The following is a 56,061-nucleotide window of genomic DNA, read 5'->3' as shown; positions in this document are numbered from 1 at the left end:
GCCCGCCGATACGCGTGGTGCGGGGTGTGCACGACGTCTTCGGTGTACTGCTCGGTCCTGTCCGTCGTACGCCCCGTCAGGGGCCCATTGGGGTTGACCCGTCCGACCATCAGCTGACGGCGTTTCGTCCCGGACCGCGTGACGGCTCTCAGCGCCGGCGGTGGTGCGCGACGCCATGCCGGTGCCGGCCTGACTGGAGGACCGGGGCGGGGTGGGTAGCCGGAGGGCTACTGCCATCGGCAGATGCTGGATGCGGTCTTCTATGTCACTGACAACGAGATCAAGTGGCGCAGTATGCCGGTCGACTTCCCCGCCTGGGACCGCGCCTACGCGTTCTTTCGGCGGTGGCGCAAGTAAAGCGTGGCCGAGGCGTTCCACGACCGGCTGCGCGGCCTGGCCCGTGAGGCCGAGGGGCGGTCGCAGAGCCGACGACGGCGATCATCAACTCGCAGTCGGTCAGGGTGCCGCGGCACCACGGGCGGGATCGCCTGAGTACGCGTACTCACCTCCCCTGAGGTGCTCGCCCCTGCTGACGCCGGCCGGCCCTCGGCACACTGACCTTCCGCACTCCCCTACGAGAGGTCCTGATGAACTGTCCTCTGAGCCTGCGTCCCGCCACCGCGGACGACCTTTCCTGGATCCATGAACTGCGGCACCGGGTCTACGCGGAGGAGTTGGGCCAGCACGCGGCCAATGCCGAAGGGCGGCTGGTCGACGGGCTCGACGGCGACAACGTCTACCTGGTAGCGGCTCGCGGCCCGGTCCGTGTCGGGTTCGTCAGCGTGACGCCGCCCTGGGTGGGCCGGTACGGGCTCGACAAGTACCTGACCCGCGCGGAACTGCCGCTCCTGGACGAGGCCGACGTCTTCGAGGTACGCCTGCTCACCGTCGAGCCGGACGAGCGGGCCGGTGCGGCGGCTGCCCTTTTGATGTACGCGGCGCTGCGCTGGACCGCGTCCCGGGGCGGGCGGCGAGTGGTGGCGATGGGCCGCGCCGACCTGGTCGGCATGTACCGAGCAGCAGGCCTACGGTCTGTCGGCCGAACCGTCCGCAGCGGCGCGGTCGAATTCGAGGTGCTCACCGGGGAGGTGGCGGAGCTGACGCGGGGCACGACGGGCCGGCACGCCGCGACTCTGGCCCGGCTGGCGGCCGGCGTGGACTGGCGGCTGGACGTGTCGTTCGCGCCCCGGCCGGACGGCTGCGAGCACGGCGGGGCCTCGTTCACCGCGATCGGCACGGACTTCCGCAACCTGGATCGGCGGAGAAGGGTGGTCGCGGCCGACGTGCTCGACGCCTGGTTCGCGCCGGCCCCCGGTGCGCGCGCCGCGCTCGCGCAGGACGCCGGGTGGGTCGCCCGTACCTCCCCACCGACCAGTGCGGAGGGGCTGCTCGCGGAGATCGCCGCCGCCCGCGCGCTGCCCGCCGAGACGCTCACCGTCGGCGCCGGCTCCTCCGACCTGATCTTCCGGGCTTTCGGCCGGTGGTTGACACCGGCGAGCCGGGTCTTGCTGATGGACCCGGGGTACGGCGAGTACGCCCATGTCACCGAGCGGGTGATCGGCTGCCGCGTGGACCGGTTCCGGTTGCGGCGCGAGGAGGGCTGGCGGATCGATCCGCAGCGGCTGTCGGCGGTCGTTGCGGCCCAGGAATACGATCTCGTGGTCGTGGTCAACCCGAACAACCCCACCGGTCGCCACGCGCCGGCCGCCGAGCTGCGCACGGTGATCGCCGCCGCGCCGGCGCGGACCCGTTGGTGGATCGACGAGGCGTACCTCGGGTACGTGGATCCCGCCGAGTCACTCGCCTCGTTCGCCGCGACCGACCCGCGGGCCGTGGTGTGCACCTCGATGTCGAAGACGTACGCCCTGTCCGGCGTGCGGGCCGCCTACCTGGTCGCCGAGCCGGAGACGGCGGCGGAGCTGCGCCGGTGGACGCCGCCGTGGGCAGTCGGGCTCCCGGCCCAGCTCGCCGCCGTGGCCGCGCTGCGCGACCCGGCCTACTACGCCGACCGGCTGCGGCACACACAGGACCTGCGCCGGCAACTCGCCTCGGATCTGGCCGCGGTGGACGCGTCGGTGGTGGTGGAGGAGTCGGTGGCGAACTTCCTTTCGCTGACCCTGCCGGCGGCCGGACCGAGCGCCGCAGCCCTGGTCGCCGAGTGCCGACGCCACGACGTGTATCTGCGCGACCTGTCGCCGCTCTCCGCCGCCTACGAGGGCCGCACCGTGCGCGTCGCCGTCCGGGACACCGCGCAGAACACGCGCATCGTCGCCGCGTACCGGTCCGCTCTTACCGCCCTGCGCACCGCCTGCGCCGCCCCTGCCAGGTCTGCCCCCGCCGCCGGAGTCGCCAGGTGATCGGTGTGTCCTCGCTGGCACCGTGGCTGGGCGGTGCCCTGCTGGTGAGCGGTGTGGCGGTCGGGGTGTCCCGGCGGCGCGCATTGATGGTCAGGTGGTGTGCATGGGCGGTCGGCGTGCCCGTGGTGACCGCCGCGTTCTGGTGGGGGCGGCCTGGTGTCGCCCTGCTCGCCGGGGTCGTCGCGGTGATCGCGGTGCTGGAGTTCGGTGCGCTGACCCGGCTGCCGCGCATCGACCGCGCGGTGCTCGCCACGGCCGTGCCGGGCCTGATCGTCGCCGCTGCCTTGGCCCCCGACCAGACGTGGCGCATGGGCGCCGTCAGTGCGCTCGTTCTAGCCGCCCTACCGGTGGTGACCGGCGACGCCGAACAGGGCCTGCGCCGGCTCAACACCGGCCTGCTCGGGCTGGTCTGGCTCGGCACGCTGGCCGCACTGGTGCCGCTCGGGACCCTGGCGCTGGCGCTGTTCGCGGCGGTGTCGGTGGCCGACGTGGTGGCCTACTTTGCCGGGCAACGGCTGGGCGGGCCCCATCTGTCGCCGCTGTCCCCGGCGAAGCGATGGAGCGGGACGCTGTGCGGCGCGGCGGCCGGGCTCGGCGTGCTCGCGCTGCTCTCGGTGTGGAACTGGCCGGCAGCAGTCGCGGTGGCTGTGGGCGGGCCGGCGGGCGACCTGATGGAGTCCCTGGTCAAGCGGGGCGCCGGCGTGAAGGACTCGGGGCAGTGGCTGGCGGGGTCCGGGGGGTTGCTGGACCGAATCGATTCGCTCATAGGGGCGTTGGTGATCGTGATCGTGCTGGGGTGAACTGCCCGGCGGGCGTGCTGGAATGCTCGGACCGCCGGAGCCGGAGCGGCTCCGTTGCACCTACCCGAGGGAAGAACAGCCTCTCTTGGTGGACAAGAGAGGTGTCGGCGGCAGCGTGGAGTACACCCTGCTCTCCCGAACTTCACCGGCCGTGAGGGCCCAGGCCCAGCCCTCTTCAACTGGCCGTTCATCGACCGCCGAATCCGGCCCCGGTCACCACGACCATCGGACCGCCGAATCGCATCACCGGCGAACTCCCTACTATCGCTGCCACTCACTCCACCCGGTGCCGCTGGCTGCGGCCAGCTCAGTGGAAGCAGAGGCAGAACGGGTGGCCGGCCGGATCCGCGTAAACCCGCCAGTTGGCCCCAGGGCGGAGCTGATCCGTCCGCTCCAGGACACTCGCACCGAGAGCGAGCGCCCGTGTCTCCTCCCCCTCGAGATCGTCCACGTCGAAGTCCAGGTGCAGTTGCTGCGGGTGCCCCTGACCGGGCCAATCGGGAGGCCGGTAGCCGTCCACCCGCTGGCAGGCCAGCGGCGTTCCCTCGAACCCGTGCACCTCGACCCAACCGGAATCCTCCGGATCCGCGACCATCCGGCCGCCCAACAGCTCCGCATAGAACTGCGCGAGCCCGACCGGATCGGCGCAGTCCAACACGACCGCCTGCAGCTTTCGAATCACTTTTGGCACCCCTCGCTCTCTCGGCCCCTCCACAACACCCCCGTACCGAAGGGGTCGTACCCGCGGCTACGGCGGATACGCGACCATCCACACCCTCGCCGGCTGCGCGTGGATCAAGAGTGGCAGCCGCTCGACCTGATCGGAGACTTCGGCCCCGGCAAGTTCCACATGCTGATCTCCCCGGGCACCGACGTCACGATGAAGGGTTACCGCGTCCGCTGCATTTGGCACCCGAGATGTGCCCCGCGCACCCCGCTCCCGGAGCACGAACCCCAGGCCCACTACGGCTGTTCACCCTCCAAGATCTGCCATCCGTGGCTGCGGGAGGCGGTGAAGCAGTGGCTCGGCACCCAGCTCGAGGCCGGAGTCCTGGCCTCCACAGCGGGCAGGACATAACGCGTGGCGGTCCAGCTGCCGCTGCGACAACAGGAGATTCAGCCCCACCGCCATCAGCGTCGCGACGACAGTGGGCAGCCGCGCCCCACCGCGCCGCCGGTGGCGGGGGTGGCGGCGCTGGGCATCGGCTCAGGTAGGGGGCACGTGCCCTCCTTGGGTGCGCTCACGCTCGGCTTTTCCGTTGCCTCTCAGACCCGGGCCAGCCGCTCGCAAATCGCGCTCCCTCTGGAACGCGTACCGTTTGGCCACCAGAATCACGCCATGGACGCAGGACTTGCAGGACTCCTCGGTGGCGTCATCGGTGCCGCGGTCGGCGCAGTCGGCGCTACGGCATCCGCCTGGATCACCGGAAGGAAGGCAGAGCAGCAGGCCGAGATCCAGTCCGAGACGCAGTTGAGGCAAGCCCGCCTGCAGTTAAATGCTGAATGGACTCGTGCTCTTCGCGAATCGCGCAAGAGTGCCTACCTCGCCTTCGCCGAAAGTTGTCACCTGGTACACGGAACACTGAGCGAAGCAAGCCTCAAACTTGGAGGCATCGCAGCGAGCGACCCTCCCGAGGAACGCGAAGAGCGCCGCCAAGCCGCCCGCCGCCTCTGGAACGAAGCACGAACCATGAACCGCCAGCTCGATCGCCTTCAGCACATCGTTTTCATGGAAGGTCCCAGCGAGATGGGCACTGCCGCGCAAGCGGCAACAGGCGCTCTGGTGCCGCATTTCGCCGCAGTCATCGACTGGCTTCACGCGGTTGACAATGAAACAGAAACGCCGCAGCACAGCGCAAACCAGAACAGAGCGCACATCGAGGCCTACGGCAAACTCCTGGAGTTCCTCTATGCCGCCGCAGACACCACCTTGCCGGACATCCGGGACCGGTGACCTGCGGTATCGGGCGCTAGGCACCACGAAGGAGCACGCGTCGACGTCACGGCCCACAGTCGGCTGGCGCGATCCGCGTCGGCCGTCGTGGAGGGGGCGGCGACCACGTCGTCACCGACCGGCTGCAGATCCGGGCTCCGGTACCGGATGCCAGCTCCTCGGGAGGCTGCCCCCTCTCCGGCCGACCGGTTACCGTCGCCTCACCGCCGTACGTCAGCCCCACCCGGCGAGAAAGGGCCGGCACGTCCCGGTGTCAGAGCGACCGCTCCGCGCCCGCCTTGACCGAGCGCTGCGGGAACCGCAGACGTTCACGAAGCGTTCCGCGCCCGGGTGGGTCTGCCAGCCGTTTCGTATGCCGTTGTCGCGCCAGTACATGCCGAAACCGCGCGGCCCGTCGAACGTCCGAAATCGTTACGAGGTCCGGGCCGATGAAGTGCTGGAGTGCGTCAGGCTGAGCACGGCGGCGTCGCGACTCCCGTGACATCCCGGTGGCAGGGTTCTAACCTGGAGGAATGCAGGGTGATCTGATCACGCTGTGCCTCGCCGGCGACGTGATGCTCGGGCGGGGCGTCGACCAGATACTTCCGCACCCCGGTGATCCGGCTCTGGCGGAGACGTACGTCCGGGACGCCCGCTCCTACGTCGAGCTGGCGGAGGCCGCGAACGGCCCGCTTCCCCGCCCGGTCGATTTCTCCTGGCCCTGGGGGGACACGCTGCGGCTCCTCGACCGGGCCGCTTCCGACGCCGTGGTGCTCAATCTGGAGACCAGCATCACGCGGAGTGACGACTTCGCACCCGACAAGGCCGTCCACTACCGCATGCATCCCGCCAACCTGCCCTGCCTCATCTCCGCCCGCCCCGACGTCTGTGTCCTGGCGAACAATCACATCCTCGACTTCGGCCGCCGGGGGCTCGCGGAGACCCTCGAGGCGCTGGCCGGCGCTGGCATCGCCTCAGCGGGTGCGGGACACGACGCGCACGCGGCCCGGCAGCCGGCGATCATCCCCGTCAAGGGCGGCCGGCGAATCCTGGTCCACTCCTTCGGCATGCCGTCCAGCGGAATCCCGCCGAGCTGGGCCGCCGCGGTGGACCGAAGCGGGATCGACTACGTGGCCGAGGCGTCGGACGCCGCAGCGGTTGCGGTGGTCACCCGGATCCGGCAGGTGAAACGACCGGGAGACATCGTCATCACCTCGATCCACTGGGGTTCCAACTGGGGCTACTCCGTTCCGCGCGACCAGGTTCGCTTCGCACACGCACTCGTCGACGGAGGCGCGGACGTCGTCCACGGACACTCCTCGCACCATCCCCGGCCGCTTGAGCTGTATCGGGGAAAGCTCATCACCTACGGCTGCGGCGACCTGGTCAACGACTACGAGGGCATCTCGGGGTACGAGAGCTACCGCGACGACCTGCGGCTGCTCTACTCCCCTTCCTTGGAGCCGTGCACCGGCAGACTTCGCGAACTGCGCCTCACGCCCTTCCAGACCCGGCGGATGCGGCTTCGGAGGGCGTCGGCGAAGGACTGCCAGTTCCTTCAGGACCTCCTGGGCCGGATCAGCCGCGGCTTCGGCTCACGCATCGCGTACGACCCGGACGGCTTCCTCACCCTCGGCGTCGACGGGTCACCCGTCCAAAACGGCGGTCGGCCGGCATAAGCCCGTCAGAGACGACGGTGTCCGGCTCACCGTCCGGCCCAGCGTAGCCGCGGCCCGGGCGAACCTCGTAGCGTCGACGACGGCCGCAGCGCCCAGGTCGTTGTTGAAGTACACGTACACGTCGTCCCGGTCCGTCCAGGCGTCGGCGATGCGTCCGGCCCAGGACTTCAAGGCCTGCCGGCCGTAGCGGGGCGGGGGCTGGGCGATGCCGCCGTGGAAGCGCACGTACCCCCAGGACGCGGTACGCCACAGCGGCGTCACGGGCCGTGATCCCCGGTCCGCCCAGCACAGCGCACTGCCGTGCCGCTCAAGTACCGCCCGAAGCTCCCGCCCCGCGTCCCACCAGGAGCTGTGGCGCAGTTCAACGGCCACCCGGACCGTGCTTGAAAAGCAGCTCAGGCACGCATCCAGCACCCCGACGTCCTCCCGGAGGTGGGGCGGCAATTGCAGCAGTACGGGCCCCAGGCGGTCACCAAGGCCCTCGGCACGGTCCAGCAGACGGTGCACCGGCTCCTCAGGGTCGCGCAGCCTCTTCATATGGGTGAGGTAGCGGCTGGCCTTGACCGCCATGACGAACCCCTCAGGCGTCCGCTCCCGCCAGGACTCGAAGATCTCCTTCGTCGGAAGCCGGTAGAAGGCGTTGTTGTTCTCGACGGTCGCGAATCGCCGGGCGTACTCGTCCAGCCACAGTCGCTGCGCCAGGCCGGTCGGGTAGAGAGCGCCGCGCCAGTCCTCGTACTGCCACCCCGAGGTTCCGACGAGCATGGGCATGCACGACCCCTACCCGCGGGAAATGGGTATATCCGTAGTGGAACGTGCTGAAATCGACGTATGAGCCCGTACGGAGGGATTCTGGAAACTGCCGAAATCAGAGAGACCGGAGCCTGAGGAGGCGCGTCATGAACCACGCCGAAGAGTGGAAGGTCGGCGTCTACCTGACCGAGGAGGACGGCATCACCAAAGCCCGGGCAGTGCTCGGCGACGGGAAAACGCAGATGGTCGGACGAGGCAAGGCGCGCTGCAATCCCCAGGACGTGGAAATCCCCGCCATAGGGGACGAACTCGCGGCGAGCCGGGCTATGCGCGACCTGGCCGGACAGCTGATGCACGCCGCCGACCGGGACCTGGCGGCGGCGGGCGCCGTACCCGATCTGCCGCGCACCACCTACGGCTAGTCGGATGACGCGGGCCCGACCAGGCAGGCGCCGCGCCGCCACGACTGAGCCTCGTAGCCTTCCGGCATGCACGATCCCGCGGCACCGGGAACGATGACGCGGGCTTCGCGCAGCGCCATGTGCGAGATGTTCAACGGGGCCGCGCACGCCTTCGCCCTGATCCGCAAGGAGGGCACCGCCTCCGCGTTGCTCGCCTTGCTGCGGGCCGACTGACTCGTCGCGATAGCCCCGGCAGTTCACCAGACAGCCGACCATCTGCGGAGCGGACGCTGCACCAAGCGCGTCGTCTCCTACCTCGGCATGCAGGTGGCTGGCACGCCGACCTTCCTCAGCAGCGCCGAGGTGCAGGATGTCAGCCCGCAACTGCTCAGCCACTACTTCGAGCTGATGCGCCACCGCCTGGCCAAGGACAGCGCTAGAAGGATCTGACGGGCGTGATCGACCTGCTGATGCACTGACCAGCCACTTGCTGCCACAGAAGCGCCCATGCTGGTCACAGTCCTCAACCCGACACCGTGGACCAGCACTTTCACCACGCCTCCTTCGAGGATGCCCCGTGCTTCAGCGCGGGGAGGAATCGAAGCTCCCGCGTCGCGGGGCCACGTGCGGGGTTTCGCCCTCTGGGCGAAAGACCGTGCCTGGGCGTCACGTTTGATCTCCTCAGTCGTACTACGTTGTTCTGCGTGAAGATTGTCGTGCAGGTGAAGCTGTTGCCTGCGTCCGCTCATGACGCGGACGCACTGGCAGCGACCCTGCGTGCCTGCAACCGGGCCGCGAACGTTGCGTCCCAGGTGGCGCTCCGTACGGGCAAAGACCGTCGGAACGTGCTGCAAGAGGCTGTGTATTACCGGCTCAAGGCAGACTTTGACCTCGGCGCACAGCCTGCGGTCCGCGTGGTGAAGAAGGTCTGTGACGCCTACGCCACGCTCAGGGCGAACCTGAAGGCCGGGAACTACGGCAGGGAAGGTTCCAAGCGGCGGGTCAAGACCGAGTCCAAGCCCATCATGTTCCGCGAGGACGCCGCCCAGCCGTACGACGACCGCATCCTGACGTGGAACCTCGACCGGCGGACCGTGTCCATCTGGACACTGGCCGGACGGCTCAAAGGCGTCCCGTTCGTCTGCTCGCCCGGGGCCATGAAGCTGCTCGGCTCCCGCAAGGGCGAATCCGACCTGGTGATGCGAGACGGCATGTTCTTCCTCATCGCCACCATCGACGTGCCCGAGCCAGAGGTGTACGAGCCGGATGGCTTCCTCGGCGTGGATCTCGGGATCGTCAACATCGCCACCACGTCGGACGGGCAGATCATGTCCGGCCGTCAGGTGAACCGCTACCGGCAGCGGCAGCGGGACCTGCGCACCAAGTTGCAGAAGAAGCGCACCAAGTCCGCCAAGCGGCGGCTGAAGAACGTCCGGCGCCGTGAGGCCCGGTACGCGACCCAGCGCAACCACATCATCGCCAAGAAACTCGTGCACACCGCTCAACGCACCTCGCGGGGTGTCGCCCTGGAAGACCTGGGCGGTATCCGGCAGAGGGTTACGGCCAGGAAAGACCAGCGGGCACGACTGCACGCCTGGGCATTCGCCCAACTCGGCGCCTTTGTCGAGTACAAGGCACGGCGAGCGGGGGTGCCCGTGGTCCACGTGGACCCCCGCAACACCTCCCGTCAGTGCTCGGTGTGCTGGCACACCCACCGCACCAATCGTGTGGATCAAGCACGGTTCGCCTGCCGGTCCTGCGGGACCGTCCTGCACGCGGACCACAACGGCTCCCGCAACATCGCCCACCGAGGCGAGGCTGTGTGGCAGCGGGGCGCAGTCAAACGCCCCCGAACTACCGCAACGTAGTTCCGGATGCAGGGGACCACGCGGCAGCCGGCCGCGCTCCACTTGCAATCTCAGCTCCATCGGATCGGGCGACAGGCTCGGTCCTTCAGGGCCGAGAATTTGACAACACGCTCTGGCCCTCACGTTCACAGCGGGCCCGCGTGCCGGGCCGAACACCGCTGCTGTGACCTGCACTTGCAGTCAACGTCCGCCCCGCCCAACATTCCTGAGATGACTTGGTTCGAGTCGAACCCACTCGTCATTAGAGAGATCACCCTGTAGTACCTGCTGCGATGCTCGGGCGGCAGCTGAATCCCAGGCGATGGCTAGGCCACCGCCACCCGCGCGGGCGCCCGGAAGGACAGCAGGCCGAGCATCGGCGGCTCCGCTCCTTCTGCCAGGGGCCGGACGTGCGGCAGGGTGCGTGCCGCGACACGCAGTGCCACGGCTGCCTCCGTGCGGGCCAGTGACGCGCCCGGGCAGCGGTGCCGGCCGACGCCGAAGGCGAGGTGGTGGCGGATGTTGGAGCGGGAAGGACACATCCGCTCCGGCTCGGTGAAGACGTCTGGATCAGATCCGCTGCCCATGAGCATCAGCAGCAGCTGCGCGCCGGCGGGCAGAGTTACCCCTGCCAGGTCCACCGGTCGTGCGGTGACTCTGCGCCATGTGGTCACTGGTGGTTCGCGCCGGATTACCTCTTCCACCCATGCCTCGGCCAGGGTGGCCTCGTGCGTAACGCGTGGCCACAGCCCGGGTTCCGCCAGTGCCCGTCGCAGGACGGTGGCGATGAGTTGTCCCGTGGTGGACTGCCCGGCGATAAAGACGAAGAAGCATGCGCTGACCGCCGTGGCGGGGTCCAGCAGCGTTCCGTCCGGCAGCCGGTGGCGGGCCAGTGCCGCGATGAAGGAGTCGGTGGGGGCGGTGCCGCTGTTCGCGGTCCGGGTCAGCCACTGGTGGAACTCGCCGACCAGTTCTGCCAGTTCAAGTTGCCGCTCAAGGGTGGGTCTGCCCCAGAACAGCTCCAGTGAGGCGTCGCTCCAGCGGATCAGTGTGGCCCGGTCGATGCCGTCGATGCCGAGGAGCTGCATCAGCACGCGGCAGGGCAGGATCTGGGCGAAGGAGGTGAACAGGTCGTATTCGCCGTCGGCGTCGATCCGCGCCCGCGCGTCGTCGAGCAGGTCCTGGGCGATGCGCTCGATGACCGGTATGGCGGCCGTGACGCGCCGGGCGTTGAAGAATCCTGAGACCACGCGGCGCAGGCCGGGGTGGCTGTCGGTGCCGTTGTTGGCGAGGGCCGGCGGGAGCTGGAAGCCGGCTTTGGCGAGAACACGCAGCACGGCCATGGGCAGCCGTGTGGCGGCGTGCTGGGCGTTGTCCGGGTGGAAGGCGGCCGGGTCGAGCAGCACCTGGCGTATGTCCCGGTGTCGGCTGACCAGCCACAGTCCGGTCCTGGGGTCATGGTGGACGGGCGCCTGGGCGCGCAGTGTGTCCAGCCAGGGGTACGGGTCGCGGACGAAGTCGTCGGCGAAGAGGTCCACGAGGTCCAGCGGATGGTGTGTGTCGGGCGACGTGGATCCGGCCGCCGGATCGTGTGGGTCGACAGTTCCGGAACCGGTCCCAGGTGTGGTTACGTCCAGTGCCGGGATGATCACGCTTGGACGCTAACACGTGTACTGCCTGGGCTTGCCGGCATGTGTGCGGCATCACGCGGACACACAGCAGCACCCAGCGGGTGACTGAATCCTCGTATGCATAGTTGTTTTCGGTCTTCGGTCGGCGGTGAGGTCGGGGAGCGGCACTCCCATCAGCATCTGGTTCCGGTCCGCCATGCCTCCCCGAACGGAGAAGAATCGGAACATGAACATCCGCAAAGGCCGGGCAATCTCCTGGCGCGGGCGGACCGTATATACGGGTATGCAGGGATTCCGGTTCTCAGGAGGCCGCCTTCCGGACGAGGCTCTGTTGTCCGGACTGGCCTCCGGTGACCCGGAGCTCACCGTCACGTTCGTAAGGAGGTTCCAGCACACGGTCTTCGGTGTCGCCATCGCCGTCATCGGGGATCCGCAGCTCGCCGAGGACATCGCCCAGCAGACGTTCGAGCGTGCATGGCGTCATGCGCAGATGTACGACTCGCGCCGCGGTTCGGTGACGACCTGGCTGACGGCCATCGCCCACAACCTCGCCATCGACGCCGTCCGCTCGCGGCGGCCGGAGCCGGTGGCGCCCGAAGACCTCGACGCCCTCCTGGGCGTCGTCAGCGAGACTCCCGAGCAGCACGCGCTGGCCGACGAGGCGTCGACCCGGCTGCGGGCCGCCGTGGCGAAGCTGCCGCGCGAACAGGGCCGTGCCCTGGTGATGGCGGGTATCTACGGAATGACGGGCCAGCAGATCGCCGACTGGGAGAAGATCCCGCTGGGAACCGCCAAGACGCGTATCAGGACAGCGATGGGAAAGCTGCGGACCACGCTCGATTCCCCGAAGCGAGGCAACCATGTCGAGTGACGTGACCTGCGAGAAGCTGCGGGAGGTCGGCGCCGAGCTGGCTCTCGGCGTGCTGCCCGGCCGCGAGCGGGCCGCTGCGGTCGCCCATCTGGACCGCTGTGCGGACTGCCGGGAATACATCGAGCAGCTGACCCTCGTGGGCGACGGGCTGATCGGCCTGCTGCCGGGCAGCGAGCCGCCGGGCGGGTTCGAGACCCGGGTGACGCAGGCGCTGACGCAGGCGGCGCCTGCGCGCGAGGGTCGCAGTCAGGCCCGCGGGTCCGGCATCCCCCGCATGGGCCTGGGCGGCCGGGTACGACTGCGGGCCGTCTCCGCGGCGGCCGCGCTCGTACTCGCCGTCGGGTTCGGCGGCTGGGCGGTCGGCACCGTGATCCAGGAGGCCACGGTCGGCTCATCCCGGTCCACCGAGAACCAGGCGGGCCTGTTGGAGGGCGAACTGACCTCGGCACAGGCCCCCAAGAGGCCGACCGGCGATATCTACGCCCACCCCGGGTCTCCGGGCTGGATCTACATGTCCGTCAATCTCGCCGCAGCAGGCACTCCGTACAGTGGCAAGGTCTCCTGCATCCTGGAGCGCAGCGACGGCACGAGGGTTCGCGTCGGCACCTTCACCGTGCATGAGGGCTATGGATTCTGGGGTGGCCCGGCCTCCGTCGACGCCTCAACGCTCTCCGGCGCACGGCTGACGTCGCCCGACGGCACCGTGCTTGCCACAGCCCACTTCGACACGGACGCCCCGACCTGACCCGGCAAGCTCCGCAACAGCCGGCGCGCCCTATGAGAGGGCGCCGTACTTGACCTCAGGTGTGCGCGACGCGGAGCCCCTGGCGCGGAAGCATCGCCCCGAGGGCTGCGGTCAGCTCCGGGACCGTGGGCCGAGCCGACGGGTCATCCCGCAGGCAGCCGTCGATGGCCGCGGCGAGATCTCGTGGCAGACGCCGCCGCGACCCGATCGGCGGGGCGCTTTCCTCCAGCTGCGGATACCAGTCGTCCCGGCCCCCCGTGGCGTTGTCGTCCTGCGCCTCCTCGGACCTCGCGTCATAAGGCTCATCAGCGATCTCGCCGCGGTCGAACGGCACGTCACCACTGGCCACCTCGTACAGCGTGATGCCGATGCCCCACACGTCGGCCGCGGCCGACAGCCCTCCGCCACGCGCCTGCTCCGGTGAGAGGTAGCAGAACGTGCCCACCCCGGGAGGAGCGATGCCGGGCGGCCGCGCCACGCTGAGGTCGAGCACCTTCGCGTGGCCGCAGTCGACCACGACGTTGGACGGCTTGAGATCCAGATGCAGCACGCCCTGACCGTGCAAGTAGTGGATCGCGGAACACAGCTGCACACCGAGCAGTACCACGTCGCCGGCAGCCGGCCGGCGCCGCAACCGATCGATGAGGTGGGACAGCGTCTCCCCTGTCAGCGTCTCCAGGACGACGAGCGGCTCGGGTGACTCGAAGATCTCGTACGCGCGGACCAAGTGCGGGTGGGCGAAGGTACGCAGCCACCGCCCCTCCCGCAGCAGTCGCTCGCGCAGTCCCGCGTCGCCGAGACGGTCCGGACGCAGCACCTTGATGACGCAGCGGCAGGCCCGTTCCTCGCTCCAGGAGTCGTACAGGTCCAGCCATCCCGTGCGCGCCAGGTGCCCCAGGATCTCGTAGCCCGGAACCGGACAGGTGCCCGGTGCCAGGGACGGGGCCGGTACTGCCGGAGCATGCCTCATGTCAGCACCGATCTCTGGGACGACGAACCCGCCTGCGCGGGACCGGTCACGGCGTGCAGCCGGTGGAGCTCGGCGTACATCCCGCCGCGCAGGAGCAGAGCGTCGTGGGACCCGGACTCGACGACCCGGCCGCGGTCGAGCACCACGATCCGCGTGGCATCACGGACGGTGAGCAGGTTGTGCGAGATGACGATGGTCGTCCGCCCGGCCATGAGGCGACGCAGCGGGCCCATGATCCTGCGGCCGGACTGCACGTCTAGGCCGGTGGTCGGTTCGTCCAGGAGCAGTACGGGCGCGTCCCTGATCATCGCGCGGGCGATCGCCAGGCGCTGGCGTTGTCCTCCGGACAGTGTCCGACCGCTCTGGCCGACCGTCGTGTCGTAACCTGCCGGAAGCAGCTGGATGAAGTCGTGGGCGTCCGCGGCGCGCGCCGCCGCGACGATCTCCGCCTCCGTCGCCTCGGGGCGACCGTAGGCGATGTTTTCCCGCACCGTGCCGTGGAAGACCAGCGTCTCCTGCAGCACCACCGCGACGCTCTCCCGCACGTCGGACAGGAACAGGTCCCGCAGATCGCGCCCGTCGAGACGCACCGTGCCCTGCTCCGGGTCGTAGAAACGGAGCTGCAGCTTCGCGACCGTGGACTTGCCGGCCCCGCTGGCCCCGACCAGAGCCAGGGTCTCGCCAGGGGCGACGCGGAACGACACACCGGACAGCGCCCGGCGCGCCGAACCGGGATAGCGGAAGGACACGCCGTCGAACTCGACGTCGCCCCGCGCTCGGCCGGTCCGCCGGGCGGAGGCGGCCTCGACGACCTGGGGGCGCTGGTCCAGCAACTCGATGATCCGTTCCGCGGAGGCAGACGCGGCGTAGAAGCTGTTGCCGAGGCGGGAGAGGTCGCGGATCGGGCTGTAGAGCTTGCCGATCAGCGCCAGGAAGACCAGAAGCCCTCCCAGCGTGAGCTGGCCCTGCGCCAGTTTCCAGGTGCCGAGACCCATGACGGCGAGGGCGCCGGACACCTCAATGATCTCGACGAGCGGTCGGTAGACGGCACGGATCCGCGCCGACGCCATCGCGGCGCGGAACTTGCCGACGTTCTCGCGCTCGAAGCGGTGCTCCTGCCAGCTCTGCCGGTTGTACGCCTGGACCAGGGCCACGTTGCTCAACGACTCCTCGGCGACCGCGCTGAGCGAACCGCTGCGGCGTCTGCGCTCCCGTGACGCCTCCTTGATCAGCCGGGAGAAATGCCGGGCGGCGCTCCAGAACAGCGGCACGATGACGAGCGCGAGAAGTGTCAGGTCCCATTGGAGGTAGAGGAGAAGACCGAGGAAGACGCCCAGACGGATCACCTGGTAGAGCGCATCCGCGACACCGGAGAGCAGGAAAGTCTCGACGGCGTCCACGTCACCCGTGACACGCGACAGCACGTCTCCCAGTCGCCGCCGTTCGAAGAACCCGAGCGACAGCCCTTGGACGTGCCGGAACACGTCACAGCGCAAAGCCAGCAGGAACCGCTCGCTGACCCAGGTGGACGTCATGTCGTCGGCGAACCCCAGAATGCCGGAGCCGACGATGAGCCCCAGGTAGGTCGGCGCGATCCAGAGGAAGGGTCTCAGATCTCGCGGGACGAGCACCTCGTCCACCACGATCTTGAAGAGCCACAGTTCGGCCGCGTCGACGAGGGGTCCGATCAGGCTGAAGAGGACAAGAGGGACGAGCCAGCGCCGGCGACCGCGAGTGTAGGGCCAAAAGCGCCGGAACACCTCGCGCGGGGCCAACGGCGGCGCGGCCGCCACCACGGCATCGGCGTCCTCGCCCACCGACAGCAGACGCCGCAGAACGTGCCTCGGGATACACAGCATGGCATGGGTCCGTCGTGGCTCGACGACGGAGCGGACCGGGTCCTCCAGTCCTCGGTCCGCTCAGCCTTCAGTGGCCGTAACCAGACTTGTGACCGTGGAAGCTGGAACGACGATGGCGGCGGTGCCTCCTCCTCATCGAAGTGTCGTCGCGCCTCGAGGTCGAATCGTGCCGGTGGTCACGGTGTTTGGCAGGAAAGAGATCACTGAAGATCGCCATTGCATGCCTCCCGCTGGAACTTCCCTCGAAGTAGATACGCATCAAGGCGGGAATTGGATGGCGTCTCCTGGAAAATAGGGCAGATTTCTTCAAAAAGGCAGATTTCTTCCCAACGCTGCGGGCTCGGTGGTTGCGCCAGGTGGCCATCGCGCGGGGCGCGTTGCCAGCGCCGATGGCGACGTCCCTCTCGGGGTTGCAGACCAGTGCACGGTGACCGCGGCCGCGATGCCGAGGATCACCAGCCGTCACACAGCAGGCGGTTCCTCTCTGGCCTACCTGTGCCATGCGCTCGGCCTCGGCAACGCGGGGTGGGCGGCCACTTCACCGAACTCACCGACAGCAGCGGCCTGTTGAGCCGTCTGGAGTCCAAGAGGGCGCCAGGGACACTGTCCTGACGGTCGGCGTTCAGGCCTCATCGCCCCTCGGGAGCGCCCTGTGGGGCACCCACCCCGCACACCCCCGGGAGTCCTCGCACCACCTCTACCCCGGCTCGGGGTCGTCCTCGACCATGACGAGCTCGTCACCGGCCGCCACGGACAGCTCCTGGGTGTTGTAGGCGTGCCGGACCGTCGCCGTCGGGCGGCTCGCGTCCAGGTACCGCTCCGGCACCCACCCGGCCCCGGAATCCGTCGTGACGATCACGAAGTCCGTCCACGCGGTGTCCTGCTCCCCCACCTGCACCACATCACCCGGCTCGACCAGGATCGGGGGTCACGAGGAGATCTCGTGAGCGGTGGCGTCGGTCACTCGTATGCCGGTCAACTCCCCTACCGCGACCCGTACTCCAAACGGCGCCGCCCCTCAGCCGACCGGCGCTGCGTCCACCACCCGGGCCTCCGCAGCGCGGCGTGCAGGACCGCCGACGTGCGCGGCACCGGCTCGTCTCCGTGCCGCGCGGAGACCAGCTGCGCGCCCACCGGCATGCCCGCGTCCGTCACGCCGCAGGGCACCGTGGAGGCGGGCTGCCGCGTGAGGTTGAAGGGGTACGTGAACGGGGTCCAGCCCGTCTGCCGCCTGTGCCCGCTGCCGGAGGTCGGCCAGGAGCCGGGCGGCGACGTGCTCGGCGCCCTGCGGGTCCACGCGGATGTGTCTGTCGGTCCTCACCGACGGCCACCCCGCCCCGGACACGCTGGTCGATGAGCACACGGAACTGATCGGGGCGATGCGCGACGAGGACGAGGAGCACCTGCTCACGCTCCTCGACCCGCACATGCAGGACGCGGTTACCCGGCTCACGGGCGAGGCCGCGCACGCGTAGGCGGTCCCGTACGCGGCTGCGGGCTGACCCGCACCGCGTACCCGGCGATCCGCCGGGGGCCGTTCGCGTCCTTGGAGAGAGGGAAGAGGGGCACGCGCATACCTGCGCGCTTGTCGGAAATCCGTGAATCCGGGCAGCCCAGGATCGGTTTTCCGGGGTTCGGCGACGCTGGCTGGCCTCGATGCCGCCCGAGGACGGAGGCTGCTCCCGGTCGGAAAGTCGAGCGCGGCGCACGGCGTCGCAGGAGAGGGTCTTCGTGAACGAGGCGACAACGGCGAACAGAACACGGGAGCGGCGGGCCGTCACCCTCGTCATGGCCTGTGTCGGGGTGTTCGTCGCCTATCTGCCGGTGACCTCCGTGTCGGTGAGTCTCCCGGCGATCCAGCGCGCGCTGGACGCGTCCACATCCGAGCTGTCCTGGGTGTCCGACGCGTTCGTCCTGCCGATGGCGGCGCTCATCCTGACAGCCGGCGTGTTCGGCGACGTGCACGGGCGCAAGAAGGTGTTCCAGGCGGGCCTCGCGTTCACCGCCGCCGGGGCCGCGACGGCACTGTGCGCGCAGTCGATCGAGGTGCTGTGGGCCGGTCAGGCGCTGGCCGGGATCGGCGCCGCTTGCCTGCTGCCGACGACGCTGGCGATGATCAGCCAGGCGGTGCCCGACCCGCGCGAGCGCGGCAAGTTCGTGGGCCTGTGGGCGTCGTCCCTGATGGCGGCGCTGGCCGTGGGCCCGCTCCTCTCGGGCGTGATCCTCGACCACGCGGACTGGCGCTGGATCTATCTGCCGTCCATACCCGTGGCGCTGCTCGCCATGGCGGTCGCCGCCTGGCTGGTGAAGGACTCCCGTGCTCCGCATGCCCGGGCGCTCGACTGGCCGGGGCAGATCACCGCCACGGTCGCCATCACGGCGCTCGTGTACGGAGTGATCGAGGGCGGTGCCGGCTCCTTCTCCGACTCCCGCGTGCTCGTGGCGCTGGCGCTCGCCGTGGTCGGCCTGATCGCCTTCCTCGTCTTCGAGCGGCGCAGCGCCAGTCCGATGCTCGACCTCAAGCTCTTCCGCAGCGCCCGCTTCAGCGCGACGAGCCTGATCGCGATGATCACCTTCATGGGGCTCATCGGGTTCTTCTTCGTCCTCAGCCTTTACTTCGGCATGGTGCAGCAGCTCGGCACCCTTGATGCCGGGTACCGGCTGCTGATGGTGACCGGGGTGTGCTTCTTCGTCGGCCCGTTGGCCGGGCGCATGATGCACCGGATCTCGCCGCGCCTGCTGATCAGCGTCGGTCTGCTGTGCGCCGCGGGCGCGCTGTTCTCGCTGACGTCGCTGACCGCCGACACCGCGTTCGGCCCGATGGCCTGGCGCCTTGCCCTGCTCGGGCTCGGCATGGGTCTCGTCGTCACTCCCATGACGGCGACCGCCGTGTCCTCCGTGCCGCACCATCTGGCGGGCATGGCCGCGGCGGGCAACAACGCGCTGCGGCAGGTCGGCGGCGCGCTCGGTCCTGCGATCCTCGGCGCGCTGCTCACGTCCAGGACCACGGGGTCGCTGTCCGGGCACCTGGCCGATGTCGGGGTCACCGGGGCGGCGGCCGAGCGGATCGTCGGTGCGGCTCAGGCGCAAGGGCTCGGGGCGGTCGCCGAGCTGGACCTCGGGGCGGACCGGGGGCGGGCGCTCGGCGCGCTGTCCGAGTCGTTCCTCGACGGGATGCAGCTGTGCCTGATCGTGGCCGGTTCGCTGGCCGTACTCGCGGCGCTGGTCGGTGCGGTGCTGCTGCGGCGTCCGCGACCGGCGTCGCAGACGGCGCCGGCACCCGAGCCGGTTACGACGGCCGACGCGGCGGAGCCCGCCCTGTCGGACACCGGGCACGAGGCGGCGGAGCCCGCTCTGTCCGGCACCGTGCGCGACGCCGCGGGCGCGAGCCTTGCGGGGGCCGTGCTCACCCTCATCTTGCCCACGGGTCAGCAGCTCGCCCGCGCCGTCGCCGGGGCCGACGGGCACTACCGAGTGACCGTTCCGGGGCCCGGCGCCCACGTGCTGATCACGACTGCGGGCGGCCACCACCCGCACGCGACGAACCTCGTCCTCGCCGACCGGTCGACCGAGCACGACATCCTCCTGTCCGGCACCGGCGGCCTCACCGGCAAGGTCGTCGGCGCCGACGACGGCCTCCCCCTCGCCGAAGCCGTCGTCACGGTGACGGACGCACGCGGCGACGTACTGGCGAGCGGCACCACCAATGCCTCGGGGAACTACGCCTTCGGTGACATCGCCGAGGGCGAGATCACGATCTCCGTGACCGCGGAAGGGTTCCGGCCCACGGCCGTCGCGGCACAGGCCGCCAAGTCCGCCACCGTGCAACCGGACATCGCGTTGCGGCCCGGCGTCCGCCTTCAGGGGCAGATCCGTACGAAGGCGGAGCTGCGGCCGCTGTCCGACGCGCGAGTGACGTTGGTGGACGCGGCCGGCAACGTGGTGGGCACCTCGACCACCGGCTCGGACGGCGGCTACACCTTCGGTGATCTGGACGCGGGCGAGTACTCGCTCGTCGCCAGCGGGTACCCGGCGTCGACCCGGACGGTGTCCGTGAACGGCCACGCGGTGGAGGCCTTCGACCTGGAACTGGCGCATCCGCACGCCTGAACCCTCGCGAGCAACGAGCCCGGGACCGCGTCAGGCGGTCCCGGGCTCGTCCGTTTCCGGCGGTGCCGATACCCGCCGACCCTCCCGGCTCCTTTACGATCACGCGTACGCCCACCCGCCATGACCACCCCCCACCGGAGCTCCACGTGCTCGACGCACTCGACCTGCAGTTGCTGCAGGCCCTGCAGCTCGACGGGCGGGCACCGTTCAGCCGGATCGCGGCCGTCCTCGGCGTCTCCGACCAGACCGTCGCACGCCGTTTCCGCCGGCTGCGCGGGAGCGTGGGCCTGCGGGTGATCGGCGTCACCGACGACGCGCTGCTCGGGCGCAGCAGTTGGCTGGTCCGGCTGCGCTGCGCCCCGGACGGCGCGGAACAGCTGGCGGGCGCCCTCGCGCGGCGCCCCGACACGTCGTACGTGGGTCTGCTCTCCGGCGGCACGGAAGTGCTGTGCTCGATCAAGCCGCGCGGTGGCCAGGAGGAAGAGCCCCTCCTCGCCCGTCTTCAGCGCACGCCACTTGTCACCTCGGCGACCGCGCAGTGCGTCCTGCACCCCTTCTACGGCGGCCCGGTCGGCTGGCTCAACAAGATCAACGCGCTCGACGCGGACCAGGAGGCGGCGCTGCGGACGCCGTCCGCCGAACCGACCGCTCCTCCTCCGGTTCTCGACGACGTCGACGAGACCCTGCTCGCGCTGCTCCGCCGGGACGGCCGGGTGGCCCTCACCGAACTCCAGGCGGCCACGGGCCAGTCGGAGTCGGTCGTCAAGCGCCGCCTGGACCGGCTGCGTTCGAGCGGCGTCCTCTACTTCGACGTACAGCACACCCACGAACCTCTCGGCCACTCGGTCATGGCCGCCCTGTGGCTGACCGTCGCCCCGTCCGCGCTCGCCTCCGTGGGCGAGTCCCTCGCGGCGCACCCCGAGGTCCGGTTCGCCGCTGCGGTGACCGGGCTGGCCGGGGTGTTCACCGCGACCGTGCACCGCGACACCCGCGAGCTCTACACGTACCTGAGCGAAGGGATCGGGGCGCTCCATGGCGTGCGGTCCGTCGAGAGCGCCCTGTTCGTACGGCAGGTCAAGCAGCTCACGTACGAGCCGGGTCGGTCAACTTGACCCGGCCCTAAAGGACCGGGCTTGGAGGTAGCGTCCAACTGGCTGCTGGGCGGGCTCCTCCGTCCAGGCACCCCTATGGGGTGGCAGGGACGCGTGACTCACGCCCCGCAGTCCACACAGCCTCGCCCTTGCGGGCGATGTTGTGGGAAGCATTCCGATCTGCGTGGGCTACGACCCCGCAGTTCCGACAGATGAAGAGGGCCTGGCTTGCCCGGTTCTTCTTGTCGATGTGGCCGCACTGGCAGCACTGCTGCGAGGTGTAGGCGGGATCAGCGAAGACCAGAGGCACGCCTGCCCGCTTGGCCTTGTAGACGATGAAGTCTCCGAGCTGGGCAAAGGCCCAGGAGTGGAGTTGGACCCGTTGGGGCTTGCGGAGCCGTACCCTCTGCCGGATTCCCTTGAGTTCTTCCAGGGAGATCCCGGCCGAGGTGCGTTCAGCCTCGGTCACGATCGTCTTGGCGATGATGTGGTTGGTGTTCTTGACGTGCCGCCTCTCGCGGCGGGAGCGCTCCTTGAGTCGGCGTTTGGCGGACTTGGTGCCCTTGGCCTGGAGTTTCTTGCGCAGGTCGAGTTGCCGCTTGCGGTAGCGGTTCAGGCCGCGCCCGGCGGCCTGGTATCCGGTGGACGTGGTGGCGATGTTGACGATGCCGAGGTCTACGCCGATGAAGTGGTCGGGCTCGTACGTCTCGGTCTCGGGGACCTCGCAGGTGGCGATCAGGTAGAAGACCCCGTCACGCTCGAGCAGGTCCGATTCGCCCTGCCGGTGGTCGCGGAGCGTCTTGAGCGCGTCGGTGGAACAGACGAAGCGGACGTTCTTGATGCGCCCGGCAGTTGTCCAGATGGACACGGTCTGTGCGTCGTACTGCCAGCTCAAACACCGGTCGTCATACGGTTGCGCGGCCCGGGGACGGAACGTGATCGGCTTCGAGGCGGCCTTGATCCGCCGCTTCGACTTCGGCTTGCCGAGGTTCCCGGCGCGGATGTTGGCCCTGAGCGTCGTGTAGGCATCGCGGGTCTTCTTGATGACGTGCTGGGCGGCCTGCGCCCCCAGTCCCCGCGACCGCAGTTCACCGTAGGTGTGCTTGCGCAGCTCGTACTCACGCGGGACACCGTGCTCGAACGCCACCGCCGACACCCAGTTCGCGGCCTCGTTAACCGTGCGCAGCGTCACCGACAACGCGGCGGCCTGCTCGGCCTCCGGCATCAGCTTCACCTGCACGACAAGCTTCACGCCGGCGATCGTAACCATCTAAGTCACCACGCTGGGAGCCAAACCTCAACATTCGTAGGGGTCGCACGGTCGTCTACACCCTCCACGCCCATTCGGTCTTCACACCCAAGCATCTGCGCGGACCGTTCACCGACGAGGTCCTTCGACGCTGCGCAGAGATCGTGCGCGCCGTCTGCGCGGACTTCGAAACCGAGCTGGTCGAGTTCAACGGTGAGACCGATCACGTGCTCCTGCTGGTGCACCACCCGCCCAAGGTCTCCCTGTCCCGGCTGGTCGGCTCCCTCAAGGGCGTCTCCGCCCGGCAGGCTCCGTCAGGAGTTCCCCGGCCACACCCACAAATACCTGTGGGGCAACCACTTCTGGTCCCCGTCCCACTTCGCCGCGTCCTGCGGCGGCGCACCACTGGCGATCGCCAAGGAGTACATCGAGAACCAGAAGCGTCCCCACTGAGACCAACAGCGCGGACCCGTGCACCTGTGCGAATCACCCCCATCTTGAGAAGCACTTCCTCCCGGGCATGAACGCCCGGGGTTCCGCGCTAGACCATGCTGAACTCGGCTGCCGTTCCACGGTCACCGCGCCCGCCGACGGTGGCCAGCACGAGACAGACGAGGGCGACCGCGGCCGGCATCACCGAGTAGGGCAGCCGCGCCGAGAGCGTCGCCAGGACGGTGGGCAGCAGGAACCCGTTGATCGCTGCCGAACCTGCTGATTGGCTGGCCCGCATGACTGAACTCGGACCCGTCACCTGGCCCCCTCCCCCGATACGGACCGAAAGGCTCGTGCTCCGTGAGCCCGAGGCCCGGGACCGTGCGGCCTTCATCGAGCTGCTGGCGTCGCCAGAGGTGCACACCTACCTCGGCGGCCCCCGGTCGCGTGACGAGCTTGAGCGCGAGATGCCCCGGGTGCCCGCGCGGTGGCCCGGGAGTTTCGTCGCTGAGCTCGACGGGGCGATGATCGGCCAGATCCTGCTCAGGAGAGCAACGGAGCACCGTCGCCCGGCTGCGGCGGGAAAGGCCGATCTCGGCTACCTGTTCCTGCCACGGGCGTGGGGATTGGGGTACGCCGGCGAGGCGTGCGCCGCAGTACTCGACTGGTTCGACGGCGTTCTTCCTGGTGAGCCGGTGGTGCTCACCACCCAGAGCGCCAACGTCGGCTCGATGCGCCTCGCGGCCAGGCTTGGGTTCACCGAGGTGGAGCGGTTCCACGCCTGGGACGCCGAGCAGTGGCTCGGCCTGCGGCCCCCGGTCACCCCTGAGTGACAGTCAAACTCAACGACACTCGACAGCCGTTCGGCGCTCGACTGACATCCAGACTCCGGTTCTGGCGCATGTTCTGTGATGCCGTAACTTACGTGCATGCGTGCGCTTCCAAGCCGAGTTGCAGAGTAGCTGATGGCCGATGGAGTAGTTCTCGACGGAGTGCTGACTCGTCTTGTCCCGACGACCGAGGATGATTTGGATCTGCTGGCCAAATGGTTCGCTTCCCCGGAGTTCATCGAGCACTGGGACGGCGTACCGAAGTCGCGTGACGAGGTGGCCGAGAAGTACGTCGGGCGGCGCCGGCCGCGTGTGGAGTCCTTCCTTGTACTGGCACAGAGCACACCGGTGGGCTACGCGCAGTACTGGCACGCCGGCGTGGCTGAAGGTGGCATCGACATGGTCTTGGGACCGAACGCGCGAGGCCGGGGCCTGGGGCCGGATGCCGCACGCGCGCTCCTCGCGCACTTGGGCGGGAATCTTGGCTGGCGGCGCGTGACGGTCGATCCCGTGAGAGGGAACGTGCAGGCAGTGCGCGCCTGGGAGAAGGCCGGCTTTCGGCAGGTGTCGAGCGGAACTGAGAACCTCCTCATGGAGTTCAGGTTTTCCGAGGGTCACCCGGGCTGAGCGCTGCGCTTCAGGGTCGACCATCTCTGCTGATTGCGACAGAAGGACTCGTCTCCTGAGGGATTGGAAGCCAGCCGGGCGCCCCCGGCGCGATCGAGCACTTGGCGAATGCAACCCATGTGCTCGGCGGCCGGGATGCCGGCGCACGGCCCGGCTGCCGTGGTCCGGTCCGATTCGTGCGGACAGATTTGTCGCAGGCGTGGGGCCCACCTGGACGTGTGCCGAGGTACCGATCACTCCGCTGATCTGGAGTTTTTGCGCTGGTTGGCAGTGAAGCGCGCCTTCTTCTGACGGTTCCCGCACGTGTTCATGTCGCACCACCTGCGAGTGCGGCTTTGGCTGGTGTCGAAGAAGGCGGCTTGGCAAGTCGGTGATGCGCACAAGGCCAGTTTTCCGTCCCGTTCGCCCGCGACGATGCTGATCGCGTCGGCGGCGATCACGCCTAGGGCATCTTCCACGCCGGAAGCCGAGCCGAGTCGCCAGTGCCGATTGCTCTCGGGCGTCAGGATGGCCGCGGCCCTCCCCTGAATGCTGCGGTCATTGATGACTTGGACAGCAGACGCGGGAGGAGCGTCTTGGATCGCGGCCGCCGTCAGCGCGGCGTGGATTGATTCCCTCAGTTCCCGAGCGAGTTCGAGCTGGGCGGTGGTGCAGAACTCCACTGCGAGGCCGCTCACCGCCAGCCAGTCGACGAGTCGCTGCGGCGTGGGGATGCGTTCCACAGCGTCGCCACGACGCTCCGTCAGAGTCGCCGTGAAGCTGGTCGCCAGGACCTTGCCGAGACGGAAGTCAGGGAACCGAGCATGCATGGAACCACCTTAGCCGGTTGCGCGGCGGCACCGCGGCGCGCTAGAACCGTCTTAGCCGGTTCGCGACAGGTCCGGGCCGGTTCCTCGATGACCAGGAGGTCTCATGCCCGGCGACGTGCAAGCATTCGAAGCCCACGCAACTGACGCCGACCTCGACGATCTGCGCGCGCGACTGGCCGCGGCGCGGCTGCCGGAAGCCGAGACGGTCCATCGCGCCGCGTCCGGCCCTCGTCGATGGGAACAGGGCGTTCCGCTCGCCGACCTCGTCGATGTCGTGAACTACTGGCGCACCGGGTACGACTGGCGGTCGTTCGAAGCGCGCCTCAACGGGATCGGTCAGTTCCGCACGACCATCGACGGTCTGGGAATCCACTTCCTGCACCGCCGATCCCCGCGCGCGGACGCCACTCCTCTGATCGTGACGCACGGCTGGCCGGGCAGCATTGCCGAGTTCATCGATGTGGTGGACGAGCTGGCGGATCCGAAAGATGCGGACGCGCCGGCGTTCCACGTCGTGGCGCCGTCGCTACCGGGCTTTGGTTACAGCGACAAGCCGACCACCACCGGGTGGGGAACCGAAAAGATCGCGGCCGCATGGGTGGAACTGATGGGAAGGCTCGGCTACAGCAAGTTCGTAGCCCACGGCGGCGACTGGGGAGGCAATATCACCACGGTCCTCGGCGCCAGGTTCCCGGCGCACGTTCTCGGCATCCACACACTGTTCGCGGAGGCGCCGCCCGGGTTGACGACCGACGGGCTGACGGCGACCGAGCGCCAATGGACCGAGGAAACCCGCAATTTCTGGCGCCACCGCGCGGCGTACGCGAAGCAGCAGGCGACCCGACCGCAGACCATCGGCTACTCACTCGTCGACTCACCGGTCGGGCTCCTCGCCTGGATCCTCGACAAGTTCTCCGAGTGGTCGGACACCGAGGACAGCCCGTTCGAGACAATTTCCAGAGACCGCATCCTTGACGACGTCACCCTCTACTGGCTGACGCGGACCGGCGCATCGGCGGCCCGCATCTACTACGAAAGCCACAACTCGCTCGACCCCGAACTCCGGGTCGACGTCCCGTCAGCAATCACCATGTATCCCCGCGACATCGAGAAGAGTCCGCGCCCCTGGGCCCAGGAGCGGTACCGAAAGATCGTCCGATGGACGTCACCCGAAACCGGGGGGCATTTCCCGTCCCTGGAGGTTCCCGCGTACTTCGTCAAGGACCTGCAAGAAGGCCTCTCGGCAGTACTGGCCGCTAATCGGTGAACGTAACGCGGCCTCCGAGCACAAGCGTTCGGGGTTGTCGCCTGCCGTGACCAGCAGCTGGCCAGCGGTCTCGGTGCCGACTGCGAACGGACCGACAGATCAAGGCAAGAACGTGGAAAGGCCGGTCAGTCAGCCCTGGGTCAGACCTGTCGGTGATACCGCCGCCAGTCATCACTGTCCGCCCAGCATTCGAGTGCCTCGTCGGCGAGGGCCTCGATGATTCCGTGGTGCCGGGCGGCGGTCTGATCGTGGGTCGTGCCGGGCAGGGCGGGCGAGGCCAGAGCAGGCGACCGAACGGTTCGGTGAGGACTTGACGCTCATGCCATGACGCTTGTGCTTGCCCAAGTAAATCGGGGCGTCGGCGGCGATCCGGTCGATCGGCAGCAGGGTGCCGTCGTGCGAGATGGAAGATCGGCCCGCCACCCAGCGGCACCTCAGCGAGGACGTCCCAGCGGACTTCGCGGCGGCCTGTCGGAAGCGGTCACCGCGAACTCGACAAAGGCCCGCTCTGATCATGCCGGCCGCTAAAGCGGCCGTAGTGATTCGTAGGGACATCTTGTCCATGCTGTCACCCCAAAGCATGGAAAGGAACTGGGCCGCACCCTGCCGCATCAGTAAAGACGTCGATCACCTGTTTCGACTTCCCTTTCGCGCCAATAATATAACCGACCTACACAGCGCCAACTTCAACTTTGAGGACATCGAAGAAATTTAATACGGATCAGTTGCCAGGGAGGTTGGCTCGTCACTCATCCGAGAGCAGGTCAGAACAGTCAGAGAGTATGGTCCGCAATCGCGGAAATAATTGAATGAAGTTGGTAGTGTAATGCGCACCACTAATGCTCGCAGGCGCCGGTGTGGGCACCATCCGAAGAGGAACCTGGTGTCAGATGCGGCGCTGAGCGTCGAGACGCTCGCCCGACTGCCGTAACCCGGCGCGCGCAGCGAACCTTCGCCCGCAATGCTGTTGGGCGTACGTGCTTTATCCGTCCCGTCGGGGGAGACAAAGAAGGTTTTCCTGTGCGTCTACATCGAATCGCACTGTGGGTCACGGTCCCTATGGCAGTTCCTCTCCTGGCGGCGCCGGCCGGAATGACGAAGGCCGCCGCCATCAGTGGGACACAGTCGGAATCCCTTGCATCGTCGTGGCGGGCCGAAGCGGTTACGGAGCCGGCTGGCGCTTTCGCTCGGACCTTCCCGTCCCTCGGAGCGGCGCCCGTACTATTCCCTCACACAGCACATCGACCTGCCATCGTGTCGCGTTCGCAGTGGCGAGCCGACGAGACCAAGCGCGACCCTCATGCCCACTATGCGCAAGGGGTTGTGGCGATCGTCATCCACCACACAGACACCCCCAACGACTACGCGTGCGCGGACGTCCCGCGTACCTTGCGCAATCTGTACACGGGGCAGACCCGTGACCGGGATTGGGGCGACCTCGGCTACAACTTCCTCGTCGACAAATGCGGCAACATCTACGAAGGCCGCGCCGGCGGTACCGACCGCCCCGTCATCGGCTCCCACGCCATCGGGTTCAACCACGGCACCGCGGGGATCGCGGCGATCGGCACCTTCGGACAAGGGACGCCGGTGCCGGCGGCCATGGAACGCGGGATCGCGGCCCTCGCCGCCTGGAAACTCGGCTTGCGCGGCGTCGACCCCACCAGCAAGGTGCGGCTTACATCCACGAATGACAAGAGCCGTTACAGCAAGGGAACTTCGGCCACATTCAACGCGATCTCCGGCCACCGCGACGGCTTTGCCACCGACTGCCCCGGGGAGGCGTTGTTCGCCCGACTCCCCGCGATCCGCCGCCTCGCCGCCCATCTCCAGGGCAGGTCTGCACGGACACCTTTCGGTGCCGACATCCCAGTGACCTGGCGGACCCTCCAAACAGGGCGGTAGTCGACCGCCGGGCGCATCCTGTGCCGGGGCGGTGCCACGCCCCCTACTCCCCCGGTCACACCACAAAGGGAGCCGGCATCGAGTGCCGTCCCCTTGAGCGGGGTTGCCAGCGGTTCTGGCCCTGACCGCGTCGTTCACCCTGGCCGCGTCGTGTCGAAGGACTGATGCCACGTGTTCCACACCTGAGGCTTGATCCAGCACCCCATCTCTGAATGCCGATAGCGGATCCCGTCCGCCTCCGGGGGCTGTCCGGTCTCCGTGCCGATTGGATGGCGTCGGCTCGTCGCCGTACGCCAGCCCCACCGTTCAACCCACACCAGCGCCGGCGCCGACCACACTCCGGCACCGGAGTGTGGTCGGCCACCTCAGCAGCTCTGTGGTCTCGGGCTCCGTCCAGGTCGAGGGCTCGCGTTCTGAGTCGTTGCCGTACCGTCCCGCTCGCCCCCTGACTGGTCAGGCGGGCCGGTAGCGCCCCAGCTCGGCGCCTGCCGCGACCAGGTCGGCGACCTGCTCGCAGGTGACGAACTCGACGCCGCGCGAGGCGACTTCGTCGAGCCAGCGTTCCAGGGCGAGGAGGCGGTGGCCCCGGCCGATCACCTCGGGGTGCATGGTGACGGTCAGGACACCGTGGTCGAAGTCCCGGAGCATGTAGTCCAGGTCCGCCGTCCAGTTGGCGAACATCTCGCCGGGGTCGCGCAGACCGGGCATGAGACCGGACGGGGTCCGCAGGAACTCCAGGTACGGGAAGTCGTCCAGACTCCAGGCGACCGGGATCTCCAGCAGACCGGCCGGCTCGCCCCAGCGGACCCCCGCCTCGTCCAGCACGTCCGGGGTGCGGCAGGGGTAGGGGGCGTAGTCGTGGCCCATCAGGCTGCTGTCGTACCGCAGTCCGTGCTCCACGAGCAGGCCGACGGAGGCGTCGGACAGGTCCCAGGCCGGCGCCCGGAACCCGCGCGGCAGTTCGCCCGTGACTTCCTGCAGGGCGTCCAGTGATCGCTGGAGCACGGCGCGTTCCTCGGCCGGTTCCAGGGCGGCGACGTTCTCGTGGGCGTGCCCGTGCACCGCGACCTCGTGTCGCCGCCCGTCGAGTTCGCGGGTCAGCTCCGGATATGTGAGGGCGGTGTGTCCGGGCACGAACCAGGTCGTCGGGATGCCCCGTGCCTCCAGGATGTGCAGCAGCCGGGGCACCGCGACGGCGGCGAACTCCCCTCGGGAGCGCGGGGTCGCGGTCAGCATTCCCCGGGCCATCCAGGAGGACAGGGCATCGAAGTCGAAGGTCACGCAGACGTATCCGCCTCCCTGCGCGCCCGACGGACGCGTCCGCGCCGTACCGGTGTCGGGGATCCTCATGGCGTTCTCGCTCCTTTCGGTTCAGCTCAGCGGCAGTGCGGCGTTTCCGGTGCCCGCACCGCCGTCCACGGACAGCGACGCGCCGGTCATCCACCCGGAGTCGGGGCCGCACAGGAAGGACACCGCGCCCGCGATGTCCGTTGGGGCACCCGCGCGGGGCCACGGCTGCCCACCGCGGATCGAGCGGACGTACGCCTCGCCGAGCGGGTTGATGTCGCTGTCGACCTCGATGAAGCCGGGAGAGACGGCGTTGACGTGGATGCTGTGCTCGGCGAGCTCCAGGGCGAACGCCTTGGTGAGCATGTCCAGTCCTGCCTTGGAGGTGCAGTAGTGGGCGGCGCCGCGGCGGGCGCGGCTGGAGGCGCCGGAGCTGATGTTGACGATGTGGCCGCCGGTGCCCGCGTCGACGAGCCGCCGGGCGAAGGCCCGCGACAGCGAGAAGACGGCGGACAGGTTGACGTCCATGACCTGGTCCCACTGGTCGTCGCGCATCTCCAGCAGCGGGGCGCTCGGGTAGAGACCGGCGGCGTTGACCAGGATGTCCAGGCCGCCCCACACGTCCCAGGCGCGGTCCACGAAGCCGGGCAGCGCGGCCCGGTCGGTGAGGTCCACTTCCAGGGCCGCGAACTCCCCGGCGTTCTCGGCGACCGGCGGCTCGGCGAGCAGGGGGGCGAGGCGGTCGGCGCGGAGGTCCGCGAGGATCACCCGGACGCCGTCCGCGCTCAGCCGCCTCGCGACGGCTGCCCCGATGCCTCCGGCCGCTCCGGTGACCAGTGCGGTCCTCGGCTCGTTCCGCTCGCGGGTGCTCTCGGGGGTGCTCACAGTTCTCCTTCTGTCCCACGCACCGTGTCGTGGGCTCCGTCGTAGTGGGTCAGGCCGTCGAATCCGGCCCGCAGGTCGCCGTACCGGTCGGCCGCGGACCGCCCGTCCGGTGGTGCCGTACGCCGTGCGCGCCGCGCGAGGACGTCGTGTGCCCCGCCGGCGCCGTCGGCCAGCAGGTCGATGACGCACCAGGCCATCAGCACGGCCGGTTCCAGTGCGGCGAGGACGTGGTCGGTGACCGCGTAGTCGACGCTGTGCGCGTCTCCGGTGGCACCGGCCGTGAACGGGTGCAGCACCGGCATCACCGCACCGAGGTCGCCCATGTCGGTGGAGGCACCGAGGTGCCTGCCGGGGGCCACGGCGTCGGGGCCGAAGAGCGCGGTGCCGTTGGCCCGGGCCACCTCGACCAGGGCCGGATCCTGGTGGTGCGGGAGGTAGTTGAGTGTCGTCTCGGTGGTCGCCCCTGCGCCCAGCGCCATCGCCCCGGCCCGTGCGGCGCGGTCCACGGCATCGCAGGCGCCGCGCAGGGCGTCCAGGGTGCGGGCCCGGATCACCACGTCGAGTTCGGCGCGGTCCGGTACTGCGGTGGGCGCGTCTCCCCCGTGCGGCAGTACGGCGTTGACGCGCACCGCGTCCTCGTCGCGGAAGGTGTCCCGCTGGGCGTCGATGGCGCTGATCGCCAGCATCGCCGCCTTGAGGGCGTTCACCCCGTACCAGGGGGACGAACCGGCGTGGCTGGCCCGGCCGGTGAAGGTGATCCGCTTCACCACCGAGCCGTTGTGGCTGTCCCCGACGCTGAGCCGGGCGGGCTGCCCCGACGTGTGGCAGAGCATCGCCATGTCCACATCGTCGAAGGCACCCCGGGCGAGCAGGTCGGCCTTGCCGACCAGGTGCGTCAGCTCCCCGGCCCGTACCCGCTCGCGCCGCCAGTCCAACTCGACGCTCTCCTCGGCCGGCACGGCGAGGAACGCCACGTCTCCGTCCAGGTGCTCCCGTACGGCGGCCAGGCCGACCGCCGTGCCGATCATCGACGCCACCTGGGCGTGGTGGCCGCAGGCGTGCGCCGCACCGGTCTCCGGGTCGGCGAGCGGGTGCCGGGGCAGCACCAGGGCGTCGAGTTCGCCGAGTACGGCCACTGTCGGCCCCTGGGCACGCCCCGCCATGCGTGCCTTTACCCCGGTGAGGGAGAGCCCGCTCTCGAAGGGGAGCCGGAGCTCCGTGAACCACTGGGCCACCGTCGCGGCGGTCCGGTGCTCGCGGAAGCCGGTCTCCGGGTGGCTCTGAAGGTCCTCGCTCAGCTCCAGCAGGCGCTCCCGGCGGTCTTCGATCGCCGCACGGGCCCGCTCCTTGAGCTGTCCGGCGGACGCGGGTCCGCCACCGGGGCCGGTACCGCTGGTGGGGGTGGTCACGCGGCGCTCACCGCGACCGGCTCCGGGGCGGACGTCTTCTCCGACAGGTCCAGGTGACGGCCGAGACCGGCCCGGAACGCCTCCGGGGTCTGCGGGGTGACCAGCGCGCCGACGATCGCCAGGACGCATCCGACGCCGAGGAAGGAGAAGGCCGCTCCGTACGAGAAGTGCTCGGCGAGGAAGCCCATCACGAACGGCGAGACGGCCCCGGCCAGCTGGCCGCCGAAGTTCACCATGCCGCCGCCGACGCCCGCGTACTCCGGAGGCAGCATGCGCAGCGGCAGCCCGAAGATCTGCATGTACGCCAGGTACATCACGAGGGTTCCGCAGGTCTCCCACGCGATGAACTCGGTGGCCGACCCGGCGCGCACCATCATCACCAGCAGACCGGCCGTGACCAGCATGACGGGGATGACCACGCGCCGGTGGTTGCCCTGGAAGAAGCGGTCGAAGAGGTAGCCGCCGACCATCATGCTGATCGCCGCGGCGACCCACGGGACGCCGGACATCAGGCCCACGCCGGTGAGCGAGACGTGCTTGTTCTCCCGGAGGTACGACGGCACCCAGGACACCAGGCCCCAGCCGATGATGTTGAACCCGCAGAACATCAGGGTGAAGCGCCACATCATCGAGGACTTCAGCAGTCCCATCGCCTGCCGCAGCGACACCTGCGCGACGGGCTCCGGGGCGGCCTTGCCGGACGCGGCGGCGAGTTCCTCGGTCGTCAGCGGCTTCGGCATCCCCTTCCACAGCACGACCACGATCAGCACGCCGAGGACGGACACCGCCCAGAACGCCCCGCGCCAGCCGAAGGCCACGATGAGCGGAGCCGCGACGATGGGGGCGATCGCGGAACCCAGCGGGTTGGACGCGGACATCACGCCGTTGGCGGTCAGCCGCTGCTCGGGGGTGGTGCGCTCGCTCAGCGCCTTGATGGACGCGGCCGGATACATGCCCTGGAAGACACCGAAGACGGCCCGGATCACGATCATGGTCGTCAGCCCGATCGCCAGCCCGCTGGCGGCTGTGAAGACGGTCCAACCGCCGGCCGCCAGCAGCATCGTGCGGCGGGTGCCCCTGGTGTCGGCGAGGATGCCGCCGGGGATCTGCATCGCGGCATAGGTGATGAAGAAGGCGGTGAGGATCAGGCCCTGCATCGTGGTGCCGAGACCGAACTCCTCACCGATGTCCGGCAGGGCGAGGGTGATCACCAGCCGGTCGATGTAATCGATCAACCAGGTCATGAAAAGTACGGACACTGCGGCCATGGCCACTCTCTGGGCCGAACGTGCCCGGGAGCTCTTGCCCTCTGTCATCTTCCACCTCCACGCGGATACCCGTCGATCACGACCCGGCACCGTTCACCGGATCGTGGTCAGCAGTGTGCAAACCCGGCGTACCCTCACGGTTTGTGGAGGGCGAAGAGGTTTTCGAGGTTCCCTCGTGCTCGGCGACAAGGTCGTTCGGCCCGAGGGCGAAGAGCTGCACGGCGGCGTTCAGCCGCTCGTAGGGATCGCCCAGGTCCAGGCCGGTGAGCTCACGAATGCGACCCATTCGGTAACGCAGGGTGTTCGCGTGGACATTGAGCTCTCGTGAGGCCGCAGCGGTGTCCCCGAAGGCGTCCAGATAGGCCGCCAGCGTCTGCGCGTACGCGGTGCCGCGCCGCAGATCGTGCGCGCGCAACCGGTGCACCGGCCCCTCCTGGAGCCGCCGGTCCGCGGTGACGGCCTCGCCCAGCATCAGCAGGTTGGCCGTGCCGCGCACGTCCTCCAGGCAGGCGCTGCGGATCTCGCCGCGCCGGGCCAGGGCCCGTACCACCAGTTCCGCCTCCATGCGGCTGGCCGGCAGCTCCCCCAGGTGCGGCACGCAGGGCCCGATGCCGGTACGCGGCCGGGCCCCGACCGCCTCCGCCACGGCGGCGCCGACCCCGTCCGCGGCCCGCCGGATGCCGTCCCGGTCGGCCGGACCCACCAGCGCGAGGACGAGCCGGGAGGGGCCCGTCGTCGCGAGCGCCCGCCACCGGTAACCGGCGAGATGGCGCAGCGCCTCCTCCTTCGCCCGGTACAGGTCGGCCGCGCCGGGGCGGGTGCCCTGTGCCGACAGGTCCGCGATCAGCACGGTGACCGGCGTCCCCGGATCGACGGCCAGATGGGACGCGGCCAGCCGCGGATCGACGTCGCCGAGCAGCGCCCGGCCGAACAGCTCCTCGTCCAGCCGCCGCCGGGCCACCTCTTCCTGATCGAGGCCGAGCAGCACACCCACGGCGACCGTCGCCGCGTCCGCGAGGAGAGCGGCGGCGTTCTTCGCGAGGGGTTCGTCGCCCTCGGCCACCCAGATCGAGCCGAGGTTCTCCGAACCGGCGCGCACCGCCGCCGCGAGCCTGCGCCCCGCCCCCACCTCCGGCACCGCCGCGACGTCGACCACCTCAGGCCCGGACCACAGCCGCCGATACACGCCGAGTTCGACGAGGCGCGCGCGGTACCCGGCCGGCCCATGCTGGTCGAGCACGGCGGCCCGGCGCATCTCGTCGTCGCCGGGGCCCAGGCGGGAGGCGGCCAGCAGCTCCTGGCCCGGCGTGAAGATCATGACCGAGCCGTTGACCAGCCGGGCGAGGGAGTTGGCGAGGCTCACCAGGTCGTGCCGGCGGCCGAGCACCGCCCCCTGCCGCGCCCCGGTCCCCACCCGTACCGCCAGCAGGGCACGCAGCCGTCCGATCAGGTCCGTCCAGTCCTGATCGGCCGCCAGCGCCAGGACCGCCACCCCGTGTTCCGCTCCGAGAGCGCTCGCGTCGCGCAGAGCGCGCTCCCCACCGGCCTTGACGATCACGCCACTCGCCCCGGCCCCGACCGCCGCCCGGATCAACCCGGCGGGCTCCCCGCCGGCCCCGATGCCGAGCAGCAGCCCGGCGGGCCGGTCGGACACGGCCCCCGCCCCGGTACCCGGGCCCGACTCCTGAGGGCTTTCGAAGGCCGGGCGTCCCTCGCGACCTCCGCGCCCCGCGTCCCCTCTGCGCCCTACACGCCCTTCACGCATTTCATGTCTTTCATGCCCTTCAGGCGCTTCGCCCCCTTCAGGGCCTTCGCGCCTTTCAGGTCCTTCATGCCCTTCGTGCACGGCGAGCGAGCGGACCGGAACGCCCAGGCCGTGGGGGGCCGCCCACACGGCGACCGTTCCGGGCCCCAGGCAGTCCACGACGGTGGCCAGGGTCACTGGGGCGTCGGCGCCTGCCTGTCCAGCAGCGCCGGAGTGCTCCGGGTTGTGGTCGGGCACGGCGGATCAGCTCCAAAACTTGGGGGGTCACACAAACCATCGCATGTCGCGACAGGGCAATCATGCAGAGGCGTACCCCCACGCAAGCCGCGCCGAAGGAGTCCCGCCGTGCCCGCACCCCAAGTCCTCGACCCGCATGACCTGTTGCAACGCCTCACCGACGCCTCCGCGGCCATGGTCACGGATCTGGAACGGCTGGTGCGCGCGGAGTCCCCGTCCGTCGACGGCGACTCCCTGAGCGCGTGCCGCGCCGTCCTGGCCGAGATCGGCACCCGACTCCTCGGCGCCGCCCCCACGGTGCTGCCGAACGACCCCGGCAACGGCCGCCCCGGCGGCCTGCTGTGGCGACTGGGCCCGGCCGACACGCAACCCGTCCTCCTGGTCGGCCACTTCGACACCGTGTTCCCGAAGGGGACCCTGAAGCACCGCCCGTTTCTCGTGGATGGCGATCGGGCGACGGGCCCCGGTGTCTTCGACATGAAGGCCGGCCTGATCCAGGGCCTGTACGCGGTGGCCTGGCTGCGCGAACTGACCGGCGAGGACCCCGCCGTCGCGTTCCTGGTGACCGCCGACGAGGAGATCGGCTCCCCGGCGGGCGGCCGGATCGTGACCGAGTGGGCGCGGCAGTCCCGTGCGGCGCTGGTGCTGGAGGGCGCGGCGGACGGGGGCGGGCTAAAGCACGCCCGCAAGGGCTGGTCGTTCTACGACATCCGTGTCAAGGGCATCGCCGCCCACGCGGGACTGGAGCCCGACAAGGGATGCAACGCCCTGAGTGACCTCGCCAGAATCATCGTCGCCCTCGAATCTCTCGCCGCGCAGGACGACCGGGTCACCGTCACGCCGACGCTGGCGAGCGCGGGCACCACCCAGAACACGGTGCCCGACCGCGCCCATGTCACCGTCGACGTCCGCGTCCCCGACGTCCGGACGCAACAGGAGATCGACGCCGAACTGCATCGCGTGGTCGCCGAGGTGGCCCGGCTCCCCTTCGAGATCACGGGCGGCCCCAACCGTCCGCCCCTCGAAGAGGCCTCCGCCACGGACCTGCTGGAGACGGCCCGTACCTGCCTTGCCGAACTGGGCCTTGCATGGCCCGGCTCGGCGGCGGTGGGCGGCATCTCCGACGGCAACCTGTGCGCGGCGGCGGGCACCCCCACCCTGGACGGCCTCGGCGCGGTCGGCGGCGGCCCGCACGCCGACCACGAGTGGGCCGACGTGACCCGCATGCCGGAGCGCGCGGCCCTCGTCGCGCTGATGGTGGAGCGACTGGGAAAGCGAGCGGCCCGGTAGGAGGTCACTGGGGGCGCCGATCGGTTCCGTACAGCAGGTACAGGGATGTCCTCCCCTACGGAACCGGGGCTCTCCCGTACGGCTCCGGGCCGGCACCGGCCGCCCGTCACCGACACGGACCCGGTTCTCCACCGTTACAGGCCGGGACCTTCACCGTCACGGACCTGGCGCGGATCGCGTCGGGTATCTGCCGGTGCCAGCAGCCTTCCGGCTTGCCCCGGCCCTCCAGCCATGCCCGCACCGGCAGCAGCCGCCGAGTCCGTGCCCACTCGGTGTCGGTCATGCCCGAGGGACAGCGCCGCTTCCGGGCGATGTTGCGGACGATGGCGCGCAGCCAGGCGCCCACAGCTGCCGGGTCGCGCACATCGCCGATGCGGCGCAGCGCGGTCAGGGTGGCGTCCTGTACGGCGTCTTCGGCATCGGGGCCGTGTCCCGGCAAGCCCAGGGCCATCGCGCGGCATGGCGGCCTGGTGGCGGGCGAGCATGAAGGGCGGCACTCAGGCGCCCCATGGCAACCTCGTCAATTCCATGGCAGCTGTCACCGGCGGCGACGCGCCCCGCGCCACCTGGTGGTGCGCACCGCGGCCGTGGGGATGGTGCGTAGCCGCTTCGCCGGGCTGATGGACGCGTACGCCCGCTGGGCACCGGCCACGGCCGGAACCGATTGACGGCACGTTCACCCGCTGCGAACGAGGCCGGTTCCGGATACTCCCCCGTCTCCGAGCTCGGATCCAGGGCTTCGGGACACTGGTACGTGCTGTCCTTGCCCGGACGCAGTTGCCACAGGTGCGCAGGGCAGGGGGCAAGCTGTACGTGGGCACGGCGCACGCTGTGACCAGGTTGCCCCTGATGGAAGGCTTCGTCGTACAGGAGCAGCTGTCCATGGATTCATGTTCGCCGACCAGGAGATTCCCCTTGCCGCACCGTCCCGTTGCCCGATCGGCCACGCCGAGCTGCCGCCGCATGCCGCCTCACGGACAGCGCTGCCACGGCCTCGCGCGCCGACCGCGAACCGCGAGTGTGCCGTCCGGCTTCACAGCCAACGGGCCCGCGGTGCCCCTTCGCGGCGCGTGCACGGCGGTCGCCCGATGAGGGCCGTCCTGGTGACGGGCGGCTCGCGGGGCATCGGCCGGTCCGTCGCGCTGGCGTTCGCTCATGGCGGTGACCGCGTTGCGGTGCAGTACGCGGGCAACCGCGCGGATGCCGAGGAGACCCTGCGGCAACTGCCCGGCGAGGGACACGTACTGCTGCAGGCCGACCTCGGCGAGCAGGATGCCGCCGAACAGCTCGTCTCTCAGGCGGTTGCCGCCCTGGGATCGGTGGACGTCCTGGTCAACAATGCCGGTGTGGCGCCGACGGAAGCCAACCGCCACCCGGTCGACGACACCCCGATCGCGGACTGGCAGCGCGTGTGGCGGCGCATGGTCGACGTGAACCTGCTCGCCCCGGCCGACCTGTGCTGGGCCGTTGCCCGGCACCTGATCGACCGTGGAGCAGCTGGCGCCATCGTCAACGTCGGCTCCCGCGGCGCGTTCCGGGGAGAGCCGGACTTCCCGGCCTACGCGACGACCAAGGCCGCCCTGCACGCACTGGGCCAGTCACTGGCTGTCGCACTGGCGCCGCACAACGTCGCGGTCACCTCCGTCGCGCCCGGGTTCGTGGCCACCGAGCGCCAGGCGGCCAAGCTGGCGGGGCCAGAGGGCGAACGTCTGCGCGCCCAGAGCCCGTTCGGCAGGGTCGGCACACCGGACGAGATCGCCGCCACCGTGCACTTTTTGGCCTCGCCCGCGGCGATGTGGGCATCGGGGACGATCGTGGACCTCAACGGCGCGTCCCACCTGCGTACCTGACTTTGGAGAGCACGCGCTCATACGCACTGTTTACGTCGTCACCCATCCCGAGGCGACGCACCACGTCGAGGGAGTCGTCGGCGGATGGCATGACTCGCAATTGACGCCGGCGGGCATCCGCGCGGCGGTCTCCATCGCCCAGGCGCTGCGGGCCCAGATCCCGAACAGCGCGGAGGTGGAACTGTTCTCCTCGGATCTACAACGCACCCTGCGGACAGCCAGGGAGGTAGCCGAACTGTTCGGCGTGATGCCGAACCTGGATCGCAGACTGCGAGAGAAGTCCTACGGTGAGGCAGGGGGAAAGCCGCAGGAATGGCTGGACCAGCGCTTCATCCCACCCCCCGCTGTCGGGGAGCGAATGGAACACGACGAAGGTATCGAGGGTTCCGAGACCAAGGCTGCGTGGGCGCAGCGCATCTACGCGGCCACAAACGACATCCTGCACAACCCTCGCGAGCACCAGATCATCGTGACGCACGGCGGGTGCTTGACGTTCGTCGTGGCGTCCTGGATCAAGATGCCGATCGAGTCGGCCGGCTATGCCAGTTTCCGCGCCCCCTCCGGCAGATCACCACGCTGCGCGAAGACGACTTCTTCCACAACCGCCAAGTCGTCAGCCTCGGTGACACCCTCCACCTCGACTCCGCCCAAGCCGACTGACCTCAACCTGGCCCGCCTCGACGGCCCGCCGCCCCCACGGGCCGCGGGCCGTCCCATGCACCGATGTCTTCCCCCTGAACATTCAAGCGAGCCCGTCGACCGCCGACTGCTGCCCAGAGCGCGCGCTGGTGTACCAGGCCCGGCACTTCGCGGATGGGGTCGCGTCATTCGTCGTGTGACGACGAGTGACGCGCGTGCGGATGGCGCAGGCGCACCCAGATGTCGCGCGCCTGCCGTCCGGCGGCGGTGCGGCTGCGGGCCACGAGTGTGCGGGCCTGTTCCGGCGTCTCCACCATGGGGCCGGAGCCGCGCAACGGCCGCCCCGCGGTCTCGTGCAGGAAGAACGTCGAGAGGAGGCCGATCGCTCCGGCGACCATCAGGTAGTACGCGGGGACCATGTTGTTGCCCGTCGCCTCGACGAGAGCTGAGGCGAACAGGGGTGTGGTGCCGCCGAAGAGTGACACCGACAGGTTGTAGGCGATCGACAGGGCGCCGTAGCGGATCCGGGTGGGAAAGAGGGCCGGCAGTGTGGCAGCTGCCGTGCCCGCGAACATGACGAGCAGCACGCCGAGGATCGCGCACCCGAACGCCGGAAGCAGGATGCCGCCCTCCCTGATCAGCAGGAACGCGGGATAGGACAGCGCGATGAGCGCGATGCTGCCGGCCATGAACATGGGTCTGCGTCCCCACCGGTCGGACGTCCTGCCGACGGTCGTGATCAGCAGGACGACCAGGAGCATCGTGCCGAGGACCAGCAATTGCGCCGTCGTGTCACTCTCGCCGAGCGTCACGGTCATATAGGTCGGCAGGTACGACGTCACCATGTAGTTGGTGACGTTGTAGAGCAGGACGAGGCCCATGCAGATGAGTACCGCCTCCCAGTGGCGCGCGAAGATCTCCCTCACCCGGCCCCTGCCCGACTGCCGGGCCTGCTCCACGGGGTCTTCGTCCGCCTTCTTCCCTGACGCCTGCGCGTGTGCGTACGCGGCCTCCCGCTTGAACGCGGGCGTCTCCTCCAGCTTCATGCGCATGTACAGGCCGATGAGACCGAGCGGACCCGCCACGAAGAAGGGGATACGCCAGCCCCAGTCCTCGAGGCCGTCGCTGCCGAGCACCAGCGTGAGCACCGTCACCAGGCCGGAGCCGAGCGAGTAGCCGATGAAGGTGCCGAAATCGAGCCAGCTACCAAGGAAGCCCCGGCGCTTGTCAGGCGCGTACTCGGCGATGTAGGTCGTCGCGCCCGCGTACTCGCCGCCGGTGGAGAAGCCCTGGACGAGACGGCACACCAGCAAAAGGATCGGGGCGAGAAAACCAACCGCCGAGTAGGTCGGCAGGAAGCCCACGGCGAAGGTGCTGGCCGCCATCATGATCATCGTGGCGGCGAGCACCTTCTGCCGGCCCACACGGTCGCCCAGGGGCCCGAAGACGAGCCCGCCCAGAGGGCGCACGATGAAGGCCGCGGCGAAGGTGGCGAAGGTGGAGACGACCTGCGCACCGGGGGAACTCGACGGGAAGAAGACCTTGCCAAGGGTGCCCGCCAGGTAGGCGTAGACACCGAAGTCGAACCACTCCATGGTGTTGCCCAGAGCAGCCGCGGTGACGGCCTTGCGCACCTGCGGACGGTCAGCAACAGTCACGTCCTCCGCCGAGAGGGCCTTCTTACGGCGGCGCAGCAGCGTACGCAGCATGCGGTCAGTGGCCGGATGCGACGCGCGCGCAGCGCCCCGCCCCGGCGGAGTGGACTTCCGGCGCCGGAAGACACCTGGCATGAGCGGGAGCCTCTCTGCGGACGGCCGCGAGACCGCGGGAGCCGCGGGTTACGGCACCGATACGAAGGACTCCCATTCTTCGCAATGCGCAGCCGCACCGCCTCCAGAGACAGGCTGTACGCGTGGCACTGCCCCGCGAGGGGAAAGGAGCGAGCACGACCAGGCCCAGGGCGTTGTCGCTGAACCGGTTTCGCAGCCGCTGGTCGTGGCTCAGTGCCCGGGCGCCGCGGCCTGGTCCGTCCTAACCTTCTGGGCGGATGCCGTCACGGTGGCGGGGCTTCGCACCCTGCCAAGAGACCGCCCACGTCGCCGAAGGAATGCGCTCCGCGATCTCACGCGCGAACCACTTCGCTTCCTCGCTCAATTCGTCCGGACCCTCCGCAGCAATCATCCGGAGCAGGCGGAGCAGGTCATGGGCTTCTTCGAGCGTAAGCGACTCCAGGCGGCGGGCTGAGGTGTCCTGCTCGGGGATCAGGCTGGTGGCATCTGGATTCATGCCGGTCCAACGACCATCGGCGCCAAGAGAATCCATCGGACCGCCTCATACCGCCGAGTGGAGGACGGACACGGCCCGCTTTAGCACGCCGCTCGCGACTTCACCGCGGCACAGCCCAGCCCTCTGGGGCGACACCGCCGACTGCCCCGTACGGCGCCGCAACAGAGGCGTGTGGCCCGCACAGGTGCGCAGCACCACAGGTGGCCGCAAGACACACCGGCATGCGCCGCCGGAACCGGCCGCGAGCAGACTCAGGATCCGACTGACGCTCCACGCTCAGCGCCGCCCGATGGCTCCCCAGGCTCGCCCCCGGCTTCCGGCTTCCTGCTTCCTGCTTCCTGCTTCCTGCTTCCTGCCTCCTGTGACACTGCCCGACGGTCCCGTGCGCGCACTCCCGTCCCTGCCCCTTGCTCTTACCCTTCCCTCTTCGACCTGGCGAGCAGCTGGAGTACAGGTGCGAGAGGTTGTCCGGGTGCATGCGGACACTAGAAAAGGCACAATCCGGGGCTTCCTCGCCCCGGAAATGAGTGCGTACTGCGGCAAGTCCACTCGCAAGGAGGCAGATGTCCGGTCAGACACCCGCCGTCCTCCCCCGAACCGGAACCGCGGCCAGAACCGAAGGACGGCGCCGCGCTGAAGGGGACAGCAGACCCAGGACTGGGGTCGAGCACAGGGAACCCGACACGGGCGCCCACACCGCCATACTGTCAAACTGACGCGAAAAGAGGCGAACTTACATCCGTCTCCCGACTGGTCTGAGATCCTAGAGACCGATCGAGAGGGGCCGCAGGTATGGAGTGGAAGACCCACGGCGAGCGACAGGTCTACACCAATAAGTGGGTGAATCTGTGTCTGGTTGACGTTCAGCAGCCTGACGGGCGCAGATGGGAGTATCACGTCGTTCGCCTCCGGCACCTGGCCGTCGCGGCCGTGGTCAATGACCGCCAAGAGGTCCTGATGATGTGGCGACATCGCTTCATCACGAACTCGTGGGCCTGGGAGTTGCCCATGGGCCTGGTCGAGGAGGGCGAGTCTCCGGAAGAGGCGGCAGCGCGCGAAGTGCTGGAGGAGACAGGCTGGCGTCCCGGGCCCATCAAGCCACTGATCTACGCCGAGCCGGCCAATGGGATCACTGACTCGCAGCACTATGTCTTCCGCGCGGACGGCGCGACCCACGAAGGGCCGCCTACGGAAAAGAACGAGTCCGACCGCATCGAGTGGATTCCGCTTTCACAGGTACGCGCGATGATCGACCGTCGGGAGATCGTGAGCAGCGGATCGCTCGTCGGCCTGCTGTACCTGCTCATGGATGAAGCGATCCGCTGACCGGAGGGAGAAGTTCCCGTAGCCGTGCCTCAAAGGCCAGGGCTACGGGCTCCTGCCTGTGTGGGGCCAACTGGTCGTAAAACTCTCGAAGATGGCCTGATACCCGCTCGGATGCCACTGCCGACGCCGGCTCCAGAGCTTGCGTCGCAGTGCGGCACGCCTGGTCGAGCTTTCCCTGGTCCAGCTGCGTACGTGCCAGCCAGAACGAGTGAAACGCCCGCCCTCGCTGGTTGGCACGATCCTCCCTCCGCAAAGCGTCCGCGATCAGGGGTTCAGCGGTTACGGAATCACCCAGTCGGCCGTGAGCGATGCCCGTGTCCACGATGAGCTTCGGCTCATCGAAGTAGGTCACCCATGCCGGGTCCAGGTCGCCCGTCCGAATCTGTTCGAACTGGCGGTGCGCTTCCCCAATCGCCTGGTGAGTGGAGTCGCGGTTGCCGAGGATGGCATGAGCGAAGGCTTCTCGCATGGACAGCATGGACAGAACGCGTGGGGTGCTGCCGGGGGTTGAACGGGCCTGGTCCTGAGCGGCGGTCACGAGTGCCAGAGAGTCTGCGGGCCTGTCCTGGTATGTGGCCTGCAAACTCATGCAGGCCAGGACGTTAGCGATGGACTGGTGGTCGCCGGCTTCCTTGGCCAGTTGCAGGGCTTCCGTGAAATACGCACGGGCCTGGTTGTACTGGCGGGCATCGAAATAGGTCCAGCCGGTGAGGCGTGCCAGCTCGGCCGCGATTTGGTACAGGCCGTTCTGGATGGATGGCGGCCGATTCTCCTTCAATAGTCCGATCACGTAACGAAGTTGGCCAACGATAGCCGGCCTTAACGCCTCACCGCCGTGCTGGTCATCCCGACGCCAATAGTCCTCGATCGACGACCGGAACGCTTCAAGCGTGCCTGTACTGAGGCTTGTTCGGGTGGCTAACGCGAGGATGCTGTCGACATCTGGCCCGGGCAGAGAAGCGGGTACCCGCTGTTCCGGCTCCGGCTCCGGCTCTGCCCCATACGGCACCTCGCGATCGGTGGCCACGAGAGCCTGAGGCGTCTCCCAAGCCCGCCGGGCAAGCCCCAGCATGTGCCCTGGGATGCGTAAGCCATCTGCGATGCGCTCGACGACATCCATGTGCGACAACCGGCGCTGGCCTGCGATGACTTCGCCGACTCGGCTGGGCGTCAGCTCGCAGCGCCTGGCGATCATCGACGGATAGATACCTGCCTTGGTCTTCACCAGTCGGAAAACGCTGGCGAAGTCTCGCACCCGACATGCGTTGATCATCTCGGGATCGGTGAGCAGCCTTGCAGGAAGTTCCTGGGGCCGGTCGGCGTCGGGCATTGGGCAAGCTCCCACACTGCGAGGGCTACGCAACGTCGCTGATTCTCTACTTGCCGCAATGTTACCCAAGTTGGGTATCCAGCTGGACCTTTGGCGCCGGTTGCCGGACCGCGATGCTCGTGTTCATGGCGAGCAACCAGCAGACCAGACCGGGCATCGGTGACCCGGCCAACGACAGCGCTGAAGAGCGCATCGGCATCGTTGTCGGCGAGATCGGCGGACGCGAGCAGATGAGGCCGATCGATGGCGGCGACGAGTGGGAGCAAATGCCAGACAAGGTGGTTCCGCTCAGCGCGCGGAAGGAACTGGGCGCACGTCTTGCCGTGAAGAACAACAACAGTCAGGTCGGGCTGTGATGCGCGCCATCGGCCGGTACGCCGGAGTCCTGTTCATCATCTGTATCAGCGGATCGTGCGGCCTGGTGATCGGCATGGCTCTGGCCATGAGCCGATAGACCAGTCGCCCCGAACGGGGTGCCGCTCCCCCGAATCCGCGGAGCGGCAGTGCCGTCCGCACAATGCGGTCGCAGAGCGCAGCTTCGGCGCAGAGTCCTGGATCTGTCCAGGAGAAGGCATACCTCGTGGCTCCACCGCCGACCAGCATCTCGCGATGAGGCAGATTCCCGTGCCCCACAAAACGCCCGAAAGGATGAGCAGTGCACATGTGCCAGCACGTGCCCCCTTGCCCCACAGGTGACCAGTCCGATCACGAAGCGACCAAGCCCACGGCACGTGACGACATCGTTGACTGGACGCTGCTGTGCAACGGTGTCCTGCTCTTCGACGACACCGGCGAACTACAGTCCAATGGCACGGTTGTGGCCCCGCACCGGCCCACCGGCGCGACCGGAGCAGCCCATATGAACTCCTTCACTGATAAGCCCAACATCATCGGCCCTGTGCCGCCGGCCAGCGCCGAGCAGAAGCCTCGCGATGCGCTGACACCGCATTACCCGTGCACCACCGCAGAGATGCCGCTGCCGGCACCCGTCGCGATCTCGGTCGGACGGGAAGCCCAGCATGTTCGCCAAGTGCGCAGCCTGGCGGCGGCATGGCTGCGGAACGTCTGCCACATGCCGGAGAGCCGGATCGAGCAGGCCCTTGTCGTCATCTCCGAACTGGTCACGAACGCTGTGCTTCACTGCACGGGGCAATGCGTCACCTATAGCAGTTGGGCCCCGAAGCCTGGACTGGTCCGCGTTGAGATCGACGACGGGACCACAGGAGAAGAACCAAAGCCCCAACGTGCGGCTCCGCTGGCCGAGTCCGGGCGCGGTCTGTTCCTCACCGACGCGTTCGTCGCCGATCTGGACGGCGAGTGGGGCTACTGCAAGGACGGCACCACGGCCTGGTGTCACATCCCCGTACACGAGCACAGCGCGCGTGGGGCCGTCCGTGAGTAGCGCCGCGGTGACCGTGCGGGCAGCGATGCGGCAGCTGGGGCGGAGCGCCTGGTGAGCACTTGGGCCTCGGTCGGAACCACAATGATGCACAGGCTTCTCGAGCCAGCTGGGCCCGCGCGCGAGCCGACCGCCGCCGTGGCGGACTTCGCCGAGATAATCCGCACGCTCATGGCTGTTGAGCCGCAACGCGACGCCCACGTACGTATCCTCGCTGTACCCGTCGGGAGCCGACGAGGTGGGCACTTCCTCGTGGCGTGCCTCTGCTTCGGGCTCAAGGTCCGTGACGTCCTCCTTGAGCAGCCGGGCTTCCCCGACCTGCGCCAGCGGTGGTCGCCCTATCCGAACACCTGCCCCGTCGTCGCGTAGGGCGAGAGCCCGCCGACGCTCTGGGATGACTGCGACGACATCACCCTCGGGCGCTTCTACGGCTACAACGCAGACGCGACACCCCGGTTCACGAACCATGCCAGCACCCCGCGCGGCCCCCAGACGCCCACTTCGGCGACTCTTCTCCGCTCCCCCGCGGCTTCGTAGACACCCGCCGAAGAGAGCCCCCGTCCCCCACCGCACGACCGACAGGAAGAGCGACGCGCATGTGCCAGCACACGCCCACCTGCCCCACCGCCGAGGATTCCGACAGGGAGGCCGCGCTCCCCATCGCGCGCCACCCTCAACAGGGCTGGAACCTGTTGTGCAACCAGGTGCTGCTCTTCGAGGATACCGGCGAATTGCTGCCCAACGGCACGATCGTCGCCCCTCGCCGCCTCACTGTCGCTACGGGAGCCGCAGCGTGAAAATGACGCCGCGAAGCCGCCTGGTTCCCTACATCACAGCCCGTGAGGGTGACGTGGCCGACTCGTTCGTCTCCTTGCGCCCCACCTTCGACGCCACCGGTCGCCCGCACCTGAGCTATTGGGACGAGACCAGACAAGACCATGCCGTTAACGGCGTCCTGTGGTCCCGGGTCTCCCAGTCCATCGGGGACGACGGCCTGCCGGCCGGTGAGCCGAAATGGCGCCTGGTCCACCCCGCGCGACAGCGCGAGACCATGCTCCACCTGCGGTGCCAGGTGTGCGGCGCCAACGCCCGGACCTCCGAGGGAGTCCGGTTCTTGGAGAGCAGGAAGGACAGCGTGCCCACATCGAGCACCACAGTCCGGACCGCTCAGCCCCCGGTCTGCCGACGGCACGCACGCATCGCCTCGAAGACATGCGACTACCTCGCCAAACACGGGAGCGTCGCACTGCTGGCACAGAGTGCGCCCCTGCACGGAGTCCTCGGCACGCCTCACACGTACTCCGACAACGGCGTTCAAGTCCTGGTCGGCGACGACGCCCCCGTTCCCTACGGAGACCCCGCCCTGCGCTGGTTCCTCGCATCCCAACTCATACGCAGCGTCCGGGCGTTCACAGTCGTCGACGTCAACGACCCGGGGCTGGAAGTCCCGGGCTTGCACAACGGGCGCCACTGGCTGTGGTGCTGCGTTTGCGTCCTGTCCCACGCCCGGTGTTCGGGGGTGGGTCTGGGGCGGTTGACTGCGCCCCGCGTCGCCACAACTCTTCCGCACGGTGACGGATGTTGCGGGAGCCGTTCCAGTCCGCGTGTGCAACGACACCGCAGGACCGGCATACGAAGCGGGCCTGGGAGACCCGGTTCGCCTTGTCGATGTGACCGCACTCGGCGCAGGTGCGGGAGGTGTACGCCGGATCGACATGCACCACTGGCACCCCCGCTCTGCGGGCCTTGTACGCGATGAACTGGCCGAGCTGAGCGAAGCTCCAGCTGGCGTGGGTGGCCCGTTGGGGCTTGCGAAGCCGTACCCGGGCGCGGATGCCTGTGAGGTCTTCCAGGGCGATTCCGCGTCCGGTGCGTTCTGCCTCGGCCACCACATGTTTCGCGATCTTGTGGTTGATGTCCTTCACCCGCCGCGCCTCCTTACGCCTGCGCTTCTTCAGGCGCCGTTTGGCGGACGGGGTGTTCTTACGCTGGAGTTTCTGACGCAGGGTGCGTTCGCGCAGGCGTCCGCGGTTGAGCCGGCGTCCGGCCATGATCTGACCGTCCGAGGTGGTCGCGATATTCACGATCCCGAGATCAATCCCCAGGAACTCCACTACTTCGAGGTTCAGTTCGGCCTCGGGGATCTCGCAGGTGGCGGTCAGGAACCACATGCCGTCGCGGAACAGCAGGTCTGACTCGCCCTTGCGGTACAGGGCCAGACGCGCCAGCTGCTCGGGCGAGGCGGTGAACGCCACCTCCTTCATCCGGCCCGACAGAGTCCAGATCGACACCGTGCGCTCGGTGTGCTGCCAGGACAGCATCCGGTCGTCATAGGGCTGCGCGCCCTCAGGGCGGAAGGCGATCGGTTTTTCGGTGGCGCGCCGGTAGCGCTTGGAGGAGGGTCTGCCGAGGTTTCCTGCCTTCAGGTTCGCCTTGAGCGTGATGTAGGCGTCGCAGGTCTTCTTGATGACGTGCTGGGCCGCCTGAGCTCCGAGCTCCCACCGGCCCCTGACCGCAGTGTAGGTGTGCTCACGCAGAGCGAAGTTGCGTTTGATGTCCTTCTCGAACGCCACCTGGGAGACCCAGGTCGCGGCCTCGTTGCAGGCGTGCAGGGTTGCCTCAAGTGCCGCCGCCTGCACGGGCGTCGGCAGAAGTTTCACCTGCACCGTCAACTTCACGACAGTGACGTTACCTGCCGCCCGCCGTACTGGTATTCGAACAGCGCACATTCCTCACCGGGCGCTGCGGCCCGGTTTCTTGCGGGCGCTCCGCGCCCGCTGCCGCGGCGATGCTCCGCATCGACGTCACCGGATGCGATTCCTGCCGGGGGTGAACCCCCTGGGTTCCTCGCAAGGACACGCTGAACGACCTGGCACCCGCCCCTAGATGATCAATTCCAAGGGATGCGTGCGGAGGGTGGGGGGTGGGCGGCGGCTGAAGCCCCTGCGAGACGGTCAGGCGTCGGGCTGCCGGCCCTGGTTGTCGAGGTGGCAGTGTGCGGTCAGGCGTCAGGGTCGACCTCGGGGTGCGTGAACCGCACGGGCTTGCCCAGCGACCGGGCGTAGGCGATTTCGGCTCGGGTGCTGTCTCCGATGTAGTCGCCGACTACGAGCACCTCATCAGCGAGCCGGATCTTCGCCCGGTGCAGATCGTCGAGTCGAACCTTGAGCGCCTCGGCCTCGACAGGATCGGACCAAAGTTCGTGCGGCGACTTTATGTCACAGCCCGGTTTGACGACAACCTTTCCGGCTTTGGTCTCCCGTAGATCGGCCTCGTTCATCTCGGCCATGAAGCGGGTGGAGCCGCAGATCACGACGATACGCGGGAGGCTCAACAGCTTCTTCGCCTCGGCGAGCTTCTCCTCGGGGGTGAGCAGTTGCGGGTATGACACTGGTTCCTCCTGGTGGTGTGGTCCAAGGGGTGCCTGCAGAGACGAGTGCGAGGGTGTCCAAGATCGTTTTGTGACGAACGACGTGGCCCGGATGGCCGATCGTGGAGTCCGGCACCGCTTCCACCTCGACCTCACCGCGCCTGGCCGCAAAGTCGACCTCTGCTCGGAGGCTGCGCAGGCCTTATCGCGAGGAACGTGAAGATCCTGGTCCTCGACACCAGCGTTTTCACCCCATCGGACGTCGTACCCACAATCGCCGACGCGCTTCCCGATCCCTCGGTACCGTCGGCGCCCCCACCGAACCCAACTATCCCCCAGGGAACATGAACCCGGAACTCGCAGAACCCGTGATCGACACCCACGTCATCCTCCGCGACGGCGACAAGCTGCTCCTCTCCCAGCGCGGCGGCCCTTACGGCTACGGCCGCTGGCACATGCCGTCGGGCAAGCTCGATCAGGGCGAGCCCCTGCGCCTGGGAGCCGCGCGGGAGCTGCGTGAAGAAACCGGTGTCACTGTCGACCCGGGCCATCTCCGCCTGGTGCACGTCGTGCACCACCAGCAGGACGACACCGTGCAGCGGATCGGGTTCTTCTTCGTGGCCACCGAGTGGAGCGGGGAGCCCTTCAATCGGGAACCGGCGAAGTGCCTGGGTTTGGAGTGGTTCTGTGTTCACGATCTACCTGAGGACATCATCGAGTATCCGAAGGAGGGCCTCCTCGGCTACCTGAACGACGACAGTGGCCTGACAGAACACGGCTGGCCGTAGCACCGGCACACCACAAGGCACTTCGTCGCCTGCGCCGTGATCATTCGAGGCCGGAGCCGCTCGCTACGTGCCGCAGCGCGACAACTTGTCCGCTGTCAGTCGCCGGCGGCCGCGGACAGGACAACGTCAACAAGCCTCTCGGCGGCATCGGGACGGCCGTAAGATCGGGCCCGCTCTGCCATCGCCTGGCGCTGCGTCGAATCCGCCAGCATCGGTTCCACCGCGGCCTGAAGCCGGGCCGGGGACGCATCATCGGCGAGCGCGACCGCGGCTCCGTGGTCCGCCAAGTGTCCGGCGTTGTGCGCCTGCTCATTTCCGGCCGAGGTGGCGAGTGGAATGAATACCGCGGCCTTGCCCAGTGCGGTCAATTCGGCAATCGTGCCGGCACCGCTACGAGAGATCACCACGTCGGCCAGGGCCAGCACGTCGGGCAGTTCAGCGCCGACGTATCCGGTGAGGTGATATCGCGCCGCGCTCGGCGCAGGAAGATGCGCGGTGTGCTCACGCAGCCCCTCGACATGGTCGGGACCGCACTGGTGAATCACGTTGGCATGGCCGAGTAGCCATGGAAGCACGTCGCGCACCACCGTGTTGATCTGCTGTGCTCCCTGTGCCCCGCCGGTGACGTAGACGGTTGGCAGGCTACGGTCGAAGCCGCCCCACTTCAATGCCTCGACCGCTTTCTCCGCCCGCCCGGTGAACACCTCCGGCCGGACAGGGTTGCCCGTCACGGCCACCGACGCTCGCACCGATTCCGGCAGGAGCGGCAGGGTGGACTCCGACGAGACGGCTACACGGGTCGCTGCGCCGGCGAGCGTCTTGTTGGCCAAGCCCAGACGCACGGTCTGCTCGTGCACCACCAGGGGCACATGGCACAGTCGGGTCGCGGCCACACCCACTGGAACAGCCACGTACCCGCCAGTTGCCAGCACAACATCGGGCCGGAACCGACTGATGATCTTGCGGGCCTGCAAGACACCTAGCGGGACCCGGCTCATATCCGCCACGTTCGCGGGCGAGATCATCTTGAGCGGATTCTTCGAGCGGCGGATCTTCCCCGTGGCCACCGACGCGAACACGATTCCCTCGGCAGCTGCAACTCGGGACTCCAGGCTGTCCGCTTTACCTGCCCACAGGACTTCCAGCGCACGGCCCTGAGTTGTGAGCCGGGCCGCCAGCGTTCGCACAGCGGTCAGGGCGGGGTACGTGTGACCACCAGTTCCGCCACCCGTGACGATCAAGCGGAAGGCCCGCTGCGGAAGGCGGTGGACCTCGGCACTGTTCACAGGGCGTTTTCCCATCTGACTACGCCGGGTCGGCCGGTGCGAAGGTGCGGATTCGGCCTTCTACCGCATGGCTTCAGCCTATCGACTGGCGGGCTCTCAGACGTACTCGATCACCACGCCCTCCCTGCGATTCGGCTGACCAGCTCGGCAGGCCGAGACGCCAGGCGCGAGGCCTCCTGCGATCCGCGGTGTGAATCCTCCAACGCACTCTCCGCCCACCGGGCGCAGGCCCGGGGTGTTCTCCGTCGGCTGCCAGCCGGTGGAGAGCGCTGACCTCATGCTGCCCCTGGAGAGGCGCGCCTCGCACGGCTGTTTTGCAGACGGCGGTGGCCGGTGGCCTCGTCTGCCCGAACCGGCTGTATCAGGGGGCCGAACGGCTGGCGCTGGGCAATGCAACCACCACCACGCCAGTATCGTCATATCTCACCGAGCGGATTTCTCCACGACGTTTGCGGCGAACAGTCCGCCAAACACGCCAACTAGGACGCCGAGGTATATCACCAGATGACTATCGTCAGCGCGCTGGAGCAGCCCATGGCCAAAGACCGCCACACCTACAGCATCACCGGTGGCGTACCGCTCGAGGGCTCGATCACGGCATCAGGCGCGAAGAACGCCGTCACCAAGCAACTCGTCGCCAGCCTGCTGACCGACCAGCCATGCGTGCTGCACAAAGTCCCCCGCATCGTGGAAGTCGACCTCGTTCTGGGCATGCTCGCCGAACTGGGCACTGAGGTGACCTGGCTCGGCGAACACTCGGTCCGCGTGCACACCCCCGAAGTGCGCGAGACGTCCCTGTCAGCCATGTACTCCGGCGTCAACCGCATCCCGATCCTGATGATGGGACCCCTCCTGCACCGCCGCGGCGAGACGCTCGTCCCCCTGCCGGGCGGCTGCACCATCGGCAAGCGCCCCATCGACTTCCACCTCGAAGGCCTCCGTCAGATGGGCGCTGACATCGCAGAGCACCCCACGTCCGTGAAGGTCCGCGTCGACCGTCTCGCCGGCGCCCACATCGACCTGCTGTTCCCCTCCGTCGGCGCCACCGAGAACCTCCTCCTGGCGGCAGTCCGCGCCTCCGGAACCACCGTGATCTCCAACGCGGCGGTCGAACCCGAGATCGTGGACCTGATCCTGATGCTGCAGAAAATGGGCGCCCTCATCACGATCGACACCGACCGGACCATCACCGTCGAGGGCGTCCGCGAACTGCGCGGTGTCGAGCACACCACCATCGCCGACCGCATCGAAATCGCCTCGTTCGCCGGCTACGTCCTCGCCGCGCTCGTCGCCGACGGCACGAGCACCATCACCGGAACCCGCTACCTGGAGCGAGGCTACGAACAGCCCGTCGCCAAGCTGGCCGCGGTCGGAGCCCGCATCACCACCCGGCCGGTCTGACACTCCCGCGTCGCCCGCCTACTCCGGGACGCGGCGGGCGACGCGCCCCATCCCGAATCCCCCACAGTGCCCATCCCCTGGGCGCCGCGAGCGGGAGGCGGCCTGCGAGCGGGGCATGATCGGCGAGGGTGCCTCGCGTCACCGCCCACACCGTCCAGGCTCACGCTTCCCGAGCCACACACGAAGCCCGACAGCAGATGACGGTGCGGAACAACACGCTGCGCCAGGACAGCCGCTCCTGGAGAAGATGCACCAGCAGCCCCCGGCCAGCAGCTGCCGCATCACCAGCTTCGCCGGCAGCACGATGGCCCGAGCCGCGCAGGCTACAGCCGCTGCACCCACATCCTGCGGCACCACCGATCCCTCCCGCCCAAGCACTCTCAACCGTGCTGCCTCTGCCGCCTCGTGGAGCACGACGACCACGGGCACCGGACCCAGAGCCGGCACTCCCAAGCCACGCCCCATCACAGCCTCCCCGGTACAACCTCAGCCCCGACCTCAACCTCAACCTCAACCTCAACCTCAACCTCAACCGCACACTCCCCGCTTCTTCCGGTGGGCAACACACGGCGCATGCCCGGCTCACAGCCCCGGCCCCACGGCGGGCTCGGCTCCTCGGACGCCGTCCGGCAGGCCGCCCAGGACATGTGCCGCCGCATCCAGGAGAACAACGCCCCTGCCGGCACTCCAGCGATGACACTGCCCTGGCTGGCGCCGATTGTCGTACGGTCCGCCATTTGTGCCGGCAGCACCCCAAGTAGAGAGCCCAACGGATCTCCGTCCATTGGACACCTTCACCTCGCCGTGTCGCTCGCCACTCCAATGTCCTGCGCAACGGGAGGCGGCTGTTCAGTGAGAGTGGTCTTGCGCCGCGGGAGCTTTCCTTGGGTGACCGCGAGAGCAGCTCCGGCGAGTAGGACCGCTGCCCCCGCTCCTTGCATCCGGCCGAAAGACTCACCGAGGAGGAGTGTGGCGCACAAGGTATTGACCACCGGGACGGTGAACATCATCAGGGAGGCGTTCGCGGGCCCGACCGTACCCACCCCGCGGTAGTAGAGCAGATTGGCGATGGCTGCGGCCCCGATGGCGAGATATGCGATGTTCAGCCAGAGTCCCGACGGCAGCTCACTCCACCGGACTTCTGCCATGTCGGGTGCGGCAAGCACTCCCAGCAACACGGCACCCGCGCACGTGGCGTAAGTAGTGGCGCGCAGCGGTTCGATGCCGGACAGGACACGGGAGCCGACCAGCGTGTATCCGGCCCAGCACACGGCGCTGACGAGGAACAGCGAATCCCCCCACAGCCGGGACGATCCCGCTTCTGCGCTGCCGCCGGCTCCGACGAAGAAGATTGCTGCGCCGGCTACACCAAGCAACAGGCCCATTGTCCGTGCCACCCCAGCACGCTCCTTGCCTGTCGCCAGCAGGATCGCACTGGTGAACACAGGGCTCATCACAGGGATGAGGATGCCGGCGTCCAGGGAAGGAGCCTTCGACAGTCCCCAGAAGAAGAAGCCGTTGTAGGCGAAGACGCCGAGCACGCCGGCCGACGCCGCTCGCCACGCGTTGCGAACCGGGACTCGCGTCTTACGGTCGCCGAAGAGCCGGACCGCGACGATCAGGGTTATGGCGCCGCCGCCGAACCGCACGAACGCTCCCACCGAATGCGGGATGTGCTCCACGACCGCCTTGGAGCTCGAGAAGGCGCTGCCCCACAGGACCATGGTCATCAACAGTTGCAGGTAAGGGCTGCTCAACCCTCTCTTTGTGTCCATGTCTCCGACTCTGCAGGGCCGCCACCCCACCTGACTTGAACGCTGGTGCGCGAGCCACAATGGGCCTATGGGAACGGCGAGCAGCTGGGTTCGGTACTGGCGGGACGACAATCGCCCGTTGGAAGCGATGCATGCGCACTTCTTCGACCACGTCTACTCCCTGCACAGCCACGACACTTATTCCTTCGGTATCACTGACGTGGGCGCGCAGACGTTCCGCTGCCGTGGAGCTGCCCACACCAGCGGTGCGGGCATGGTCATGGCCTTCAACCCCGATGAAGTGCACGATGGCCGCGCGGCAGTGGAATGGGGCTACCAGTACCGCATCGTGCATATTGGTCCGTCAGTCGTCTGCGAGACACTCGCCGATGCCTCCGACGGACGCAGCGGCGGCATGCCGCTTTTCATACGCCCTGTCCTGACCGATTCTGTAGTGACCGGCCCTCTGGCACGGCTGCACGCCAATCTTGTCGCCCCCGCCGACCCTCTGGTGACAGACGAACTCCTCACCGCGGCCATTCTAAAAATGGCGGAACGCGGCGCCACCCGGGCTCCGCACGTAAGGACCCTGACAGGCCAAGCCCAGCGTCAGGCCGCCCGCCGCGCGTGGGCTCTGCTGAACGAGGCCTTTCTTGAGCCCCTCTCGGCCCATGACCTGGCCAAGGCAGCAGGATGCAGCCGCTTCGCCCTGTACCGCGCCTTTCGAGCGGAGTACGGGATGCCGCCCAGCGACTATCAGAGGCTTCTGCGGCTTCGTCAAGCACGGCGCTTGTTAACCCGTGGCGTGGCTCCGGCGTCTGCCGCCGCGGACGCCGGTTTCTCAGATCAAGCACACTTCAGCCGCTGGTTCAAGCGAACGTACGGCATTACTCCGGGGACCTTCCAGCACGCTGTGCTGTGAACGGTGGGGCTTCCACCTTGATTGTGGACACCGGTTGTCATGGAGCGCTGGCCAGCGTAGTTGATCTCTGTTCGAAGGTGACCGGCTCGAGATAGCCGATGGTGGAGTGCCTGCGCCGACGGTTGTAGACGCCGAACCGGCCGAATACCGCGAGCCGGACGGCCCGTTCGGTCAACCGGTCGGCCGCGTCGGCCGGGCCGGATCCCCCACTTCCGCGAAGCGAAGAACGACTCTGCAGTGGCATTGTCCGCCAAGGCGCCGACCGCCCCCGTGGAACGGCAAAGCCCGGCCGCGCCTGAGCAGGGCAGCGGCCCGCCTCTGACCGTCGTCCCGCTGCCCTATGCTGAGCGCGGGCACAGCTGATACCGACGGCGAGCCAGGCATCGAGCAGCTCGACCCGCGCAGCGCGGCAGTCCTGTGTGTCAGTTCTCCGAGGGGATGCGTGCGGCGATCTCCCTGGCGAACCAGGCTGCCTCCTGCGACAGCTCATCCGGGCCTTCGCTCGCAATGAGCTGCAACAGGCGCAGCAGATCGTGAGCCTCTTCGAGGGTCAGCATTTCCAGACGCCGTGAAGCGTCCTGAGCCGGGATAAGCCCGATGACAACGGAGTCTTCGTTGGATTCCATACCTGCTCAACGCGTGCCAGCGGTCGACGGATACATCCCGCATCACAGTCCACCCGATGGGCGGACAGAGAGCTCTGTTCCCCACCGGCATGGCCTGCCACGACTCCTTGCCGCGCTCACGTGCACTCATTGCGTCGCTTCGAGGAAGCGGACATCGAGCGCCCCGGGGAGCGCACTATCGGCCCGCAGACCCACAGGAAGTCGCGAGGCGTCGAGCCCGACACGCTTGGCGATGAGGATTCAGAGTTCATGACGGCTCACGGCGTCGGCTCCAGCCAGATGGTGAACGCCGTTCGCCTCGCCGGAGGCGAGTTCCAGCAGGCTACGGCCAGGTCGGCGACGTGCACACGGCAGCGGATGTCATCGGTGAACAGGACGCCGTTTCGAGGGCCGAGGGGTGGTGCCATATCGCTGCTTCCGCATGGCGCGGCTGATCGCGGTGGCGCAGATCAACGAACGACAGGGCTCGGTGTCATCCATGGGACTGGTCAGGGCGTATCGCAGGACCAGTCCCAGCGGGCCGCCCGCCAGTACGCGGGTCGAACACGGCCCAGCCGCCAGGGGCGAACCGCATGAGGACCGCTGCCGGGGCCGCGGGCGACTGAGCAGAGACAGCAGTGACCGGCCGGGGGCCTCTCGCGTGCCAGAAAGGCCACGGAGGCTGGCCACCGGCCGGCGTCTGTGCTCGGAACTACCGGAACTACATCGTCGGATCGATGTCCGGCTTGCCCGTACCGCCTGCATGCTCGCTCTGCTCCTTGAGCTGGCGGGCCTTGT

General features: G+C 68.7%; 54 protein-coding genes and 5 pseudogenes (2 of these 59 only partly in view). 32 read left to right on the top strand and 27 right to left on the bottom strand.

What is annotated here, in order from left to right:
• Positions 1-110, bottom strand: partial view of a hypothetical protein gene (locus OHO83_RS45475; protein WP_266681570.1) — the 5' portion only. The gene continues 367 nt to the left of window position 1, outside the view; 110 of the gene's 477 nt are visible here — the first part of the coding sequence; its start codon is at positions 108-110; the stop codon falls past the left edge of the window.
• 133 nt (positions 111-243) lie between these two features.
• Here OHO83_RS45475 and OHO83_RS45470 point away from each other — a divergent pair, with 133 nt between their 5' ends.
• The 3 genes from OHO83_RS45470 to OHO83_RS45460 all read left to right on the top strand — a co-directional run bounded on the left by OHO83_RS45470 (position 244) and on the right by OHO83_RS45460 (position 3,157).
• Entirely contained in the window at positions 244-357 is a 114-nt protein-coding gene (locus OHO83_RS45470; RefSeq protein WP_323187166.1) for a transposase, read from the top strand.
• Between the two features lie 230 nt (positions 358-587).
• Positions 588-2,357, top strand: a complete 1,770-nt coding sequence (locus tag OHO83_RS45465) for a histidinol-phosphate aminotransferase family protein (protein ID WP_266681568.1) — start codon at positions 588-590, stop codon at positions 2,355-2,357.
• Positions 2,354-3,157: a phosphatidate cytidylyltransferase gene (locus tag OHO83_RS45460; RefSeq protein WP_266681566.1), complete on the top strand. Its 804-nt coding sequence runs from the start codon at positions 2,354-2,356 to the stop codon at positions 3,155-3,157. The genes OHO83_RS45465 and OHO83_RS45460 overlap by 4 nt, the downstream gene beginning before the upstream one ends.
• 307 nt (positions 3,158-3,464) lie before the next feature.
• On the opposite strand, the gene OHO83_RS45455 is transcribed toward OHO83_RS45460, so the two are convergent.
• Complete coding sequence (locus OHO83_RS45455) at positions 3,465-3,839, bottom strand: VOC family protein (protein WP_266681819.1); 375 nt, start codon at positions 3,837-3,839, stop codon at positions 3,465-3,467.
• Between the two features lie 108 nt (positions 3,840-3,947).
• Here OHO83_RS45455 and OHO83_RS45450 point away from each other — a divergent pair, with 108 nt between their 5' ends.
• The 3 genes from OHO83_RS45450 to OHO83_RS45440 all read left to right on the top strand — a co-directional run bounded on the left by OHO83_RS45450 (position 3,948) and on the right by OHO83_RS45440 (position 6,769).
• Positions 3,948-4,235 carry a hypothetical protein gene (locus OHO83_RS45450; protein WP_266681564.1) on the top strand — a complete coding sequence of 96 codons (288 nt, stop codon included), beginning with the start codon at positions 3,948-3,950 and terminating at the stop codon, positions 4,233-4,235.
• Positions 4,236-4,238: 3 nt separating this feature from the next.
• Entirely contained in the window at positions 4,239-5,111 is an 873-nt protein-coding gene (locus OHO83_RS45445; protein ID WP_266681562.1) for a hypothetical protein, read from the top strand.
• A 512-nt stretch (positions 5,112-5,623) separates the two neighbouring features.
• Positions 5,624-6,769, top strand: a complete 1,146-nt coding sequence (locus OHO83_RS45440) for a CapA family protein (protein ID WP_266681560.1) — start codon at positions 5,624-5,626, stop codon at positions 6,767-6,769.
• On the opposite strand, the gene OHO83_RS45435 is transcribed toward OHO83_RS45440, so the two are convergent.
• Complete coding sequence (locus tag OHO83_RS45435) at positions 6,737-7,540, bottom strand: DUF72 domain-containing protein (RefSeq protein WP_266681558.1); 804 nt, start codon at positions 7,538-7,540, stop codon at positions 6,737-6,739. The genes OHO83_RS45440 and OHO83_RS45435 overlap by 33 nt on opposite strands.
• 128 nt (positions 7,541-7,668) lie before the next feature.
• On the opposite strand from OHO83_RS45435, the gene OHO83_RS45430 reads away from it, so the two are divergent.
• The 4 genes from OHO83_RS45430 to OHO83_RS45415 all read left to right on the top strand — a co-directional run bounded on the left by OHO83_RS45430 (position 7,669) and on the right by OHO83_RS45415 (position 9,791).
• Positions 7,669-7,944, top strand: coding sequence for a DUF1876 domain-containing protein (locus OHO83_RS45430; RefSeq protein ID WP_266681556.1), 276 nt, complete (start codon positions 7,669-7,671; stop codon positions 7,942-7,944).
• Positions 7,945-8,010: 66 nt separating this feature from the next.
• Positions 8,011-8,157 (top strand): hypothetical protein, encoded by a 147-nt coding sequence (locus OHO83_RS45425; RefSeq protein ID WP_323187165.1) that lies wholly within the window; start codon positions 8,011-8,013, stop codon positions 8,155-8,157.
• 87 nt (positions 8,158-8,244) lie between these two features.
• Positions 8,245-8,373, top strand: coding sequence for a hypothetical protein (locus OHO83_RS45420; RefSeq protein ID WP_323187164.1), 129 nt, complete (start codon positions 8,245-8,247; stop codon positions 8,371-8,373).
• Positions 8,374-8,627: 254 nt separating this feature from the next.
• Complete coding sequence (locus OHO83_RS45415) at positions 8,628-9,791, top strand: RNA-guided endonuclease InsQ/TnpB family protein (protein ID WP_266681554.1); 1,164 nt, start codon at positions 8,628-8,630, stop codon at positions 9,789-9,791.
• A 305-nt stretch (positions 9,792-10,096) separates the two neighbouring features.
• On the opposite strand, the gene OHO83_RS45410 is transcribed toward OHO83_RS45415, so the two are convergent.
• Positions 10,097-11,308, bottom strand: a complete 1,212-nt coding sequence (locus OHO83_RS45410) for a cytochrome P450 (RefSeq protein WP_330280686.1) — start codon at positions 11,306-11,308, stop codon at positions 10,097-10,099.
• Between the two features lie 376 nt (positions 11,309-11,684).
• Between OHO83_RS45410 and OHO83_RS45405 the strand changes: the two genes are divergently transcribed.
• Together OHO83_RS45405 and OHO83_RS45400 are read left to right on the top strand one after the other, a co-directional pair.
• A complete protein-coding gene (locus OHO83_RS45405) occupies positions 11,685-12,272 on the top strand; it encodes an RNA polymerase sigma factor (RefSeq protein WP_266681817.1) in 588 nt (195 codons plus the stop codon).
• Positions 12,262-13,017: an anti-sigma factor family protein gene (locus OHO83_RS45400; RefSeq protein ID WP_266681550.1), complete on the top strand. Its 756-nt coding sequence runs from the start codon at positions 12,262-12,264 to the stop codon at positions 13,015-13,017. Before OHO83_RS45405 ends, OHO83_RS45400 begins: the two co-directional genes overlap by 11 nt.
• Positions 13,018-13,072: 55 nt before the next feature.
• Here OHO83_RS45400 and OHO83_RS45395 read toward each other — a convergent pair whose 3' ends face one another.
• The 4 genes and pseudogenes from OHO83_RS45395 to OHO83_RS45380 all read right to left on the bottom strand — a co-directional run.
• On the bottom strand, positions 13,073-13,987 hold the full coding sequence (locus OHO83_RS45395) for a serine/threonine-protein kinase (protein ID WP_266681548.1): 915 nt from the start codon (positions 13,985-13,987) through the stop codon (positions 13,073-13,075).
• Positions 13,984-15,846 (bottom strand): ABC transporter ATP-binding protein, encoded by a 1,863-nt coding sequence (locus tag OHO83_RS45390; protein WP_266681546.1) that lies wholly within the window; start codon positions 15,844-15,846, stop codon positions 13,984-13,986. Before OHO83_RS45390 ends, OHO83_RS45395 begins: the two co-directional genes overlap by 4 nt.
• Positions 15,847-16,543: 697 nt before the next feature.
• Positions 16,544-16,738 (bottom strand): hypothetical protein, encoded by a 195-nt coding sequence (locus OHO83_RS45385; protein ID WP_266681544.1) that lies wholly within the window; start codon positions 16,736-16,738, stop codon positions 16,544-16,546.
• Positions 16,739-16,830: 92 nt separating this feature from the next.
• Positions 16,831-17,091, bottom strand: a pseudogene (locus tag OHO83_RS45380) (amidase family protein); the annotation flags it as partial.
• Positions 17,092-17,147: 56 nt separating this feature from the next.
• Between OHO83_RS45380 and OHO83_RS45375 the strand changes: the two are divergent.
• The 3 genes from OHO83_RS45375 (at position 17,148) to OHO83_RS45365 (ending at position 21,068) form a co-directional block, all read left to right on the top strand.
• The gene (locus tag OHO83_RS45375; protein ID WP_330280685.1) at positions 17,148-17,321 is read left to right on the top strand and encodes a hypothetical protein; all 174 of its coding nucleotides are present in this window, start codon (positions 17,148-17,150) and stop codon (positions 17,319-17,321) included.
• A 313-nt stretch (positions 17,322-17,634) separates the two neighbouring features.
• On the top strand, positions 17,635-19,956 hold the full coding sequence (locus tag OHO83_RS45370; protein ID WP_330280838.1) for a DHA2 family efflux MFS transporter permease subunit: 2,322 nt from the start codon (positions 17,635-17,637) through the stop codon (positions 19,954-19,956).
• A gap of 146 nt (positions 19,957-20,102) precedes the next feature.
• Positions 20,103-21,068 (top strand): Lrp/AsnC family transcriptional regulator, encoded by a 966-nt coding sequence (locus OHO83_RS45365; protein WP_266681540.1) that lies wholly within the window; start codon positions 20,103-20,105, stop codon positions 21,066-21,068.
• 73 nt (positions 21,069-21,141) lie between these two features.
• Here the strand turns inward: OHO83_RS45365 and OHO83_RS45360 are convergent, their stop codons facing one another.
• Positions 21,142-22,317, bottom strand: coding sequence for an RNA-guided endonuclease InsQ/TnpB family protein (locus OHO83_RS45360; protein ID WP_266681538.1), 1,176 nt, complete (start codon positions 22,315-22,317; stop codon positions 21,142-21,144).
• A gap of 32 nt (positions 22,318-22,349) precedes the next feature.
• Here OHO83_RS45360 and tnpA point away from each other — a divergent pair.
• Positions 22,350-22,749, top strand: a pseudogene (gene tnpA / locus OHO83_RS45355) (IS200/IS605 family transposase).
• Positions 22,750-22,837: 88 nt separating this feature from the next.
• Here tnpA and OHO83_RS45350 read toward each other — a convergent pair.
• The gene (locus OHO83_RS45350) at positions 22,838-23,026 is read right to left on the bottom strand and encodes a hypothetical protein (RefSeq protein WP_266681536.1); all 189 of its coding nucleotides are present in this window, start codon (positions 23,024-23,026) and stop codon (positions 22,838-22,840) included.
• Between OHO83_RS45350 and OHO83_RS45345 the strand changes: the two genes are divergently transcribed.
• Together OHO83_RS45345 and OHO83_RS45340 are read left to right on the top strand one after the other, a co-directional pair.
• A complete protein-coding gene (locus OHO83_RS45345) occupies positions 23,025-23,561 on the top strand; it encodes a GNAT family N-acetyltransferase (protein WP_266681534.1) in 537 nt (178 codons plus the stop codon). The genes OHO83_RS45350 and OHO83_RS45345 overlap by 2 nt on opposite strands.
• 132 nt (positions 23,562-23,693) lie before the next feature.
• Positions 23,694-24,185 carry a GNAT family N-acetyltransferase gene (locus OHO83_RS45340; RefSeq protein WP_266681532.1) on the top strand — a complete coding sequence of 164 codons (492 nt, stop codon included), beginning with the start codon at positions 23,694-23,696 and terminating at the stop codon, positions 24,183-24,185.
• A 233-nt stretch (positions 24,186-24,418) separates the two neighbouring features.
• Here the strand turns inward: OHO83_RS45340 and OHO83_RS45335 are convergent, their stop codons facing one another.
• Positions 24,419-24,994 (bottom strand): CGNR zinc finger domain-containing protein, encoded by a 576-nt coding sequence (locus OHO83_RS45335; RefSeq protein WP_266681530.1) that lies wholly within the window; start codon positions 24,992-24,994, stop codon positions 24,419-24,421.
• Between the two features lie 103 nt (positions 24,995-25,097).
• Here OHO83_RS45335 and OHO83_RS45330 point away from each other — a divergent pair, with 103 nt between their 5' ends.
• Positions 25,098-26,261: an epoxide hydrolase family protein gene (locus tag OHO83_RS45330; protein WP_266681528.1), complete on the top strand. Its 1,164-nt coding sequence runs from the start codon at positions 25,098-25,100 to the stop codon at positions 26,259-26,261.
• Positions 26,262-27,515: 1,254 nt separating this feature from the next.
• Positions 27,516-28,166 (top strand): peptidoglycan recognition protein family protein, encoded by a 651-nt coding sequence (locus OHO83_RS45320; protein ID WP_266681526.1) that lies wholly within the window; start codon positions 27,516-27,518, stop codon positions 28,164-28,166.
• Positions 28,167-28,619: 453 nt separating this feature from the next.
• Here OHO83_RS45320 and OHO83_RS45315 read toward each other — a convergent pair whose 3' ends face one another.
• From OHO83_RS45315 to OHO83_RS45295, 5 genes are all read right to left on the bottom strand, one after another.
• The gene (locus tag OHO83_RS45315) at positions 28,620-29,516 is read right to left on the bottom strand and encodes a polysaccharide deacetylase family protein (protein ID WP_266681524.1); all 897 of its coding nucleotides are present in this window, start codon (positions 29,514-29,516) and stop codon (positions 28,620-28,622) included.
• A 21-nt stretch (positions 29,517-29,537) separates the two neighbouring features.
• On the bottom strand, positions 29,538-30,338 hold the full coding sequence (locus tag OHO83_RS45310) for an SDR family NAD(P)-dependent oxidoreductase (protein ID WP_266681518.1): 801 nt from the start codon (positions 30,336-30,338) through the stop codon (positions 29,538-29,540).
• Positions 30,335-31,747: an amidohydrolase gene (locus OHO83_RS45305; protein ID WP_266681514.1), complete on the bottom strand. Its 1,413-nt coding sequence runs from the start codon at positions 31,745-31,747 to the stop codon at positions 30,335-30,337. The genes OHO83_RS45310 and OHO83_RS45305 overlap by 4 nt, the downstream gene beginning before the upstream one ends.
• The gene (locus OHO83_RS45300; protein WP_266681512.1) at positions 31,744-32,991 is read right to left on the bottom strand and encodes an MFS transporter; all 1,248 of its coding nucleotides are present in this window, start codon (positions 32,989-32,991) and stop codon (positions 31,744-31,746) included. Before OHO83_RS45300 ends, OHO83_RS45305 begins: the two co-directional genes overlap by 4 nt.
• Before the next feature lie 100 nt (positions 32,992-33,091).
• On the bottom strand, positions 33,092-34,669 hold the full coding sequence (locus OHO83_RS45295) for a helix-turn-helix domain-containing protein (RefSeq protein WP_266681510.1): 1,578 nt from the start codon (positions 34,667-34,669) through the stop codon (positions 33,092-33,094).
• A 456-nt stretch (positions 34,670-35,125) separates the two neighbouring features.
• Between OHO83_RS45295 and OHO83_RS45290 the strand changes: the two genes are divergently transcribed.
• A complete protein-coding gene (locus tag OHO83_RS45290) occupies positions 35,126-36,307 on the top strand; it encodes a M20 family metallopeptidase (RefSeq protein ID WP_266681508.1) in 1,182 nt (393 codons plus the stop codon).
• Positions 36,308-36,413: 106 nt separating this feature from the next.
• On the opposite strand, the gene OHO83_RS47200 is transcribed toward OHO83_RS45290, so the two are convergent.
• On the bottom strand, positions 36,414-36,758 hold the full coding sequence (locus OHO83_RS47200) for an RNA polymerase sigma factor (protein WP_406339822.1): 345 nt from the start codon (positions 36,756-36,758) through the stop codon (positions 36,414-36,416).
• A 637-nt stretch (positions 36,759-37,395) separates the two neighbouring features.
• On the opposite strand from OHO83_RS47200, the gene OHO83_RS45280 reads away from it, so the two are divergent.
• Both OHO83_RS45280 and OHO83_RS45275 read left to right on the top strand, forming a co-directional pair.
• Positions 37,396-38,157: an SDR family NAD(P)-dependent oxidoreductase gene (locus tag OHO83_RS45280; RefSeq protein ID WP_266681506.1), complete on the top strand. Its 762-nt coding sequence runs from the start codon at positions 37,396-37,398 to the stop codon at positions 38,155-38,157.
• Positions 38,158-38,176: 19 nt separating this feature from the next.
• A pseudogene (locus OHO83_RS45275) lies at positions 38,177-38,632 on the top strand (histidine phosphatase family protein); the annotation flags it as partial.
• A 349-nt stretch (positions 38,633-38,981) separates the two neighbouring features.
• Here OHO83_RS45275 and proP read toward each other — a convergent pair.
• Positions 38,982-40,505, bottom strand: a complete 1,524-nt coding sequence (gene proP / locus OHO83_RS45270) for a glycine betaine/L-proline transporter ProP (RefSeq protein ID WP_266681504.1) — start codon at positions 40,503-40,505, stop codon at positions 38,982-38,984.
• 322 nt (positions 40,506-40,827) lie between these two features.
• Complete coding sequence (locus OHO83_RS45265) at positions 40,828-41,118, bottom strand: DUF6417 family protein (protein WP_266681502.1); 291 nt, start codon at positions 41,116-41,118, stop codon at positions 40,828-40,830.
• A 756-nt stretch (positions 41,119-41,874) separates the two neighbouring features.
• Between OHO83_RS45265 and OHO83_RS45260 the strand changes: the two genes are divergently transcribed.
• Positions 41,875-42,408: an NUDIX hydrolase gene (locus OHO83_RS45260; protein ID WP_266681500.1), complete on the top strand. Its 534-nt coding sequence runs from the start codon at positions 41,875-41,877 to the stop codon at positions 42,406-42,408.
• Here the strand turns inward: OHO83_RS45260 and OHO83_RS45255 are convergent.
• The gene (locus OHO83_RS45255; protein ID WP_266681498.1) at positions 42,386-43,738 is read right to left on the bottom strand and encodes a hypothetical protein; all 1,353 of its coding nucleotides are present in this window, start codon (positions 43,736-43,738) and stop codon (positions 42,386-42,388) included. The two genes, OHO83_RS45260 and OHO83_RS45255, sit on opposite strands and share 23 nt — an antisense overlap.
• 125 nt (positions 43,739-43,863) lie before the next feature.
• On the opposite strand from OHO83_RS45255, the gene OHO83_RS45250 reads away from it, so the two are divergent.
• From OHO83_RS45250 to OHO83_RS45230, 5 genes and pseudogenes are all read left to right on the top strand, one after another.
• The gene (locus tag OHO83_RS45250; protein ID WP_266681496.1) at positions 43,864-44,094 is read left to right on the top strand and encodes a hypothetical protein; all 231 of its coding nucleotides are present in this window, start codon (positions 43,864-43,866) and stop codon (positions 44,092-44,094) included.
• 305 nt (positions 44,095-44,399) lie between these two features.
• A pseudogene (locus OHO83_RS45245) lies at positions 44,400-44,591 on the top strand (DUF5999 family protein); the annotation flags it as partial.
• 6 nt (positions 44,592-44,597) lie between these two features.
• Positions 44,598-45,140, top strand: coding sequence for an ATP-binding protein (locus tag OHO83_RS45240; RefSeq protein ID WP_323187176.1), 543 nt, complete (start codon positions 44,598-44,600; stop codon positions 45,138-45,140).
• A gap of 81 nt (positions 45,141-45,221) precedes the next feature.
• Entirely contained in the window at positions 45,222-45,506 is a 285-nt protein-coding gene (locus OHO83_RS45235) for a DUF6302 family protein (protein WP_323187163.1), read from the top strand.
• A 227-nt stretch (positions 45,507-45,733) separates the two neighbouring features.
• Complete coding sequence (locus OHO83_RS45230; protein WP_266681492.1) at positions 45,734-45,934, top strand: DUF5999 family protein; 201 nt, start codon at positions 45,734-45,736, stop codon at positions 45,932-45,934.
• Positions 45,935-46,561: 627 nt separating this feature from the next.
• On the opposite strand, the gene OHO83_RS45225 is transcribed toward OHO83_RS45230, so the two are convergent.
• A complete protein-coding gene (locus OHO83_RS45225; protein WP_266681490.1) occupies positions 46,562-47,815 on the bottom strand; it encodes an RNA-guided endonuclease InsQ/TnpB family protein in 1,254 nt (417 codons plus the stop codon).
• 323 nt (positions 47,816-48,138) lie between these two features.
• A complete protein-coding gene (locus OHO83_RS45220; RefSeq protein ID WP_266681488.1) occupies positions 48,139-48,528 on the bottom strand; it encodes a hypothetical protein in 390 nt (129 codons plus the stop codon).
• A 323-nt stretch (positions 48,529-48,851) separates the two neighbouring features.
• Here OHO83_RS45220 and OHO83_RS45215 point away from each other — a divergent pair, with 323 nt between their 5' ends.
• The gene (locus tag OHO83_RS45215) at positions 48,852-49,295 is read left to right on the top strand and encodes an NUDIX hydrolase (protein WP_266681486.1); all 444 of its coding nucleotides are present in this window, start codon (positions 48,852-48,854) and stop codon (positions 49,293-49,295) included.
• 95 nt (positions 49,296-49,390) lie between these two features.
• On the opposite strand, the gene OHO83_RS45210 is transcribed toward OHO83_RS45215, so the two are convergent.
• The gene (locus tag OHO83_RS45210; protein WP_266681484.1) at positions 49,391-50,581 is read right to left on the bottom strand and encodes a UDP-N-acetylglucosamine--N-acetylmuramyl-(pentapeptide) pyrophosphoryl-undecaprenol N-acetylglucosamine transferase; all 1,191 of its coding nucleotides are present in this window, start codon (positions 50,579-50,581) and stop codon (positions 49,391-49,393) included.
• A gap of 504 nt (positions 50,582-51,085) precedes the next feature.
• Between OHO83_RS45210 and OHO83_RS45205 the strand changes: the two genes are divergently transcribed.
• Positions 51,086-51,982 (top strand): UDP-N-acetylglucosamine 1-carboxyvinyltransferase, encoded by an 897-nt coding sequence (locus OHO83_RS45205; protein ID WP_266681482.1) that lies wholly within the window; start codon positions 51,086-51,088, stop codon positions 51,980-51,982.
• Positions 51,983-52,776: 794 nt separating this feature from the next.
• On the opposite strand, the gene OHO83_RS45200 is transcribed toward OHO83_RS45205, so the two are convergent.
• The gene (locus OHO83_RS45200) at positions 52,777-53,739 is read right to left on the bottom strand and encodes a DMT family transporter (RefSeq protein ID WP_266681480.1); all 963 of its coding nucleotides are present in this window, start codon (positions 53,737-53,739) and stop codon (positions 52,777-52,779) included.
• Between the two features lie 85 nt (positions 53,740-53,824).
• Here OHO83_RS45200 and OHO83_RS45195 point away from each other — a divergent pair, with 85 nt between their 5' ends.
• Positions 53,825-54,658: an AraC family transcriptional regulator gene (locus OHO83_RS45195; RefSeq protein WP_266681478.1), complete on the top strand. Its 834-nt coding sequence runs from the start codon at positions 53,825-53,827 to the stop codon at positions 54,656-54,658.
• Between the two features lie 422 nt (positions 54,659-55,080).
• Here the strand turns inward: OHO83_RS45195 and OHO83_RS45185 are convergent, their stop codons facing one another.
• The 3 genes and pseudogenes from OHO83_RS45185 to OHO83_RS45175 all read right to left on the bottom strand — a co-directional run.
• Positions 55,081-55,284: a DUF6417 family protein gene (locus tag OHO83_RS45185; protein WP_266681476.1), complete on the bottom strand. Its 204-nt coding sequence runs from the start codon at positions 55,282-55,284 to the stop codon at positions 55,081-55,083.
• Positions 55,285-55,410: 126 nt separating this feature from the next.
• Positions 55,411-55,676: pseudogene (locus OHO83_RS45180) on the bottom strand (dTDP-4-dehydrorhamnose reductase); the annotation flags it as partial.
• A 308-nt stretch (positions 55,677-55,984) separates the two neighbouring features.
• Positions 55,985-56,061, bottom strand: the final stretch of a protein-coding gene (locus OHO83_RS45175; protein ID WP_266681474.1) for a DUF6381 family protein. 112 nt of this gene lie beyond the right edge of the window; only the last 77 of its 189 coding nucleotides appear in the window; the start codon falls outside the window, past its right edge — the gene reads right to left on this strand; its stop codon occupies positions 55,985-55,987.

This window comes from Streptomyces sp. NBC_00569 (assembly GCF_036345255.1).
Classification (GTDB): Bacteria; Actinomycetota; Actinomycetes; order Streptomycetales; family Streptomycetaceae; genus Streptomyces.
This window is presented reverse-complemented; position numbering and strand designations above follow the sequence as displayed.

Bases quoted from the DNA above. Each gene is read 5' to 3' on its own strand.
- OHO83_RS45185 (WP_266681476.1), bottom strand. From the start codon at position 55,284: ATGGAATCCAACGAAGACTCCGTTGTCATCGGGCTTATCCCGGCTCAG.
- OHO83_RS45425 (WP_323187165.1), top strand. From the start codon at position 8,011: ATGCACGATCCCGCGGCACCGGGAACGATGACGCGGGCTTCGCGCAGC.
- OHO83_RS45250 (WP_266681496.1), top strand. From the start codon at position 43,864: ATGGCGAGCAACCAGCAGACCAGACCGGGCATCGGTGACCCGGCCAAC.
- OHO83_RS45265 (WP_266681502.1), bottom strand. From the start codon at position 41,118: ATGGATTCTCTTGGCGCCGATGGTCGTTGGACCGGCATGAATCCAGAT.
- OHO83_RS45420 (WP_323187164.1), top strand. From the start codon at position 8,245: ATGCAGGTGGCTGGCACGCCGACCTTCCTCAGCAGCGCCGAGGTGCAG.
- OHO83_RS45395 (WP_266681548.1), bottom strand. From the start codon at position 13,987: ATGAGGCATGCTCCGGCAGTACCGGCCCCGTCCCTGGCACCGGGCACC.
- OHO83_RS45390 (WP_266681546.1), bottom strand. From the start codon at position 15,846: ATGCTGTGTATCCCGAGGCACGTTCTGCGGCGTCTGCTGTCGGTGGGC.
- OHO83_RS45435 (WP_266681558.1), bottom strand. From the start codon at position 7,540: ATGCCCATGCTCGTCGGAACCTCGGGGTGGCAGTACGAGGACTGGCGC.
- OHO83_RS45430 (WP_266681556.1), top strand. From the start codon at position 7,669: ATGAACCACGCCGAAGAGTGGAAGGTCGGCGTCTACCTGACCGAGGAG.
- OHO83_RS45345 (WP_266681534.1), top strand. From the start codon at position 23,025: ATGACTGAACTCGGACCCGTCACCTGGCCCCCTCCCCCGATACGGACC.
- OHO83_RS45470 (WP_323187166.1), top strand. From the start codon at position 244: ATGCTGGATGCGGTCTTCTATGTCACTGACAACGAGATCAAGTGGCGC.
- OHO83_RS45335 (WP_266681530.1), bottom strand. From the start codon at position 24,994: ATGCATGCTCGGTTCCCTGACTTCCGTCTCGGCAAGGTCCTGGCGACC.
- OHO83_RS45375 (WP_330280685.1), top strand. From the start codon at position 17,148: ATGTGTCTGTCGGTCCTCACCGACGGCCACCCCGCCCCGGACACGCTG.
- OHO83_RS45300 (WP_266681512.1), bottom strand. From the start codon at position 32,991: ATGACCTGGTTGATCGATTACATCGACCGGCTGGTGATCACCCTCGCC.
- OHO83_RS45235 (WP_323187163.1), top strand. From the start codon at position 45,222: ATGATGCACAGGCTTCTCGAGCCAGCTGGGCCCGCGCGCGAGCCGACC.
- OHO83_RS45205 (WP_266681482.1), top strand. From the start codon at position 51,086: ATGACTATCGTCAGCGCGCTGGAGCAGCCCATGGCCAAAGACCGCCAC.
- proP (WP_266681504.1), bottom strand. From the start codon at position 40,505: ATGCTGCGTACGCTGCTGCGCCGCCGTAAGAAGGCCCTCTCGGCGGAG.
- OHO83_RS45195 (WP_266681478.1), top strand. From the start codon at position 53,825: ATGGGAACGGCGAGCAGCTGGGTTCGGTACTGGCGGGACGACAATCGC.
- OHO83_RS45360 (WP_266681538.1), bottom strand. From the start codon at position 22,317: ATGGTTACGATCGCCGGCGTGAAGCTTGTCGTGCAGGTGAAGCTGATG.
- OHO83_RS45215 (WP_266681486.1), top strand. From the start codon at position 48,852: ATGAACCCGGAACTCGCAGAACCCGTGATCGACACCCACGTCATCCTC.
- OHO83_RS45240 (WP_323187176.1), top strand. From the start codon at position 44,598: ATGAACTCCTTCACTGATAAGCCCAACATCATCGGCCCTGTGCCGCCG.
- OHO83_RS45260 (WP_266681500.1), top strand. From the start codon at position 41,875: ATGGAGTGGAAGACCCACGGCGAGCGACAGGTCTACACCAATAAGTGG.
- OHO83_RS45405 (WP_266681817.1), top strand. From the start codon at position 11,685: ATGCAGGGATTCCGGTTCTCAGGAGGCCGCCTTCCGGACGAGGCTCTG.
- OHO83_RS45400 (WP_266681550.1), top strand. From the start codon at position 12,262: ATGTCGAGTGACGTGACCTGCGAGAAGCTGCGGGAGGTCGGCGCCGAG.
- OHO83_RS45255 (WP_266681498.1), bottom strand. From the start codon at position 43,738: ATGCCCGACGCCGACCGGCCCCAGGAACTTCCTGCAAGGCTGCTCACC.
- OHO83_RS45315 (WP_266681524.1), bottom strand. From the start codon at position 29,516: ATGAGGATCCCCGACACCGGTACGGCGCGGACGCGTCCGTCGGGCGCG.
- OHO83_RS47200 (WP_406339822.1), bottom strand. From the start codon at position 36,758: ATGGCCCTGGGCTTGCCGGGACACGGCCCCGATGCCGAAGACGCCGTA.
- OHO83_RS45465 (WP_266681568.1), top strand. From the start codon at position 588: ATGAACTGTCCTCTGAGCCTGCGTCCCGCCACCGCGGACGACCTTTCC.
- OHO83_RS45280 (WP_266681506.1), top strand. From the start codon at position 37,396: ATGAGGGCCGTCCTGGTGACGGGCGGCTCGCGGGGCATCGGCCGGTCC.
- OHO83_RS45340 (WP_266681532.1), top strand. From the start codon at position 23,694: ATGGCCGATGGAGTAGTTCTCGACGGAGTGCTGACTCGTCTTGTCCCG.
- OHO83_RS45440 (WP_266681560.1), top strand. From the start codon at position 5,624: ATGCAGGGTGATCTGATCACGCTGTGCCTCGCCGGCGACGTGATGCTC.
- OHO83_RS45330 (WP_266681528.1), top strand. From the start codon at position 25,098: ATGCCCGGCGACGTGCAAGCATTCGAAGCCCACGCAACTGACGCCGAC.
- OHO83_RS45370 (WP_330280838.1), top strand. From the start codon at position 17,635: ATGGCCTGTGTCGGGGTGTTCGTCGCCTATCTGCCGGTGACCTCCGTG.
- OHO83_RS45350 (WP_266681536.1), bottom strand. From the start codon at position 23,026: ATGCGGGCCAGCCAATCAGCAGGTTCGGCAGCGATCAACGGGTTCCTG.
- OHO83_RS45230 (WP_266681492.1), top strand. From the start codon at position 45,734: ATGTGCCAGCACACGCCCACCTGCCCCACCGCCGAGGATTCCGACAGG.